Source organism: Vibrio sp. ECSMB14106, assembly GCF_000972265.1.
Classification (GTDB): Bacteria; Pseudomonadota; Gammaproteobacteria; order Enterobacterales; family Vibrionaceae; genus Vibrio; species Vibrio kanaloae.
The window spans coordinates 1-57,671 of record NZ_LAUM01000006.1 but is presented as its reverse complement, the minus strand read 5'-3'; the positions used below and the strand labels follow the sequence as shown (position 1 = coordinate 57,671).

48 protein-coding genes and 6 tRNA genes (1 of these 54 running past the window's edge) are annotated in these 57,671 nt (G+C 44.5%); 17 read left to right on the top strand and 37 right to left on the bottom strand.

Features of this window, described 5'->3' with window-relative positions; all coding sequences use genetic code 11:
- The 5 genes from hemN to WR49_RS06065 form a co-directional block, all read right to left on the bottom strand.
- Positions 1–917, bottom strand: the 5' portion of a protein-coding gene (gene hemN / locus WR49_RS06085) for an oxygen-independent coproporphyrinogen III oxidase (RefSeq protein WP_046223409.1). It extends 475 nt beyond the left edge of the window; 917 of the gene's 1,392 nt are visible here — the first part of the coding sequence; its start codon is at positions 915–917; the stop codon falls past the left edge of the window.
- 318 nt (positions 918–1,235) lie between these two features.
- A complete protein-coding gene (locus tag WR49_RS06080; RefSeq protein ID WP_017055586.1) occupies positions 1,236–1,724 on the bottom strand; it encodes a DUF2489 domain-containing protein in 489 nt (162 codons plus the stop codon).
- Between the two features lie 6 nt (positions 1,725–1,730).
- Positions 1,731–2,288 carry a Der GTPase-activating protein YihI gene (gene yihI, locus WR49_RS06075; RefSeq protein ID WP_017055585.1) on the bottom strand — a complete coding sequence of 186 codons (558 nt, stop codon included), beginning with the start codon at positions 2,286–2,288 and terminating at the stop codon, positions 1,731–1,733.
- Positions 2,288–2,926, bottom strand: a complete 639-nt coding sequence (locus WR49_RS06070; protein ID WP_046223408.1) for a class I SAM-dependent methyltransferase — start codon at positions 2,924–2,926, stop codon at positions 2,288–2,290. The genes yihI and WR49_RS06070 overlap by 1 nt, the downstream gene beginning before the upstream one ends.
- A 570-nt stretch (positions 2,927–3,496) precedes the next feature.
- On the bottom strand, positions 3,497–4,114 hold the full coding sequence (locus WR49_RS06065; protein ID WP_017055583.1) for a c-type cytochrome: 618 nt from the start codon (positions 4,112–4,114) through the stop codon (positions 3,497–3,499).
- 148 nt (positions 4,115–4,262) lie between these two features.
- Here WR49_RS06065 and yihA point away from each other — a divergent pair, with 148 nt between their 5' ends.
- On the top strand, positions 4,263–4,922 hold the full coding sequence (yihA, locus tag WR49_RS06060; RefSeq protein ID WP_017055582.1) for a ribosome biogenesis GTP-binding protein YihA/YsxC: 660 nt from the start codon (positions 4,263–4,265) through the stop codon (positions 4,920–4,922).
- 231 nt (positions 4,923–5,153) lie between these two features.
- Positions 5,154–5,753 (top strand): hypothetical protein, encoded by a 600-nt coding sequence (locus tag WR49_RS06055; protein WP_046223407.1) that lies wholly within the window; start codon positions 5,154–5,156, stop codon positions 5,751–5,753.
- A gap of 264 nt (positions 5,754–6,017) precedes the next feature.
- Here the strand turns inward: WR49_RS06055 and WR49_RS21780 are convergent, their stop codons facing one another.
- The 4 genes from WR49_RS21780 to hemB form a co-directional block, all read right to left on the bottom strand.
- Positions 6,018–6,065, bottom strand: a complete 48-nt coding sequence (locus WR49_RS21780) for a hypothetical protein (protein WP_438356636.1) — start codon at positions 6,063–6,065, stop codon at positions 6,018–6,020.
- A gap of 193 nt (positions 6,066–6,258) precedes the next feature.
- Complete coding sequence (gene polA / locus WR49_RS06050; RefSeq protein WP_017055579.1) at positions 6,259–9,057, bottom strand: DNA polymerase I; 2,799 nt, start codon at positions 9,055–9,057, stop codon at positions 6,259–6,261.
- A gap of 694 nt (positions 9,058–9,751) precedes the next feature.
- Positions 9,752–10,192 (bottom strand): GNAT family N-acetyltransferase, encoded by a 441-nt coding sequence (locus WR49_RS06045; RefSeq protein ID WP_046223406.1) that lies wholly within the window; start codon positions 10,190–10,192, stop codon positions 9,752–9,754.
- A gap of 77 nt (positions 10,193–10,269) precedes the next feature.
- Positions 10,270–11,313: a porphobilinogen synthase gene (gene hemB, locus WR49_RS06040; protein ID WP_017055577.1), complete on the bottom strand. Its 1,044-nt coding sequence runs from the start codon at positions 11,311–11,313 to the stop codon at positions 10,270–10,272.
- Positions 11,314–11,520: 207 nt separating this feature from the next.
- Here hemB and WR49_RS06035 point away from each other — a divergent pair, with 207 nt between their 5' ends.
- Positions 11,521–12,285, top strand: a complete 765-nt coding sequence (locus WR49_RS06035) for a TatD family hydrolase (protein ID WP_017055576.1) — start codon at positions 11,521–11,523, stop codon at positions 12,283–12,285.
- A 274-nt stretch (positions 12,286–12,559) separates the two neighbouring features.
- On the opposite strand, the gene tatC is transcribed toward WR49_RS06035, so the two are convergent.
- The 7 genes from tatC to rmuC all read right to left on the bottom strand — a co-directional run bounded on the left by tatC (position 12,560) and on the right by rmuC (position 18,903).
- Entirely contained in the window at positions 12,560–13,321 is a 762-nt protein-coding gene (gene tatC / locus WR49_RS06030; protein WP_046223405.1) for a twin-arginine translocase subunit TatC, read from the bottom strand.
- 147 nt (positions 13,322–13,468) lie between these two features.
- On the bottom strand, positions 13,469–13,876 hold the full coding sequence (gene tatB, locus WR49_RS06025; RefSeq protein ID WP_046223404.1) for a Sec-independent protein translocase protein TatB: 408 nt from the start codon (positions 13,874–13,876) through the stop codon (positions 13,469–13,471).
- Positions 13,877–13,879: 3 nt separating this feature from the next.
- On the bottom strand, positions 13,880–14,134 hold the full coding sequence (gene tatA / locus WR49_RS06020; protein WP_004735565.1) for a Sec-independent protein translocase subunit TatA: 255 nt from the start codon (positions 14,132–14,134) through the stop codon (positions 13,880–13,882).
- 53 nt (positions 14,135–14,187) lie between these two features.
- The gene (ubiB, locus tag WR49_RS06015) at positions 14,188–15,822 is read right to left on the bottom strand and encodes a ubiquinone biosynthesis regulatory protein kinase UbiB (protein WP_046223403.1); all 1,635 of its coding nucleotides are present in this window, start codon (positions 15,820–15,822) and stop codon (positions 14,188–14,190) included.
- Positions 15,819–16,424: a ubiquinone biosynthesis accessory factor UbiJ gene (locus tag WR49_RS06010; RefSeq protein ID WP_017055572.1), complete on the bottom strand. Its 606-nt coding sequence runs from the start codon at positions 16,422–16,424 to the stop codon at positions 15,819–15,821. Before WR49_RS06010 ends, ubiB begins: the two co-directional genes overlap by 4 nt.
- Positions 16,425–16,524: 100 nt before the next feature.
- A complete protein-coding gene (gene ubiE / locus WR49_RS06005) occupies positions 16,525–17,304 on the bottom strand; it encodes a bifunctional demethylmenaquinone methyltransferase/2-methoxy-6-polyprenyl-1,4-benzoquinol methylase UbiE (protein WP_029626870.1) in 780 nt (259 codons plus the stop codon).
- A gap of 66 nt (positions 17,305–17,370) precedes the next feature.
- On the bottom strand, positions 17,371–18,903 hold the full coding sequence (gene rmuC, locus WR49_RS06000; RefSeq protein WP_046223402.1) for a DNA recombination protein RmuC: 1,533 nt from the start codon (positions 18,901–18,903) through the stop codon (positions 17,371–17,373).
- Between the two features lie 138 nt (positions 18,904–19,041).
- Here rmuC and WR49_RS05995 point away from each other — a divergent pair, with 138 nt between their 5' ends.
- Complete coding sequence (locus WR49_RS05995; protein WP_046223401.1) at positions 19,042–19,947, top strand: DMT family transporter; 906 nt, start codon at positions 19,042–19,044, stop codon at positions 19,945–19,947.
- A 109-nt stretch (positions 19,948–20,056) separates the two neighbouring features.
- Here WR49_RS05995 and WR49_RS05990 read toward each other — a convergent pair whose 3' ends face one another.
- From WR49_RS05990 to ftnA, 3 genes are all read right to left on the bottom strand, one after another.
- Complete coding sequence (locus tag WR49_RS05990; RefSeq protein WP_046223400.1) at positions 20,057–21,250, bottom strand: NAD(P)/FAD-dependent oxidoreductase; 1,194 nt, start codon at positions 21,248–21,250, stop codon at positions 20,057–20,059.
- 218 nt (positions 21,251–21,468) lie between these two features.
- Positions 21,469–21,792 carry a universal stress protein UspB gene (uspB, locus tag WR49_RS05985; RefSeq protein ID WP_017055567.1) on the bottom strand — a complete coding sequence of 108 codons (324 nt, stop codon included), beginning with the start codon at positions 21,790–21,792 and terminating at the stop codon, positions 21,469–21,471.
- A 68-nt stretch (positions 21,793–21,860) separates the two neighbouring features.
- Positions 21,861–22,388, bottom strand: coding sequence for a non-heme ferritin (gene ftnA, locus WR49_RS05980; protein WP_017055566.1), 528 nt, complete (start codon positions 22,386–22,388; stop codon positions 21,861–21,863).
- Between the two features lie 186 nt (positions 22,389–22,574).
- Between ftnA and uspA the strand changes: the two genes are divergently transcribed.
- The gene (gene uspA, locus WR49_RS05975) at positions 22,575–23,009 is read left to right on the top strand and encodes a universal stress protein UspA (RefSeq protein ID WP_017055565.1); all 435 of its coding nucleotides are present in this window, start codon (positions 22,575–22,577) and stop codon (positions 23,007–23,009) included.
- Between the two features lie 52 nt (positions 23,010–23,061).
- Positions 23,062–23,940 carry a carboxylate/amino acid/amine transporter gene (locus WR49_RS05970; protein ID WP_046223399.1) on the top strand — a complete coding sequence of 293 codons (879 nt, stop codon included), beginning with the start codon at positions 23,062–23,064 and terminating at the stop codon, positions 23,938–23,940.
- Positions 23,941–24,033: 93 nt separating this feature from the next.
- Here the strand turns inward: WR49_RS05970 and WR49_RS05965 are convergent, their stop codons facing one another.
- The 3 genes from WR49_RS05965 to WR49_RS05955 form a co-directional block, all read right to left on the bottom strand.
- Complete coding sequence (locus tag WR49_RS05965; protein ID WP_046223398.1) at positions 24,034–24,588, bottom strand: hypothetical protein; 555 nt, start codon at positions 24,586–24,588, stop codon at positions 24,034–24,036.
- Positions 24,589–24,749: 161 nt separating this feature from the next.
- Positions 24,750–25,529 (bottom strand): class I SAM-dependent methyltransferase, encoded by a 780-nt coding sequence (locus WR49_RS05960; protein WP_046223397.1) that lies wholly within the window; start codon positions 25,527–25,529, stop codon positions 24,750–24,752.
- A gap of 174 nt (positions 25,530–25,703) precedes the next feature.
- The gene (locus WR49_RS05955; RefSeq protein ID WP_046223396.1) at positions 25,704–28,814 is read right to left on the bottom strand and encodes an EAL domain-containing protein; all 3,111 of its coding nucleotides are present in this window, start codon (positions 28,812–28,814) and stop codon (positions 25,704–25,706) included.
- A gap of 125 nt (positions 28,815–28,939) precedes the next feature.
- Here WR49_RS05955 and asnC point away from each other — a divergent pair, with 125 nt between their 5' ends.
- Positions 28,940–29,404, top strand: a complete 465-nt coding sequence (gene asnC / locus WR49_RS05950) for a transcriptional regulator AsnC (protein WP_017055560.1) — start codon at positions 28,940–28,942, stop codon at positions 29,402–29,404.
- Between the two features lie 132 nt (positions 29,405–29,536).
- Here the strand turns inward: asnC and prlC are convergent, their stop codons facing one another.
- Complete coding sequence (prlC, locus tag WR49_RS05945) at positions 29,537–31,579, bottom strand: oligopeptidase A (protein ID WP_017055559.1); 2,043 nt, start codon at positions 31,577–31,579, stop codon at positions 29,537–29,539.
- A 279-nt stretch (positions 31,580–31,858) separates the two neighbouring features.
- On the opposite strand from prlC, the gene WR49_RS05940 reads away from it, so the two are divergent.
- The 4 genes from WR49_RS05940 (at position 31,859) to WR49_RS05925 (ending at position 36,567) form a co-directional block, all read left to right on the top strand.
- Complete coding sequence (locus WR49_RS05940; protein WP_046223395.1) at positions 31,859–32,698, top strand: 23S rRNA (adenine(2030)-N(6))-methyltransferase RlmJ; 840 nt, start codon at positions 31,859–31,861, stop codon at positions 32,696–32,698.
- A 188-nt stretch (positions 32,699–32,886) separates the two neighbouring features.
- Complete coding sequence (gene gorA / locus WR49_RS05935; RefSeq protein WP_017055558.1) at positions 32,887–34,242, top strand: glutathione-disulfide reductase; 1,356 nt, start codon at positions 32,887–32,889, stop codon at positions 34,240–34,242.
- 202 nt (positions 34,243–34,444) lie between these two features.
- Positions 34,445–36,172, top strand: a complete 1,728-nt coding sequence (locus WR49_RS05930) for a hypothetical protein (RefSeq protein ID WP_046223394.1) — start codon at positions 34,445–34,447, stop codon at positions 36,170–36,172.
- 41 nt (positions 36,173–36,213) lie between these two features.
- Positions 36,214–36,567, top strand: a complete 354-nt coding sequence (locus WR49_RS05925) for a DUF6482 family protein (protein ID WP_269429462.1) — start codon at positions 36,214–36,216, stop codon at positions 36,565–36,567.
- A gap of 92 nt (positions 36,568–36,659) precedes the next feature.
- Here WR49_RS05925 and WR49_RS05920 read toward each other — a convergent pair whose 3' ends face one another.
- The 11 genes from WR49_RS05920 to WR49_RS05870 form a co-directional block, all read right to left on the bottom strand.
- Positions 36,660–37,901 (bottom strand): NADH:ubiquinone reductase (Na(+)-transporting) subunit B, encoded by a 1,242-nt coding sequence (locus WR49_RS05920; RefSeq protein WP_046223393.1) that lies wholly within the window; start codon positions 37,899–37,901, stop codon positions 36,660–36,662.
- A gap of 206 nt (positions 37,902–38,107) precedes the next feature.
- Positions 38,108–39,058 (bottom strand): SPOR domain-containing protein, encoded by a 951-nt coding sequence (locus WR49_RS05915; protein WP_046223392.1) that lies wholly within the window; start codon positions 39,056–39,058, stop codon positions 38,108–38,110.
- A 187-nt stretch (positions 39,059–39,245) separates the two neighbouring features.
- Positions 39,246–40,184: an ABC transporter permease gene (locus WR49_RS05910; protein WP_017055556.1), complete on the bottom strand. Its 939-nt coding sequence runs from the start codon at positions 40,182–40,184 to the stop codon at positions 39,246–39,248.
- Between the two features lie 2 nt (positions 40,185–40,186).
- Positions 40,187–41,164: an ABC transporter permease gene (locus WR49_RS05905; protein WP_017055555.1), complete on the bottom strand. Its 978-nt coding sequence runs from the start codon at positions 41,162–41,164 to the stop codon at positions 40,187–40,189.
- A 179-nt stretch (positions 41,165–41,343) separates the two neighbouring features.
- Positions 41,344–42,897, bottom strand: coding sequence for an ABC transporter substrate-binding protein (locus tag WR49_RS05900; protein ID WP_046223391.1), 1,554 nt, complete (start codon positions 42,895–42,897; stop codon positions 41,344–41,346).
- Between the two features lie 93 nt (positions 42,898–42,990).
- Positions 42,991–44,718 carry a dipeptide ABC transporter ATP-binding protein gene (locus WR49_RS05895; RefSeq protein ID WP_046223390.1) on the bottom strand — a complete coding sequence of 576 codons (1,728 nt, stop codon included), beginning with the start codon at positions 44,716–44,718 and terminating at the stop codon, positions 42,991–42,993.
- A 962-nt stretch (positions 44,719–45,680) separates the two neighbouring features.
- Positions 45,681–45,757, bottom strand: a tRNA-Pro gene (locus tag WR49_RS05890).
- A gap of 55 nt (positions 45,758–45,812) precedes the next feature.
- Positions 45,813–45,888 (bottom strand) — tRNA-His (locus WR49_RS05885).
- Positions 45,889–45,931: 43 nt separating this feature from the next.
- Positions 45,932–46,008 (bottom strand) — tRNA-Pro (locus WR49_RS05880).
- A 77-nt stretch (positions 46,009–46,085) separates the two neighbouring features.
- Positions 46,086–46,161: transfer RNA gene (locus WR49_RS05875), tRNA-His, on the bottom strand.
- Positions 46,162–46,208: 47 nt separating this feature from the next.
- Positions 46,209–46,285: transfer RNA gene (locus WR49_RS05870), tRNA-Arg, on the bottom strand.
- 297 nt (positions 46,286–46,582) lie between these two features.
- Here WR49_RS05870 and WR49_RS05865 point away from each other — a divergent pair.
- Positions 46,583–46,996, top strand: a complete 414-nt coding sequence (locus WR49_RS05865; protein WP_017055692.1) for a c-type cytochrome — start codon at positions 46,583–46,585, stop codon at positions 46,994–46,996.
- 101 nt (positions 46,997–47,097) lie between these two features.
- Here the strand turns inward: WR49_RS05865 and rep are convergent, their stop codons facing one another.
- Positions 47,098–49,116: a DNA helicase Rep gene (gene rep / locus WR49_RS05860; protein WP_046223389.1), complete on the bottom strand. Its 2,019-nt coding sequence runs from the start codon at positions 49,114–49,116 to the stop codon at positions 47,098–47,100.
- 179 nt (positions 49,117–49,295) lie between these two features.
- Between rep and WR49_RS05855 the strand changes: the two genes are divergently transcribed.
- The 4 genes from WR49_RS05855 (at position 49,296) to ubiK (ending at position 54,506) form a co-directional block, all read left to right on the top strand.
- Positions 49,296–49,877 carry a TetR/AcrR family transcriptional regulator gene (locus tag WR49_RS05855; protein ID WP_017055694.1) on the top strand — a complete coding sequence of 194 codons (582 nt, stop codon included), beginning with the start codon at positions 49,296–49,298 and terminating at the stop codon, positions 49,875–49,877.
- Between the two features lie 18 nt (positions 49,878–49,895).
- Positions 49,896–51,002 (top strand): efflux RND transporter periplasmic adaptor subunit, encoded by a 1,107-nt coding sequence (locus tag WR49_RS05850; RefSeq protein WP_017055695.1) that lies wholly within the window; start codon positions 49,896–49,898, stop codon positions 51,000–51,002.
- An 11-nt stretch (positions 51,003–51,013) separates the two neighbouring features.
- Positions 51,014–54,136, top strand: a complete 3,123-nt coding sequence (locus WR49_RS05845) for a multidrug efflux RND transporter permease subunit (protein WP_017055696.1) — start codon at positions 51,014–51,016, stop codon at positions 54,134–54,136.
- 118 nt (positions 54,137–54,254) lie between these two features.
- Complete coding sequence (gene ubiK / locus WR49_RS05840) at positions 54,255–54,506, top strand: ubiquinone biosynthesis accessory factor UbiK (RefSeq protein ID WP_004740921.1); 252 nt, start codon at positions 54,255–54,257, stop codon at positions 54,504–54,506.
- A 313-nt stretch (positions 54,507–54,819) separates the two neighbouring features.
- Here ubiK and ilvC read toward each other — a convergent pair whose 3' ends face one another.
- Complete coding sequence (gene ilvC, locus WR49_RS05835; RefSeq protein WP_046223388.1) at positions 54,820–56,304, bottom strand: ketol-acid reductoisomerase; 1,485 nt, start codon at positions 56,302–56,304, stop codon at positions 54,820–54,822.
- A gap of 146 nt (positions 56,305–56,450) precedes the next feature.
- On the opposite strand from ilvC, the gene ilvY reads away from it, so the two are divergent.
- A complete protein-coding gene (gene ilvY, locus WR49_RS05830; protein WP_017055698.1) occupies positions 56,451–57,341 on the top strand; it encodes an HTH-type transcriptional activator IlvY in 891 nt (296 codons plus the stop codon).
- Positions 57,342–57,465: 124 nt separating this feature from the next.
- Here ilvY and WR49_RS05825 read toward each other — a convergent pair.
- Positions 57,466–57,556 (bottom strand) — tRNA-Ser (locus WR49_RS05825).
- Between the last annotated feature and the right edge of the window lie 115 nt (positions 57,557–57,671).

Genomic DNA, 57,671 nt, shown 5'->3' with positions numbered 1-57,671 from the left:
GCGACTGCTAGCTCATCTTCAGGTAGTGCAAAGTGATCCATGCCGATGAACTGGTAACCCGCCCCCGTTAAGGTCTCGATGGTATCTTGAAGAATCGCCATTTTCTCTTTTGCTTCTGGCAGGTCTTCGTCTTTAATCTTACGCTGCGCAGCAAACAGCTGAGGCATGTGTGCGTAGTTAAATACCGATAAACGACCCGGTTTCATTTCAAGCACTTGCTTCAGTGTTTCAGCGAACAAAGCTTGAGTCTGCTTTGGTAGGCCGTAAATCAAATCAAGGTTAGTTGAGCGGAAGCCTAATTCTTTGGCACGCTGAACCATTGCAATGATGAACGCTTCATCTTGCTCACGGTTAACCAGCTTCTGTACTTCTTTATTGAAGTCTTGAACACCAATACTCAGGCGGTTAAAGCCTTCGCTACGTAGGTGGTCGAGTACGTCTAGCTCAATCTCACGCGGGTCAACTTCGATACTGATTTCAGCATCCGCAGTGAAGTTAAATTCATCACGCAGAATCATCATCAAGCGAGTGATTTGTATTTTGGTCAAGAAGGTTGGCGTACCGCCTCCGAAATGCAGCTGAGTCACCTCACGACCATTCAACAAAGAAGCGCGTTGGCGAATTTCATGCTCAATCACATCAAGGTACTCATCCGCTTTATGCGAGTGACGAGTAATGACCTTGTTACAACCACAGTAGTAACAAAGCTTATGACAGAATGGGATATGCACGTAAAGAGAGAGTGGACGCTCAGGATATTGAGTACACGCCATGTCGTAATCAGCGACGGTAAACGCTTCATGAAACTCCAACGCTGTTGGGTATGAGGTGTAACGAGGTCCCGAATAGTTGTACTTGTTTAAGATTTCTTGATCCCAAACGATTTGCTGATTCGTTGTTACTGGCTTGCTCGACATAGCGGTACTTCCAATTTAGATCCGCGAGAACCTAAGGTCTCTCAAATCATTTTACATACATTAAAATATAGACGGGCTATTTTGCCACACGACCTGTAAGGTCGTTCAAGACAAAATCAATTTTTCAAAGAAAAACTCAGAACTGCTAGCTTGATCACTAACAAAGCGTCGGGATTAACGAGACGCAAGAGGTAAGAAGGCTCGTTTAACATTCGGTATTCAAGACAATACTATTGAAGACAATGTGTCCTAAAAGCAATATGCCTTAAGAATAACGTGTATATTAAACAAACCTCTATATTTAAAAGTCTGTCGTGACTAGATCATCTGAATGCTGATTTGGTTGTTGAGAGGCTTGACCTTCTCCTGCAACCTTTTCAAATCTTCGATAACCGCATCATTCAAGCGAGTCTCTGCCTTGTGGCGTGTGAGATTCTGCTGCATGCGTTCTTTTTTCGTCAGTTCCTGTCTTGCCTCTCCTCGCGCCATATCTTTAACGATATGGTACAGCTCAGAAAGAGCAGGATATTCCGAATCAAAATCGACACGTTCATCACCCTGAACATTATCCATTATGATACACACTCGGATACTGATCTCAGGTAAATCACACTGGCCTTGGATACCCGCTAAACACAAGGTATTTACGTTGTCGTAAATCGTTGCGTTACGTTTTTCAATGGCGAGTGCTTGATGCTGCTTTTGCAATTCCGTCTGCTTCTTCACTTGAAGTAGAAGGTAACCTGCGTAAGAGCCCAAGCCGAGAATGATCATTCCACCAGCAATTGCTAATAAGGTTACGTTCATTGGCTATTAACCTTTAAAGCTGTCTAAGTCGATGTCTTCAAATTGAGATAACAAGTCTTCATCAGAGTTTGTTTTCTTCTTCGATTCAACTGCTGTTTCTTCGAAGATCTCTTCTTCATCGTCTTCTGGCTCTAACAGACCTAAGCGGCCCATCAGGTGTTCGATACGATCAAGCTTCTCATCAACAAACTTCTGTAGACCTGCACCTAGGTTTTCACCATTTTCGATACGATCTAATAGTGTGTTCAGTTGAGCATCGTTCTCAAGCATCTCTAACTCTTGTTCGTTAGATAGCTTACGCTCTTGTTTAGTCGGCTTCTTCGCTGGTTCAACAATCAGTGGGATTTTTTTCTTGCTGCCTAAACGTGGATCGCGAGCTTGTGCAGCTTTACGCTGTTTTGCTTCGCTACCATCTGAGTGACGGCTGCCAGACTTAAGGCCTTTGCGCTTTTTAACACGCTTACGTTCACGACCTTCAACATCAGATTCACTACGGTTACGAGTAACCATAGGCTCCGGAGCGCCAAGTGCTCCCGGCTTTCTTGATTTCTTACTACGACCCATTACTGCACTTTCCTCAGTAAAATTACATCATTTCCAAAAAATTCTAGTTCGAGCTTATCCCGCTCTGCCAAAAACTGGAATGTTTGACGACTAAAGAAGACGACATGTGTCGGGTCATTCTTGTAGTGCCAACCAGCGAACGCGTCTACGTCTATTACTAGCTTAGTCATAAGACCAATCCAGCCTTTGGGTTTAACTAAATTCAACCATTGCTGCCACACCTTGTCTGGATGATAAAGATGTTCAATCACCTCCGTGGCAGTCACAAAGTCATACGTTTCTTCCAACACAGAGAGCTCTGGATGGTAATAGATATCGTACAACTCCACGCTGTGTCCGGCTTCTTCTAACATAATAGATAGCGTAGGGCCCGGTCCACAACCAAAATCCAACCCTTGTGAGTTAGATGAAATTTTGTCTGTTAGTGGATCCGCGATGCGAGATAGAAAGCGGCGATAACCTTCATCACTAGGATCATTCTCATGGAGATCATAGTGTGCTTTCTCTTCTTTTGCTTCTAACCTTTGTTCAGGTTTAACAAATACCAGTTCACATTGCTGACACTGCAGATAGGCTCTGCGTTTGTCTTCAAAATAGTGATTCACGCCTTGGTGATGGCATAAGGGACAAGTATACATAGCACATCCTTAAACAGGGATGCGAAACATACCAGAAACTGAGTTTATAGTGGAGAGGTATTGGGTGTTTTTTCATCAAATCAATAAAAAAAGCGATAGGAAAACCTATCGCTCTCTAAATCTGCCTTTATCGGCCAAAATTTGCATACTCAACTTGGTACACAAATCTCCCTTTGTTATTGGTGCTTTCCATGCCAAATTTGTTTGTTGTTCATCGTCCTGATGAGTTTTGGCTATCCTTTTCTAACACCTTGTTGCTGGGCTGTCCTAGCCTGATCCGTTTCTGTCTATACCTTTAGACTAGATGATCATCCGTATCTAAGTCAGCTCCTAGCTGATGGCGATTACTTTACCCGGTTACAAAAAGACTACAAGAGTGCTACTTCACACTTTCGTACACGAATCGACCACACATTGATAAATCAGACATTAAATAAAAACGCATAAATAAAACGCATAAATAAAATCCACACAAAAGAAAACACCCCAACCATTACTGATCAGGGTGTCTCTTTAACCTCGCTCGAACGTACATTTCTTAACTCTGGCTAAGAGCAAGAAACCGACAAATTAGTGTAGACCACCAACGTACTTCGATAAGGTATCAATGTCTGCGTCTGTTAACTTTTTAGCTACATCACGCATCATCGCATTCATGTCGTTATTACGGCTATCATCGCGGAATTTCTCAAGTTGAGCCTTGATGTAATCTGCATGTTGGCCTGAAATTTTAGGGAAACCAGAAAGTTCGGTGCCGTTACCACGAGGGCCATGACAAGCAGTACACGCTGTTAGGCCGCGTTCTGAGTCACCCGCCGTGTAAAGAACCTTACCTTCATCTACAACATTTTCAGGAGTAGAATTATTGGAGATAGGTAGAGAGGCGTAGTATGCCGCTAGGTCAGCCATATCTTCTTCAGATAAAGGCATCGCCATTGCACCCATTACAGGTTCATAACGACCTTGTTTACCACCACTCGTCATACCTAACTTAAGCTCTTTTAACTGCTTTATTAGGTACTTCTCATGTTGACCAGCCAGTTTAGGATACTGGGTGATCAGACTGTTGCCGTCAGCACCATGGCAGGCGACACATGTTTGTGATTTGGCTTTACCAGCTTCAATACTACCTTGAGCCCATACTGAGCAGCTGGCTAAAAGACTCAAAATTAGCGCTAATTTCTTCATGACATTCCATTATAATTATCAAGCTTCCAGTACCACTCTATGTTGCCACTCATGGTACAATAGGCGACCTTATGCCGAGCACGGTTATTTTACACAAATTCACAAAAAAGTAATCAATCGACTACACAAAGTCGAGATGGAGTTAACAGTGAGCGTAAAAATTCATTATCAAAACACGCATTTCATTACCAGTGCACCTGATATTCGTCATTTACCAGAAGACGAAGGAATCGAAATTGCGTTTGCAGGACGCTCCAATGCTGGTAAATCTAGCGCGCTAAACCGCGTTACCAACCAAAAAAGCTTGGCGAAAACCAGTAAAACACCAGGTCGAACTCAGTTAATTAACCTATTCAAGGTAACAGATGGTTGTCATATCGTCGACTTACCTGGATATGGCTTCGCTCAAGTTCCACTTGAAATGAAGAAAAAATGGCAGAAGTCGCTAGGTGAATACCTACAACGCAGAGAAAGCCTGAAGGGCTTGGTGGTATTGATGGATATCCGTCACCCAATGAAAGACCTTGACCAACAAATGATCTACTGGGCTATCGATAGCCGCATCCCAGTACAGGTTTTGTTAACAAAAGCCGACAAGCTGAAAAGTGGCGCGCGTAAAGCACAGCTACTGAAAATCCGTAACGATGCAAAATCTTTCGGTGGTGATGTCGCGGTTGATGTCTTCTCTTCAATGAAGGGTATCGGTGTTGACCAACTGCGTAGCAAAATGGATGAGTGGTTCGCACCTGCGTTTGCAGACCAACTTATTGATGAGCTAGCAGATGAAGAGCACAACGACTCCGAATAGCGCCTCTATCTATAATCGCTTCATCTATAGCGAGAAGTTAAAGCACTGACTACCAGTGATTTAACCTTATCAATACCCTACCTTATTTAGGTGGGGTATTTTTTTGCTCATAAATGAGTGAGTTAAGCCCAATTTTAAACGTTAAAAATGATATTTATCCGCTTGAACGTATAGAAGTAAACCATACTAAAAACAACGTTTGCTAAACAGAACAACGAGAAAGGAATACTCATGTGGAAAACACTCTTGGCGATAATAGCAATGATGCTGATACCTGTTACAGGCCACACCTCTGAAGCAGAACCAACAGAAGCACCACTGATCAACGTCGATATGACCTTAGATCTCGATGGCATGGAGAAGTATGCTCAGGAGGCCAGTGAATCTCTTGAGAGGATATCGCAATCTTTGCAAGCCATAGTCAATAACCCCAACCTCAGCGAAGACCAGCAACAAGCCTTGAATCAGACCGTCGACAGCATGAATAAATTTGCGGCTTCAACTCAGACATCACTCAATCAACTCCCTCAAGCCTTGGATCAATCTCGCCTCGCCTTTAAACAAACCAGTCAAAGACTGCTCGATGATATACAGACCAAACTCATCATTGCGCTGGCGGCGGTTATCGCTGTCATTATTATCGCTTTAACCGCTATCTATCTGCTTATCCTGAAACCAATGCAGCAAACCTTGGTGAAAGCGACCAACAATATCTCTTCGATGGCACGCTCCATCCAGATCACCGCCGAAGCACTGAAATACAGCACAGAGAAACAACAGAAAATCATGGACTACATCGAGCATTCACCAACTCAATGCTCTGATAAATAAGGCATGAGCCATCAATCCTTTACCGGAAATTTGTAAAATAAAAGTTATTTCAAATAAAAAAACAATCGAATTTAAGACGGATTAAAATTACCAATTTCTGATTGAGTTCCAAATTTAAGAAAACTAACGTAATAAAGAGGATTTTTGAAAAGCCTAGGAAAAGGCATGAAAAGTAAGCGGATCAGTAGGGTAATTATGGTTGGAAATATTTTTCTTTCGCACAAGAAAAAACGCCCCAGTCAAATGCTGACTGGGGCGGCTGAATCAGCCTAATCCAATAACGTGAAACAAAAGGTCTGAAAGATAGAACATCTTACCTCTGTACCCTACGAGATTTAATGTACAACAATTGCTCAGAAATGAAAACATTTTTTGTAATTTTTTTTCATGAATGTTTTATTAAAACATCCTAGTTCTTTCCACAATTCAACTTTATTTTAGATAAAAAAAAGCCAGTGTTTGTGCACTGGCTCATACTAATTCACTCGATAAGGTCAAAAACTGATTAGTGGGCTTGGTCCCAGTTATCACCGTGGCCAGCTTCCGCAACAAGCGGAACGGCTAGCTCAGCAGCGGATTCCATCAATTCTTGTACTTTACTTTCAATTTCGGCTAAAGATGACTCTTCCACTTCAAATACCAATTCATCGTGCACTTGCATTAGCAGTTTCACACGACCATCGCCTTCCGCTTGAATCCACTCATCAACCAATAGCATTGCTTTTTTGATAATGTCAGCTGCCGTACCTTGCATTGGTGCGTTGATCGCCGCACGCTCAGCCGCTTTACGACGCATGCCATTTCGAGATTTAATCTCCGGCAAATGTAAACGACGACCATAAATCGTTTCAACAAAGCCCTGCTCTGACGCTGCGCTACGTGTGTCTTCCATGTACTGCATTACGCCAGGATAGCGTTCGAAGTAGGTGTCCATGTAATGTTGCGCTTCACCGCGAGGAATACCCAGCTGCTTAGCCAAACCAAAGGCACTCATACCATAGATAAGACCAAAGTTAACCGCCTTTGCACGACGACGCTGCTCAGAGGTAACGCTCTCAATATCAACGCCAATAATTTCAGCCGCAGTGGCTGCGTGGATGTCTTTGCCTTGTTGGAAAGCTTCCAATAAGGCTTTGTCGCCCGACAGGTGCGCCATAATACGTAATTCAATTTGTGAGTAATCGACCGCTAAAATCTTCCACCCATGTTGAGCAACAAATGCTTGGCGGATACGACGACCCTCTTCATTACGAATTGGGATGTTCTGCAGGTTTGGATCGGTCGAAGACAAACGACCTGTCGCTGTCACCGCTTGGTGATAGGACGTATGAACACGACCCGTTTCAGCGTTGATCATCTTAGGTAGTTTATCAGTATACGTCGATTTCAGTTTTGCTAGGCCACGATACTCAATGATCAGCTTAGGCAGCGGGTAGTCCAACGCTAACTCTTGCAACACTTCTTCGTTGGTTGACGGGCTACCTGATGGCGTTTTCTTGATAACGGGCAGACCCATCTTTTCAAACAAGATCGCTTGCAGCTGTTTTGGCGAGTTCATGTTGAACTCTTGCTCTGCAATCTCATAAGCTTTCTGTTCTAGCTCAACAAGACGAACCGCAATCTCTTGCGATTGAGCCCCTAGTAACATGTCATCGATGAAGACACCTGTGCGTTCAATACGAGACATCACAGGAATCAGTGGTACTTCAATGTCTTCATAGATGGTTTTTAGCTTTTCATCTTGCTCAATGTTTTCCATTAAACGATGATGAAGACGCAATGTCACATCAGCATCTTCCGCAGCATATGGAGATGCTTCGCCCAATTCAATCTGGTTGAAAGTAAGCTGTTTTTTTCCTTTACCTGCAATTTGCTCAAATGAGATACAGCTATGCTGAAGGAAACGCAGCGCTAAGCTATCCATATCATGCTTACCACCTACGCTGTTGAAAACGTATGACGCCAGCATGGTGTCGTGTTTGATGCCTTTCATCTCGATATCGTAGCGCGCTAAAACGCTCATATCATACTTTAGGTTTTGACCTACTTTTGCTTGCGAGTCATCTTCTAGTATCGGTTTAAGCTGTTCTAGTACCCAATCACGATCGAGTTGTTGAGGAGCATCGAGGTAGTCATGAGCAACCGGCACGTAAGCGGCAACGCCTTCTTCAGTGGCAAATGATAGACCGACAAGGTTAGCGACCATGTAGTCTAGGCTGTCTGTCTCTGTATCAAAAGCAAACACTTCAGCCGCTTTAAGTTTTTCTAACCAAGTATTGAAAGCATCTTTATCTAGAATCGTTTCGTAGTGGCTGCGATCAATCGTCACTGCAGAGGTATTCATCTCAACAGCTGAAGTGGCAGACGAGCCGTTGCTGCGTACCGCACCTGATCTTTCAGCCGCTTCCACCACCCCATTACCGCCGTCAAGTAACTCATTGAGCCAAGACTTAAACACCAGCTGACCATATAGCTTAATCAGCTCATCAATGTTTGGTTGAGCTTTCACGAGCGATTCCGGTGTTTCTTCTAACTCAACATCCAACTTAATGGTCGCAAGTTCGTAAGACATCTCAGCGTTGTCTTTATTATCGATAAGCTTCTTCGCCATGGTTTTTGAACCACGAAAGCCAAGCGCCGCAATGTCATCAAGGTTTTGATACAGTTTTTCGATGCTGCCGATGCCTTGCAACAGAGCCGTCGCTGTCTTATCACCCACACCCGGCACGCCCGGAATGTTATCGACTTTATCACCCATTAGAGCAAGGTAATCGATGATCAACTCAGGTGGGATACCAAACTTCTCGATAACGCCTTCACGATCCATCACCACATTAGTCATGGTGTTGATAAGAGTAACGTTGTCATCAACCAGTTGGGCCATATCTTTATCGCCAGTACTGATAAGAACAGGCATGCCCATCGCGGAAGCTTGAGAAGCCAGCGTACCAATCACGTCATCGGCTTCTACCCCAGGGATAGAGATAAGCGGTAGACCCATCGCACGAATGACATTATGCAGTGGCTCGATCTGGCAACGAAGGTCGTCAGGCATTGGTGGACGGTTTGCTTTGTACTCTGGGTACATATCATCACGGAACGTTTTCCCTTTCGCATCAAAAATTACCGCCATACGATCAGAAGCGAATTGACGCATCATGCTACGTAGCATGTTAACCACACCATAAACAGCGTTGGTTGGGATATCACCATTGCTCATTGTGCCAGGGTAAGCATGGAACGCGCGATATAGGTAAGAAGAGCCATCGATTAGAATCAATGGATTATCAGGAATACGAGCCATAATGTTTGTGTATCCAGTAAGTACAGAAATAATCTGTTAAGAATGCCACGTCTGTTGGTTGGATTCTACGTTGTCGATCCGTATCCGTTCATTCGATTGTATTCGTTATAATCAATTTATTGTTATTTTTTGTTCTGAGACACTAGCCACCTGTGGATAACTCTGTTTATATTATTTATCCACCCTGTTGAGAACTAAGGTGAAGCAATAAAAAAACAAGAATAAATAACTGAAAATAAAGAAAAAAATAACAGATCGAACAGATGATCAACGATCTTTTTTCGATCCTGCATTGTGGAAAAGAATACTGATGGCGTTTTATTCATAAAAATACGTGCCACTAAATATGCATCTTGTTGAAATGAAGGTATAAAAAAAGCGACACCCGAAGATGTCGCCTAGCAAAAACCGGTAAAGCTATTCAAATTGAATACCACAGCTTTACCTAAAAGCTATAAATTACACTGGAAGCAATGTGAGCAATGTCGTGTCAAAAAGAACTTAGTATAAGTTCGCGAGAATTCTGTTACGTAACCAAGTAGATACTTGAGTACTCAACATCCTTGTGAACATTTCCTCATTCCCTAAGACAGGGTTAATAATAATGATTCTCATTTAATAGTCAACAGTTAGATGATAATAAATCTCATTTGATTTATAATTAGTGAATCATCACACTAATTTCAATCACTCATCACACTGAAAGTGCCTTCAAAAAATGGATTCGATTTTCAGTAATATATTCTTTTTCTTCCAGTTTTTCGATTTGATAGCCGTTTCTCAATAACAAACGCAGCATAGCTGGAAACTGATTGCGAGATTTAACTTTCAGTTGTTGATAGCCCTGTTTCTTCACCCATTGTTCCTGAGCATCGAGCTGCGCCTGTGCGACCCCTTTATTTCTTGCAAGTGGAGAAACGCCCCCAAACCAACTATAAAAGGTCTGCCGATCCAATTCATAGCCGATCTTAAAACCCAGTAACACGCCCGCTTCTTCAGCAACGAGGATCAGGCTTGTTTTACCCGCTAACCGCTCCGATAAAGACGCGACACTCTCTTTTTTAGCAAACTCAGTAATCTGTTCAACAACAGACACCACCTCTTCCAGTGAGCCTTCACGTACAATGACTGACATCTTATCCACCCTTATAAACGAAAGGGCTGGCACAATGGCCAACCCTTTTACTGATCACTTAAGTTCATTCTGCGCAGTTACTTTTCTTTTAAATGCTTTGATACTTGTGCATTGTCTTCAGCAAGCCACTCTGCGACATCTTTAGCAAAGTAAGTAAGAATGCCATCGGCACCAGCACGCTTAAAGCACAGCAGTGATTCCATGACGGTTTCGCGCTCTTTCAACCAACCATTTTGAATAGCGACTTTGTGCATCGCATATTCACCAGACACTTGGTAAGCAAATGTCGGCGCTTGTAGTTCATGCTTCACACGGCGCACGATGTCTAGGTAAGGCATGCCTGGTTTCACCATCACCATGTCAGCACCTTCATTCAGATCGATTGCCACTTCATGAATTGCTTCATCACTGTTCGCCGGATCCATCTGGTAGTTCTTCTTGTTACCACCTTTTAGGTTTGAAGCACTACCAACAGCATCACGGAATGGACCATAGTAGCAAGACGCGTATTTCGCAGAATACGCCATAATTTGAGTATGAATATGACCGGCTTCTTCCAACGCTTCACGGATTTTACCAATACGACCGTCCATCATATCTGATGGGGCAACCACATCAGCCCCCGCTTCAGCGTGCGACAGCGCCTGCTTGATCAAGACTTCGGTCGTCTCGTCATTTATCACGTAACCATCTTCATCGATGATGCCGTCTTGGCCGTGAGTAGTGAACGGGTCTAGTGCTACATCAGTAATAACGCCAATGTTTGGCACGTGCTCTTTTAGTAAGCGTACTGCACGTTGAACTAAACCTTCCGAGTTATGAGCTTCAACCGCACATAAACTTTTAGCGTCTTGGTTCACTACCGGAAACAGAGCAATCGCAGGAACACCTAATTTTGACAGGTAATCCGCTTCCTCAAGCATAAGATCGATCGACAGGCGTTCAACACCCGGCATGGATTCTACAGGCTCGCGGCGTTCTTTGCCCATCAGGATGAACATTGGGTAGATTAGATCATCCACAGACAATTGATTTTCTGCCATTAGGCGACGGCTAAAGTCATGCTTACGCATACGGCGCATACGACGACCTGGAAATTGACCTTGAATTGAAACAGACACTAGATTCTCCTTGCCTAGTCTAAGCACGAAATACTTAGATATGAAAAGTGCTAAATACAAGCAAAAGCATATCATTGATGGCTCAGGACGCTAGCAGTAAAGTATAAAACCCATTCAAAAATAGGGATGAATGGCAAAAAATGACCTTCTCCTCACACTGCCGTATACTCACAACAACTCAGTACAGACCGCTTTCAGGACAAAATAATGATCGACACCCATGCTCATATTTACGCGAGCGAATTCGACGAAGACCGCGAACAAGTAGTACAACGCGCACGAGATCAAGGAATTGATACGATTCTGCTACCTAATATCGATTTAGAATCTATCGAGCCAATGCTAGCAACGGAAGCACAGTTCCCTGAGGTGTGTCATTCGATGATGGGCTTACACCCCTGCTACGTGGATGCCAATATTGAACAAACCCTGAAAACCATTCGAGCTTGGTTCGATAAGCGTGACTTTATCGCCGTAGGTGAAATTGGTATCGACCTGTACTGGGATAAAACCTTTAAAGCCGAACAAGAGATGGCGTTTGTGACTCAACTGCAGTGGGCAAAAGAACTCGATCTACCAGTAGTGATCCATACTCGAGACTCTATCGAGGAGACACTAACTCTACTCCGTCAAGAGCAAGATGGCAGCTTACGTGGCGTGTTCCACTGCTTTGGGAGCAGCTTAGAAGAAGCTCAAGCGATCAATGAACTAGGTTTTCATTTAGGGTTAGGGGGAGTCTCTACTTTTAAGAATTCGGGGATGGATAAGGTAATCCCACATCTGGATATGAATTACGTCATCTTGGAAACAGATTGCCCTTATTTAGCACCCGCGCCACACCGTGGTAAACGCAATGAACCCGCTTATACGGAGTTGGTTGCGAAACGTATTGCCGACCTAAGGGGCATGACAATGAAAGAAGTTGACGCAATAACCACTCAAAATGCGAGAGACTTATTTAATTTGTCATAAATCAAATTGATTTAAACCACCAAAATATTTGAGAAGAGAAAGCAACAGGTCTATTATCAACTGCATTCATATGGAGATGATGATTATGTGTGACCACTCACAGCACTTGCAACGCCAGCATCGGACCTTGTGGCATAAAATATTAGGGATTAAAGAGCTCTATATATGCCAAAACTGTGGATATCAGTTAAAGATTCGATAGACAAGACACAATAAAAAGCGGCCATAGGCCGCTTTTTTATTGTTAAATGACTCGTTAAGAAGCACGGTTCAATTAAGATTCAGCTTCTTCCTCTTCATCTTCATCGCCATTCGGCTTACGCACATAGAAGCGCGCAAAGAACAGACCAATCTCAAACAAAATACACATTGGAATGGCCAACAGCGTTTGCGAAATCATATCAGGTGGTGTCAGCATCATGCCGATAATGAACGCACCCACAACAATATAAGGGCGCTTTTCAGACAGCGATTTAGGCGTTGTCGCACCAGTCCAACATAACAAGATAATCGCAACAGGCACTTCAAAAGCAATACCAAAGGCCAAGAACAGTGCCAGTACAAAATCAAGATAACTCGATATGTCTGTCGCAAACTCCACCTGTCCCAAAGAGATAGTGGTAAAGAAGCTAAATACCAACGGGAATACCACGAAGTAAGCAAACGCTACACCACAGTAAAACAGCAGCGAACTTGAAGCCAGCAAAGGCATTATCAAACGCTTCTCATGTTTGTATAAGCCTGGTGCAACAAAAGCCCATACTTGATACAAAATAAACGGTACCGCGACAAAAATAGAGGCTACTAAAGTTAACTTTAACGGCGTGAAAAATGGTGATGCAACATCCGTTGCAATCATCGTCGCCCCTTCAGGTAGGCGATCTACCAAGGGTGCCGATACGAATTCATAAATATCATTAGCAAAATAAATTAGCCCAACAAACACAACCAGAACTGCAACAATCGCACGCAGTAGGCGATTACGTAGCTCTAGAAGATGGCTAATTAAAGGCTGTGTCTGCTCAGTCGAAGACATGTCAAACCTCTTAAAAGGAAGATCGAAAAGGAGCCGCGCGCCTATCTATCCAGTTGAATTAGTATCCACTTGAATAGCTATCTACTTAAATATTTAGCTACTTAAACATCTAGCTACATAAGTATCTGGCGACTCCTCCTTGCGAGACTATTCGGCTTTCTTATCTGACGGTGCTGAAGCCTCACTGTTAACCTGAATAGTTTCAGATTCCACAGCTTCCGTGACACTGGATTTAGTCTCACTTGGCTTATCAGACTCAGGCTTAGCATATGGACGTTGAACATCAGCAGCGGCCTGCTTAAGTTCATCGACTGATGCTTGTAGGTCTGGAGATAAATCTTCCATACCCATTTTTTCCGCCTTACGTAGGTTTTCTTGCAGCTCTTGTACCTTAAGCTCATGAGAAAGTTCATCTTTCACACTATTTGCCATGCTTTTCGCTTGTCCAACAAACTTGGAGACACTGCGAATCGCTACGGGCAAACGCTCAGGTCCTAAAACCACTAACCCAACGACAGATATTAATACCAGTTCCCAAAAACCGATATCAAACACGATTTACGCCTGCTCTTTGTCTTTCTTTGTTTCAGCAGTTGTTTCAGCGCTCGCTTCTTTCTTCTGCTGTTCAATATTCTTTGGTTCGAAGTCTGCATCTTTCTTATCTGCAGGCTTGTCTTCATCGCTCATCGCTTTTTTGAAGCCTTTAACCGCTGAACCTAAGTCACCACCCATGCCGCGCAGTTTCTTTGTTCCGAATAGCAAAATTACAATTACAGCAATGATTAAAAGTTGCCAAATACTGATACCACCCATTGTCATTGTCCTCGGGTCTGTCTACACATAAAAATATTAAGAGAGTCTACTGTCTAACGACGGTAAGCTCGCCAACTAAGCAACCAAAATGTGACACCTGCGATGCCACAGCCCATGGATAGCTGCTCATAAGGGCTTGAAACTAATATTGCGGAGCATACGACTAAAGTAGCTCCAACGCCAAACAAAAACTTTCCAGTCGCTTGCTGACGCTTACTATCTCGGTAGCCTTGATAAAGCTGATCCATTCTGTGGTTCATCGCTTTACCTTGGCGCAAGCTGTCATAAAGTAGCTCTGGCAGCTCTGGCAGTTTTTCTGCCCAAAATGGCGCGCGCTCTTTGACTGCGTTAATCACAGCTTGCGGCCCCACTTGATTCATCATCCAAGTTTCTAGGAAAGGCTTCGCCGTTGCCCACAAATCAAGTTGCGGATACAACTGGCGGCCTAGGCCTTCCACATACAACAAGGTCTTCTGCAGAAGTACCAACTGAGGTTGAACCTCCATGTTGAAACGTCTTGCTGTATTAAATAAGTTTAGCAACACATGGCCAAATGAGATCTCGCCAAGTGGTTTGGCAAAAATAGGCTCACACACCATACGAATCGCAAATTCGAAATCATTGACGTTGGTATCGTGTGGCACCCATCCAGAATCCACGTGCAGCTCTGCGACTTTACGGTAATCTCGATTAAAGAAAGCCAGCAGGTTTTCGGCTAAATAGCGCTTATCTTCACTGTTAAGCGTGCCGACAATGCCACAATCCAAGCCAATCCACTGAGGATTATCTGGATTTTCAGGGTTAACGAACACGTTACCCGGATGCATGTCTGCATGGAAAAAGCTGTCGCGGAACACTTGGGTGAAGAATACTGTCACACCGCGTTCAGCCAGCAATTTCATGTTAGTGCCGTTGGCGTTTAGCGTTTCAATGTCTGAAACCTGAATACCATAGATTCGTTCTGACACCATCAGGGTTTCACTGCTTAAATCAGGGATAACCTCTGGAACATAAAGCTCTTCACTGCCTTCAAAATTACGTCGCAGTTGAATCGCATTGGCTGCCTCACGACGCAGATCTAATTCATCAAGTAGCGTTTTTTCGTACTCGTGGACCACCTCAACGGGTTTCAAACGACGTGCTTCAGGAAGCGACTTAGCGACTATACGCGCCATTCGGTGCATCAGTTTTAGATCTGCATCAATCACCGGGCGAATATCAGGTCGAATTACCTTGAGAACAATCTCGCGACCACTCTCTTTCAGCTTTGCCGTATGCACCTGAGCAATAGAAGCCGAAGCCAGTGGCTCAATATCAAAATCAGTAAACCAGTTATCTAAACTGCCACCCAGTGCCGTTTCCATATCTTGCTTGGCCAACGCGCCATCAAATGGCGCCACTTGGTCTTGCAACAACGCCAATTGATCGGCGATATGAGGAGGAAATAGGTCACGACGAGTCGACATCATTTGTCCGAATTTGATCCAGACCGGCCCTAATTCTTGTAATGCTAAACGCAAGCGGTGGCCTAACTCTTTATCTTGATGCTTATTCTTGAGCCAAAACAGTGCCTTTCTCGCCAGCAAAGGGGCTTTAGTCAATTGGTGTTCTGGCATCAACTCATCAAGGCCATACTCTAACTGTACCTTGATAATATGATAAAGACGTTTCACTTCTGCAGGGGTCATGCTTTCTCCAACAGAGTATTCAATTTTGATTCAAGGCGTGCGGTGGCACTTTTTACGTCATCAACCTGATCGCAAAAATGTGCGACTTCTAACGGAGCGGGTGCCATCTTCCACTCCTCAGTCAAAACCTGAGCAAGGTGGTTTTGATGCTTAGTTGCCTGCTTGGCCATCAGGTCACCCACATTTTTAGCGCTTTGGACCAAGGTATGCGCAACCACATCGCCAGTCACTCGTGACAACCACTCTTCCAAGTCAGGCTTGCAGTCTGTCATCAATTGAGCAAATTTTTGTGCCAACTGAATATCACCTTCTAAGATCAGCTTATCTTGCTTGATCAGCTTAGTGATATTCGACTGCTCACGCAGTTCCGGTAATACCGATAGATTCAAGGATAAATAACAATCAGGTTGTCCTTCATAGTCAGCCAATACATCAATTTGTTGGCTGAAAACGAAAGTGAGTGTTTTATTCAACTCTTTCAAATTGACTTGAATGATCTGCCCCTTTAAACGAGACAAACGACGAACCAAGGCTGGATCATCGTTCACGAAAGTATTTAAAGAGGTTTCAATAACCGCGGTGACCAATGGATCAAATGGCATGACTGTCCTTACCTTTGAAAACGGATAAGCCTTAACCTATCCGTTCTGTCTTTATTCTTTTATTGTCTAGCCAGCTCAACGAGCCTACTGTCAAGTTCGACTAGAACTTGTAACCCCGGTGCAGCGCAACAATGCCGCCCGTTAGGTTGTAGTATTTAGTGTTTTCAAAACCCGCGTCTTGCATCATGCCTTCTAAAGTTTCTTGATTTGGGTGCATGCGGATAGATTCAGCAAGGTAGCGGTAACTGTCTGCATCATTGACAATCAGCTCACCAATTTTAGGTAACAGGTGAAAGGAGTATGCGTCATACACTTTCGATAGTGGCTCAAGTACTGGCTTCGAAAACTCCAGAACCAACAGGCGGCCGCCCGGCTTAAGTACGCGGAACATTGAACGCAATGCTTGGTCTTTATCGGTTACGTTACGCAGACAGAAGCTAATGGTAATGCAATCGAAGTAGTTATCTGGGAATGGTAGCTCTTCAGCATTGGCTTGTACGTAGTGCACATTGCCCACAATACCGTTATCTCGCAGCTTATCACGGCCAACATTCAGCATTGAATTGTTGATATCAGCAAGAACCACGTGGCCTTTGTCACCAACAATACGCGAGAATTTCGCCGTAAGATCGCCAGTACCACCACCGAGGTCTAGAACACGTTGACCCGGGCGAACGCCACTGCAATCAATCGTGAATCGCTTCCACAAGCGGTGAACACCACCCGACATTAAATCATTCATGATGTCGTATTTAGCGGCTACAGAGTGAAATACCTCTGCGACTTTCGCGACTTTTTCGTCTTTCGCGACGGTTTCGAAACCAAAGTGTGTGGTTTCTGACTCTACTTCTGAATTTGTCTGCACGCTTGTGTCCATAATGCTGTTATCTACCATGGTAAGTTCTCATCGACAGCACACTCTCTCTTTAAGAGGCGCTGCGGCCGATTAGTTTACTTTATCCTCAGCGGGTTGTCTTTCTACTAAGGAGGCATTTTCTGAAAAAGCCTCATTTTGCGCCATTTCAGCCAAACCTATCGAAATCGGTTTTTTCACTTCAACACCCAATTGCTTGAAGCTTTCTGCCTGACGAATCACATTGCCCCGCCCTGTTACTAGCTTATTCATGGCACCTTGGTAGCTTTGATTGGCTCTATCTAATGAGCTACCAAGGCCTTCCATGTCATCAACAAACAAGCGCAATTTGTCGTAAAGCTTGCTCGCACGTTCCGCAATTACTTGAGCGTTCTGGTTCTGCCTGTCGTTGCGCCACAGGTTATCAATGGTACGCAGTGCCACCAGCAAGGTCGTTGGGCTAACCAAGATGATGTTTTGCTCCATCGCGTCTTTGACTAAGCTAGGGTCGGCTTGAATCGCCACTTGAAATGCCGGCTCTACCGGAATAAACATCAACACATAATCGAGGCTCTGAATGCCTTTGAGTTGATGATAATCTTTCTGGCTCAAGCCTTTGATGTGCGCTCTTAGAGAAACTAAGTGATCCCGTAGTGCAGCATCGCGTTGTTGATCAGTTTCAGCATTGAAGTAGCGTTCAAAGGCCACCAACGCCATTTTCGAATCCACCACCACTTGCTTATCTTGTGGCAGATGAACAATCACATCCGGTTGATAACGCTTGCCCGCATCGTTTTGCAGGTTCACTTGCGTTTGGTATTCATGGCCTTCGCGCAGGCCTGATTCAGCAAGTACGCGAGCCAATACCACCTCACCCCAGTTACCTTGCTGTTTATTATCACCCTTAAGCGCTTGAGTCAGGTTCACCGCTTCACGCGTCATGCTCTCATTCAGACGTTGCAGGTTTTTAAGTTCATGCACCAAAGTATGACGCTCTTTGGCTTCTTGGCTAAAGTTATCGTTAACCTGCTTTTTAAAACCTTCTAGCTGTTCTCTCAAAGGTGACAACAAACCTTCTAGGCTCTGCTTGTTCTGCTGATCAACCTTGGCGGTTTTAGTTTCAAATAACTGGTTAGCTAAATGCTCAAACTGTTGCTTTAATCGAGATTCAGCATGCTCCAACAGCTGCAGTTTTTCATTATTGGCGAGATTTTCTTGATCATGCCTCGCCTCTTGCTCTCGCAGCTCAGCTTCTAGCTCTGATTTATGAGCTTTCAGCACATTGATCTCATCAGCATATTGCTGGCGCTCCTGCTTAACGGCTTCAAAATAACGAAGCTTTTCCATCGCGGCCATCACCTTGCCGTGCGCTTGCTTGAGTTCAAATACCGCTTTGTCTCGCTCATCATCCAGCTCATCCAACTCTTGTTGTGCCTCTGCAAGCGATAACTTGAGTTGCGCCTGTTGAGATTGATGCAACAAACGATCGGACTCAAGTTGCTGTTCAAGAAGTCGCTGTTGAAAAGAGAACTTTTGCTTTATCCACCAACCCACCACACTGCTACTGACGAGCGCGCCAGAAATTGCAGCAATAAGCGTTACTTGATGTTCGATAATCCATTGCATGATAATGACTTAGCCTAATTGGAAATAACTCATTAAATGGTATTTTGATACTGGATAAATGTCCAGTTTGCCGTATTAAAATTCGCCAGATAGACTAAGCGCTCTGTATTAATTTCCATCAAATTAGAATGAGTTGCTATGAACGAACGTCGTGCCTTGGGCTTTGGCCTTTCCGCAGTGCTACTGTGGTCAACGGTCGCTACTGCTTTTAAGCTGACCCTTGCTGAGTTTTCACCGATTCAAATGCTGACCATCGCCAGCATTGTGTCGTCGATTGCACTGATCGCGGTTTGCGCCTTTCAAGGCAAACTTACTCAGTTGAGTACTACGTTTCTTTCCAACCCTTGGTATTACCTCCTGCTCGGTTTGGTGAACCCTCTAGCCTACTACCTGATTCTCTTTAAAGCGTATGACCTACTGCCCGCTTCTCAAGCTCAAGCCATCAACTACAGCTGGGCGATCACCCTAACCTTAATGGCAGCGGTGTTTCTAGGACAAAAGATTCGCAAACAAGATTGGATAGCGTGTACCTTCAGCTATGCCGGCGTGGTGGTGATTGCTACCAAAGGCGACGTGCTAGGCATGCAGTTCGATAGCCCACTCGGGGTGGCACTGGCGCTGCTTTCAACCCTGCTTTGGGCGGGTTACTGGATTCTCAACACCAAAAACAAGGCTGACCCTGTGGTTGGCGTACTGCTTGGGTTCTTAGTGGCATTGCCATTCGCGATTGGTTTAACCCTTTACGAAGGCGAGAGTTTTAGCCAAATCACAGCGAAGGGTTGGATGGCGGTGACTTACGTTGGCCTATTTGAGATGGGTATTACCTTTGTGTTGTGGCTATCTGCACTGAAACTGACCAACAACACAGCACGCATCAGTAACCTAATCTTTGCCTCACCGTTTATCTCACTAATGCTACTTTCAACCATCATTGGCGAAGAGATTCACCCGGCGACACTGTTTGGCCTAGTATTAATAATTTCCGGCTTGGTGATTCAGCAGATCAAGTTTTCAAAAAACAAGACAGTTGCTAATGAGAACTAAAAGTGTCGATTGACTGCGAAAGCCATCAACTTAGTTACTTTTCACTCTGAAATAGATACAAAAATGGCGAGTCATGTGACTCGCCATTTTTATTCATCTGACTAAATAACTAAACCCACTGCCCTGCGGCAAAGCCAGAACTCCAACACCATTGGAAGTTGTAGCCACCCAGCCAGCCAGTTACATCCATCACTTCACCGATAAAGTAGAGGCCAGAGACACTCTTACACTCCATGGTTTTTGAAGATAGGTGATGAGTATCCACCCCTCCGAGAGTGACTTCGGCCGTTCGGTAGCCTTCAGTCCCATTGGGTGCGATTTTCCAGTTTTCTAGATGTTCTACAACGCCATTTAATTGCTTTTCATTAAACTGTTTAAGTGGCTTGTCTTCCAGCTCTTTACGATCAATCAGTACTTCAATAAAACGCTTTGGCAATACTTTCGCCAAGGTGTTTTTCAGGCTCTGGTTTGGGTGTTTCTCGCGAGAGTTTTCAAGTAGCTCCGCAACATCCACTTCGGGTACTAGGTTGATAGAGACCGATTGGCCCGCTTTCCAGAATGAAGAGATTTGCAGTACTGACGGGCCAGATAAGCCGCGGTGTGTAAACAGCAGCGCTTCTTTGAATACAGTGCCGTCTTGAGCGGTGATCTCAGCAGGGATGGCGATACCAGAAAGCTCAGCGAAGGCTTCTTTGTCTTCTTTATGCAAAGTAAATGGCACCAAACCTGCGGTAGTCGGCAACACAGACAAACCAAACTGCTCGGCAATCTTATAGCCAAATGGCGTTGCGCCGAGCTTAGGCATCGACAAACCACCTGTCGCGACAACCAATGAGTCACACTCAACTTCGTCGGTGTTGAGGTGCATCTTAAAGCCAGTATCTGTTTTTTCGATGGAGTGAACATCACAACGGTAGCGCTGTTCAACTTTCTCTTGCTTACACTCTTCAAGCAGCATGCTCACGATGTCTTTTGCGGTGTGGTCATTCACACAGAACAATTGGCCGTGAGCACGCTCTTCGAACTCAATGCCGTACTTGCTCACCATCGAGATAAAATCCCAGTTGGTGTATTGAGACAGCGCTGACTTCACGAAGTGAGGGTTGTTACACAGGAAGTTGTTTGCTGAAACATCATAGTTAGTGAAGTTACAACGGCCACCACCTGAGATTAAAATTTTTCTGCCTGGTTTCTTTGCATGATCAACCACCAGCACTCGTCGGCCGCGTTTCCCAGCTTCCGCAGCACACATTAAGCCCGCGGCGCCCGCACCAATTACGATTACATCAAATTTTTCACTCATTGTGGTTCTGCTTTTCTTCACTTTTGCAGCCCGAGTACGCCCTGTTCTCGAAATGCGGTCAATAAAAAAGGATGTGCATAAACAGCACATCCTTACTTGTTGCTCGCTATTTTAGCGGCAATTTTCAACTTTGCAATTGATGTTCAATTGTACGAATCGCAAGCATCAATATGTTCACTGATTGGATACGAGACCCACAACCAAAACCCAGATCACGCTTAAACGATGAACGAAGATAGTAACGTTACACCCAGCAAAGAGACAGAAAGTATAAATAGCTGCCTCACTCGATCACATTTCGATGTGAAAACTTCATCATGGTGATGATGATATTCTTTGCTTTTTATGTAACTAAACAAGCGAACCTGTTTGGTCATATTGCCATGGGTTGTGAAAAAACCGCCTCCGTCTACTTGTTGATACAGCAGAGGGTGCGCTTCTCGCATAATATAAATGAGTGTTCGTAGCGCAGTAAAATAACGCAACCAATTCACACATGTCACAACCATTAGTGCAAATAGAATAGTGTCGCCGCTGATCATCCTTTCCTCCCTACATCTTCATCAGAAAACTCGGAAGAAAAAGATAATCAGTGTCTTTCTCTTACTACCTAAACAGCAGGAGTTTCCATAATAGAAGATGAACCATCTTTTGCCAATTGCGCTAAGTCTTTATCAATAAAGAACAGTGCTTTACCGTCTTCACCAACAAGTTCTAGCTTATCTAATACACCTTTAAATAATTTTTCTTCTTCGTGTTGCTCTGCAACGTACCATTGCAAGAAGTTAAAGGTTGAGTAATCTTGTGTGCTAAAAGCGACGTGAGCGAGTTTGTTGATTTTTTGAGTAATCATTTGCTCATGTTCATAAGTTTCACGGAACACTGCACCAAGGCTATCAAATTCATGTTTTGGCGCTTCAATCGCACCTAGAATTGGCATCGCACCCGTTTCACTTACGTAAGTGAAAAGACGTTGCATGTGTCCCATTTCTTCTACTGCATGAACACGCAGAAACTCTGCTGCACCTTCAAATCCTTTGTCTTCACACCAAGCACTCATTTGTAAGTATAGATTGGATGAGAAAAATTCGAGGTTAATTTGATCGTTCAGTTGCTCAACCATTGTTTTAGACAGCATTTCGGTCTCCTAATTACATCCGTTATTTTCTCTATCATATCACTATTTAATGAATATCTCGCAGGCCATTAGTTAACCAATATTTCCCTCTTACTACGCAAGACGATGGATATGAGATCACTCTGGCAAAAAAAGGTATCACATAGTGCTAATCTTTAACTAGACAATGAATAGGGAGGTAGCGATATGAGTTACAAACATATTTTGGTTGCGGTCGATTTATCTGAAGACAGTAAACGACTCGTCGATAAAGCGGTTGTATTGGCTAAACCATTGGGTGCAAAAGTCTCTTTTATCCACATCGATATTAATTATGCCGAGCTTTATACTGGGCTGATTGATATCAACATGGCAGAAACTCAGCACAATGCGATGGAAGCATCACGAGTTCAATTACAAAGTTTTGCTGAACACGCTCAGTACCCAATCGCTCATACTTTAGTAGGCAGCGGTGACTTGAGTCATGAACTGTGTGACACCATCAACGAGTTTAATGTTGATCTAGTGGTCTGCGGACATCACCAAGATTTTTGGAGCAAGCTGCTTTCTTCAACACGACAACTGATCAACGCATCACCGGTTGATATGCTGGTCGTGCCTCTAAGAGATTCAGAAGACTAATGATTTAAGGTTAGGTAACATACAGCTCATATCTTATTAACGAAGTTTTTGTATGAGCTATTTAGCTGGTGTTACCCTCCTGTGGGCCTTCTCATTTAGCCTGATTGGCGTCTACCTTGCTGGTCAGGTTGATTCTTGGTTTTCTGTTTTAATGCGCGTCGCCCTTGCTGGCATCGTATTTATTCCTTTCCTTAAGTTCCGTGGCGTCTCGCGTAAGTTGATCGCTAAATTGATGGCAATTGGTGGTATCCAGCTTGGTCTGATGTACTGCTTCTACTATCAATCTTTCTTGCTACTATCTGTGCCTGAAGTCCTTTTGTTTACCGTTTTCACCCCGATCTACGTCACACTTATTTATGACTTTCTAAAAGGGCAGTTTTCACCGTGGTATTTGGTAACAGCAGCGACGGCAGTACTTGGAGCCATTTTCATTAAGTTTGCGGGAATCAACGACAATTTTTTAGTCGGTTTCTTAGTCGTGCAAGGCGCTAACCTGTGCTTTGCTATCGGGCAAGTAGGCTATAAAGTGGTAATGGAGAAGGAATCGACTGAACTACCGCAAAGAACGGTCTTTGGTTACTTTTACTTAGGTGCGTTATGCGTCGCTTCGGTTGCTTTCATGCTACTGGGCAACGCTGAGAAGTTGCCAACGACCACACTGCAATGGGGAATCCTGATTTACCTAGGCTTGATAGCCTCGGGGCTGGGTTACTTTATGTGGAATAAAGGCGCATGTATGGTGAATGCAGGCGCACTGGCCGTAATGAATAATGCCTTAGTTCCAACCGGCCTTGTAGTGAACATCCTGATTTGGAATAGGGATGTTGACCTGGTTCGACTTGCCATTGGTGGCTGCGTTATCTTGTTTTCTCTATTCCTCAATGAGACCTGGGTGAAGAAGCGCGTAGCGAGATCAGCAAGCAACATTTAACCGTTCGATTGGATTGAACAGATTGTGGCTACCCCAGAAAGCAAAAGAGCGACCTAAGGTCGCTCTTTTTAAATAAACTTATCATCTTCAGTATTAGTGAATATGGTTTGCTACCAACGATTGGCTTTCTGTGAAAACAACGTCATCAAGTTGTAGGTTGATGCGTTCCAGTTTGCTTTCCATCTTCTGACTTTTCTTAAACAGCTTTTGCTGCTTCTTAATCACCTTCGCCAGTTTCTTATTGTACTTCTCTTGCTTCTTCGCGGCTTTTTTCGCTCGCTTAAGCTCTTTTTTCTGACCGTTGCTCGCCATGATTTTTTTCAGCTTGGCTTTTTTCAATGATGGTTTCTTAGCAACGCTAGGATCAAACATTTGTACGGCAGAATCAGGCGTATCTACAACCTCAACAAGCGTTATTTCAGGCTTAGGCAGCGTTTCAGCTAACAGGCCACACACCACTTTCTCTTCGATGGGTTTGCTTTGACAACCAAGCGGTGGAATTGCAGTCGGTTTGCATAGGTTCGCTTGATCTGCCGAAGAACGCGCACAAGAACGACACACAAACTTGGGTTCAGTGACCAAGCTGTGGATCTCACCTAGATGTTCGGTAATATCTCGACGGTTTAACTTACAAAAGCGTTTAGCCATGCTACAACTCCAGCTAAGAATAATAATGATTCTTAGTTAGATATACATCCGTAACGCGACTATCGCAAGTGTTAAATGGTGATTTATCGTATTTATGACGGGGAGTTTTCTTAGCATGTCGCTAAGTTATTGATGCTTTAACTGAGTAATTGATATTTTACCTAGGTCATTGATGCTTTCACATACACATCAAAACGGTTCTTTTTGGTTTCGATCGCCATGCTTGGTTTTTGCTCGTCTAACCACGCGGCGTAATCCGGCCTTTTAACCACAACGCGTTTTGATGCGAGCTTAAGAGCCGGTTGTAATAAAGCATCAGCATCCATATCAGCGCCGACCAAAGATTGGAATACGCGCATCTCTTTTTTAACCAAAGCCGATTTCTTTTTGTTTTCAGGGTGTGGGTACATAGGGTCGAGGTAAACCACATCTGGTTGCTTGAAATTAGGATCATCACAGAGCTGATTTAAGGCGTCATGGCTTGAAGCGTGAATCAACGTCATACGTTCACTTACCCAACCACCAATATCCGGATCTTGCTGCGCACGTTGTAAACCATCATCAAGCAACGCGGCCACGACAGGATGACGCTCGACCATTTGCACTTTACAGCCCAACGAGGCCAACACAAACGCGTCACGTCCTAAACCGGCCGTGCCATCGAGGATAGTCGGTGTTGCTCCTTTGTTTAAACCTGCCGCCTTGGCAATCGCCTGGCCTTTACCGCCACCAAACTTACGTCTGTGACCAACTGCGCCTCCTACTAAATCCACAAAGATAGCGCCCAACTTCGGTTCGTTTACTTTGCGTAACTCAAGTCGCTCGCTCGTTAATACCAACGCAAAATCGCTGCTTTCATCATGAGATAAGTTCCAGCGGGTCGCTAAGTCATTCAAATGATCGATTTGAGTAGCATCTTCGCAAATCAGTTGTAGTTGCAAGGTCGTCTCCAACAGACTGTAGTATTCAAATAAAAGAGGCAACCAGTTTACCTGATTGCCTCAACAATACATATTAACGGTGTAAAAAGGATGAATACGTAGAAACGATGAGTAAGGAAAAACACTCATGATGCTTAGCGTTCATCACAAAGCTATATTCACTAAGTCCAAATGTTATAGAAAGCGCTCTTGCTGTAACTCTTCGACTAATTCTTCAAGCGGCTTAGGCTTACCTATGATGTAACCCTGCGCATAGTTAACACCAAGCTCGAGCAGTTTGTCGATCACCTGAGTGTTTTCAACAAATTCAGCCACCGTATATTTGCCCATCTGCTTAGCGAGGTCGTTGATAGAACGAACCATCACGTGGTCCATCTCGTTGACATCAATATCACGTACAAACAAACCATCGATTTTCACAATATCGACCGGTAGCTTCTTCAGATACCCAAACGACGATAACCCTGAACCGAAATCATCCAGTGCAATCATACAGCCCAGCTCTTTAATTCTCGTAAAGAACTTGATCGCCTGTTTCATGTTACTCATTGCGGCCGTTTCAGTGATCTCTAAACAAATTTTATGGCTCGGTATTGACGAGTTTTTGAGGTTATCAATCAAGAACTCGACAAACTCTCGATTACCCATCGAATGACCAGACAAATTGATTGAGCACATTCCAAGCTCATCAATAACCTGTGGCCGTTGCTCCAACCAACTCAATGTCAGGCTCACCACTTTGCGGTCAATCAGGTGTGCAATGTTGTATCGCTCTGAAGCGGGCATGAAGATACCCGGAGAGATGTATTCCCCATCAACATTCTTAATCCGAACCAAGATCTCGAAATGCATTTTCTCGCAATCTATATCTAAGCCTAGAATACGCTGTGCAAATAGCTCTAAGCGATCATTGGCCAATGCTTCATGCACCAAGTTCACGCTCTCCATCTCCAAATGACGGCGACGAAGGTCTTCATCATCTTGATGATAAAGGTGGTAGCGGTTACGTCCCTCCTCTTTGGCCACATGACAAGCAGCATCAGCCTGAGCATGCACCATCTGCGGTGAGGAGGCAGTATGGTCAATCAATCGAAGACCGATAGAGCAAGTGAGGTTGAGGCGAATATCCCTCCACACAAATGAATTTTCACTCATCATAGAGATAATGCTACGACACACATTGAGCGCATCTCGCTCGGTGCAGTCTTTGATTAACACGGCAAATTCGTCACCACCCATGCGCGCCAATAACGCATTATAGGGCAGCACATCTTCTAACAGTTTTGCACTAAACAAGATCGCAGCATCGCCCGCTTCATGCCCTGCGGTATCATTCAACACCTTCAGTTGGTCTAAATCTAGGAACAACATCGCATGAGTTCGCATGTGGCTTTCGACCTCTTTAAGCGCCTTTTTCAGCTCTTGCTCAAAGTGGTTGCGGTTAAAAGTGTCAGTCAACAAGTCGTACTGTGCTTGATACTCTAACTTTTCTGACAGCTCGTGTGTTTCAGTAATGTCTTCACCCACAATCAACAGCTGATCAGACTCAACCAACGGGCGAATATTTTCTCTAATCCAGATTGTACTGCCATCAGCATGACGATATTCAATATCACGGCGCCACACACCGCGGATTTTATGCTGCGGTTGCAATAAAATATTACGTGGAGTCATCGCATTCTCATCAACGTAGAACTCTCGAGGGCGATGGCCCAATAACTGTTTCAATGAATAGCCCAACAACTTTTCAGCAAACTGATTCACTTGTTGGATGCGGTTGTGACCATCTAGCGTAATCATCATTACCGGTTGTTTGTCATAATACAGCTTTAGGTTTGCTTCACGCTGGAACAGTTTATTCTCAACAAGCTTACCCGACGTAACGTCACGAGCTTCAAATAAGAACTGAATATCATCCCCTTCGCTGATCGGCATTGGCTTTAATGAGATGTCCAATACCATTGCGCCACGATCACGACACCACACTTCGGCTTCAAATCGCAAAGCCTGATGTTCGTCTTTAGAGATAAAATATTCCTTTAGCCGCTGCTTTGCAGAATCTTCCCAGTGTTGATGGTTTTGAAGAGGCGTCCCCAATTTATAGCCTTGGTTGTAAAGAAGTTCATGCAATTTACTATTACTAGACAACAGCACACCAGCCTCATCGATAATCCCCATAAACTGTAAACTCTGGTCGAATATCGACTCAAGTAGCCGTTGGCTCTGACGGCTCGTTCTCTCACTTTTCTTGAGACGATTAAGGTAATAAACCAAGATCGCGATGACGCTCGACATCGTTAGGAACAGCAAACCTATGGTCTGAATTTCATCGCGGTAGCGAGTCAGGAATGGTTTGGGCTTATTGAAGAAGGACACCGAAGCTTCATTCTCAGCACCCAAGTCCCAGCGTGAGATTTGTTGGTAATCAAGTTTGATTTCTGGGGCGCCCGCAACCACTTTCGGCAAAGGTTTATCCGGGTTATCGAGCACCTTCAGCAACACCTGCCCCGTACCTCGCCCTTGTGTCTTACCACGGTGGATGACACCGCCAATAGCACCATACCCAAGCCCCAAATCATGCACGATATACAATGGTATCTGAGCTTTTTTGTTAAGCTGGCGCCAGTCCTCATTACTGCTGACTCGGCCGTTGATATCTCGGTAGTAAGCCCAAAACAGCAGGCTTTTTGTAATATCAGCGCGTTGAGCGAACGTCATCAGTTCTCGATAAGAGTCGGGCTTATATTGCTCTACCAACCTAGAAAACTCAGGACGCTTTTCTAGGAATAGATCCACTTGAGCGCGAATAGCTTCACCCGTTACCGAATGATCAGTGACCACATATATTTTTTCCACTGTCGATTGAAGTCGCTTGATCAGCTCTACATTGCTTGCTATATCAATATCTTCGGTGATACCCGTCGCATTCAAACCTTCTATCATTTGTGGAGAGAAATTGTTGATGCCACCAAAAATAACAGGCGTGCCATTGAGCTCAGGCGCTAAGCGCTTCATCAGGTTAAGGGCGTTGTTATCACTGACCACCACAGCGGTAAACTCTTCATGCGACAGCTTGGTACGGTATAGCTGATAAATTCGCTCTAAGTATTCCGTGTTTTGAGTACGCTTGCTATCGAGATAAACGACACGATAAGACAGGCCGTCACGGTCGAGTTCTTCAGCCAACCCTTCATGGAAATCATCTGTCCAGACAAAACCTTGATGATAAGAGTGAATGACCAATACATCTTTTGTCTGTGCTGAAGTAAAAACACTCCAACACATCAAAACTAATAACAACGAAAATCGCACTGTATTCACCCTAACACTATAGTTACTGCTAATATTATCACCCTTGGCTATGATGTGTACTCTAGCCGGTATGTTTTCATTCAATCTAAGGATTACGCATGTCCACAACAACCGCTCGTCTAGATGACCTAGACCGTGCCATTCTCAAAACTTTAATGGAAGATGCGCGAACGCCTTATGCTGAAATGGCAAAGCAGTTTGATGTCAGCCCAGCCACGATTCATGTTCGTATCGAAAAGATGAGAGCGGCTGACATTATTGAGCGTACCGAGGTTGTGGTAAACACCAAAAAATTAGGTTACGACGTATGCTGCTTTATTGGCATCAATCTCAATGCCGCTCGCGATTACCATTCAGCCATCGACAAGCTCAATGCTTTAGAGGAAGTGGTAGAGGCGTACTACACCACAGGCGCCTATAATATTTTTGTCAAATTGATGTGTAAATCGATCGAAGAACTGCAGTTTGTATTGATCGATAAGCTGCAAGCGATCGATGAAGTTCAGTCGACCGAGACCCTAATTTCATTGCAGAACCCTATCAATCGCAATGTGAATCCATAGCATTGATTCAGCTTAATGTAGACAAAAAAAGAGCCTCTAACGTAGAGGCTCTTTTCGCTATTAACTCGTAATGAAAGCTAATTAACTCGCAATAGAACTAAGCAACTACCACCGTTACGGAAATGATAGCAATTACGCGTTGATTCCCGCATGACGCAACATTGCATCAATGTTTGGCTCACGACCTCGGAAGCGTTTGAATAGCTCCATTGGCTCTTCACTGCCACCCATTTCAAGGATGTTACTCAGAAAGCGATTACCGGTTTCTGTATTGAAGATGCCTTCTTCTTCAAATGCAGAGAACGCATCGGCTGAAAGCACTTCTGCCCATAGATAGCTGTAGTAACCTGCACTGTAGCCACCAGCAAAGATGTGGCCAAAGCTATGCGAGAAACGGTTCCAATCAAGGCTTGGTAGTACCGATACCTTAGATTTCACATCGGCTAGCGTCTCTAATACGCGAGCCCCCACTTCTGGATCGTATTCTGTGTGTAGCGTGAAATCGAACAAACCAAACTCTAGCTGACGCAGGATAAACATTGCAGATTGGAAGTTCTTCGCCGCTAGCATCTTCTCGAGCATCTCTTTTGGTAAGGCTTCACCCGTTTCGAAATGACCAGAGATAAACGACAGCGCCTCTTCTTCCCAACACCAGTTCTCTAGGAATTGACTTGGCAGCTCAACGGCATCCCAAGGCACACCATTGATACCCGAAACTGCACCCGCTTCTACTTGCGTCAGCATGTGGTGGATACCGTGACCGAATTCGTGGAATAAGGTCACTACTTCATCGTGAGTAAACAGTGCTGGCTTATCACCAACTGGCTTGTTGAAGTTACACGTTAGGTAAGCAACTGGCGTTTGTAGCTCGCCAGATTCGGTAATACGACGACCACGACAGTCATCCATCCAAGCACCACCACGTTTGTGCTCACGTGCGTATAGGTCTAGATAGAAGCTACCGCGCAGTGCACCTGTCGCGTCAAAGATATCAAAGAAGCGCACTGAGTCATGCCATGTATCGACACCTTCACGCTCTGTTACCGACATACCAAACACACGGTTTAGTACCTCAAATAGGCCTGATACAACATTGGATTCAGGGAAGTAAGGGCGAAGCTCTTCATCAGAGATCTCAAATAGATTCTGCTTCTGTTTTTCGCTGTAGTAAGCAATGTCCCATAGGTTTAGCTCAGACACACCAAACTCTTTCTCAGCAAACTGACGTAGCTCTTCGACTTCGCGCTCACCTTGTGGTTTCGCTTTTACGGCTAGGTCATTGAGGAAACCGAGCACTTGATCCGGCGTTTCAGCCATTTTGGTCGACAGTGATTTTTCGCTGTAGGTGTTGAATCCAAGCATGCGTGCAACTTCGTGACGCAGTTTAAGTTGCTCGGTGATGATCTCTGTGTTGTCCCACTTACCTGCATTTGGACCACGATCAGAAGCACGCGTTACGTACGCTTCATAAAGCTCTTTACGTAGCTCTTGGTTATCACAGTAAGTCATCACAGGTAGGTATGACGGGATATCTAAAGTCAGTAGGTAACCTTCTTGCTCTTTAGACTCCGCCGCTGCTTTCGCTGCAGCTAACGCAGATTCAGGCATGCCCGCCAGTTCAGCCACGTCTGTGATCTGCTTGCTCCAACCCATGGTTGCATCAAGTACATTATTCGAGAATTGAGAACCTAGCTCAGACATGCGCTTGCTGATCTCGCCGTAACGATGCTGTTCGTCTGCAGGTAAGCCAATGCCCGACAGTTCGAAGTCGCGCAGTGCGTCAGTAATGGTTTTTTGCTGAGCTCGATTCAGTGCCGAGAATGCTTCACTCGCCTTGATCGCTTTGTACGCTTCAAACAAACCTTTGTGTTGACCCACCCAAGTACCGTATTCAGATAGAGCAGGCAAACAGCTCTCATACGCGTCACGTAGCTCATCACTGTTCACGACAGAATTCATATGGCTTACAGGTGACCAAATGCGGCTTAAACGATCGTCCACTTCTTCAATCGGAGCAACGAGGTTGTCCCAGCTTGGTGAAGTATTACCTTCAAGTACTTGTTCTATCTTGTTGCGACACGCTTCAATCACTTGCTCAACTGCTGGCTTAACGTGCTCAGGCTTGATTTGTGAAAACGGAGGTAAGTCCGTGAAGGTTAATAGCGGATTAGACATATAAACATTCCTTTGGCTTTAGAGACTTTCGTCTTTTTTGTAATGGGGTCGTCTTACAGTCATCAGGCTAAGGGTCGCCTAAAAAAATCACCTGCGAATAGTTATTAAATAGTGCCCAACAAGGCAAATTTCAATAGTAGAACCAATAACTAACTGCATATTGCGAACGACTGTTCCTGAATTGTTCGAGAATTTATAGTCCATTGAGGGTTATAATAGTCAGATTCACCCCACCTACACTAACCACACTCTAAATCGAGAGTGTTACGAGAGTTTAATTTGTTAAGTTATCGCCACAGCTTCCACGCGGGCAACCATGCCGACGTAGTAAAGCATATCGTACAGAGCCTTATTCTTAATTCTTTGAAACAGAAAGATAAGCCTTTTGTTTATCATGACACTCACTCTGGTGTAGGTCGTTACGACTTAACGCATGAATGGTCTGAAAAAACCGGTGAATACAAGCAAGGTATTGCACGCGTCTGGGAACAAACAGAACTTCCTGAAGACATTCAAAGCTACCTTGAGTCTATCTCAGCACTCAACAATGGCGAAAAACTGCGTTTCTACCCGGGCTCTCCACGTGTTGCCCGCGCGCACCTGCGCGACCAAGACCGCATGGTACTGACTGAGCTTCACCCAGCCGATCACCCTCTGCTTGAGCAAGAGTTCCACTGCGATCGTCAGGTATCTATCTACAAAGAAGATGGCTTCCAACGCCTAAAAGGCAGCCTGCCACCTAAAGAACGTCGTGGTTTGGTACTTATCGACCCACCTTACGAGCTGGCAAAAGAGTATCGCGATGTGGTGACTGCGATTGCTCAAAGTCATAAGCGCTGGGCAACCGGTATCTACGCAATTTGGTACCCGGTAGTAAACCGCTGTGATATAGAAGATATGATCGAAGGACTTGAAGGATTAGGCATCAACAAGATTCTACAAATCGAACTGGGCGTATCACCAGATACCAACGAGCGTGGCATGACAGCATCAGGCATGATTGTTATCAACCCGCCTTGGAAGCTAGAAAGCCAAATGAACGAGATTCTTCCATTCTTGAAGGAAGCAATTGCGCCGGCGACCGGTCACTTCAAAGTAGAGTGGATCGTACCCGAGTAATCTCGAACTTAACGTCATAATCTGACGAATATTCAGCAGATTGTGACGTACACGAATAAATTTCAAACAGGGTGATTGAGTTCAACCGATCTGCCCTCAATATAATAATTAGATAATTTAAGAATCTATAGGACGTAGGTATCCAGTGCGCTCACTGTAACTACAGCCTTCAATAAATGGAGAAAGTAATGGCAACTCATTTTGATTACATCTGTATCGGCGGCGGTTCAGGCGGCATCGCATCAGCTAACCGCGCAGCTATGCACGGTGCAAAAGTTGCACTTATCGAGGCACAAGACCTTGGTGGTACATGTGTAAACGTTGGTTGTGTTCCTAAAAAAGTAATGTGGCACGGTGCTCAGGTTGCTGAAGCGATCAATCTATATTCGGAAGATTACGGCTTCGACGTTGAGGTAAAAGGCTTCAACTGGAGTAAGTTGGTTGAAAACCGCCAAGCGTACATTGGTCGTATCCACCAATCTTACGATCGCGTTTTGGGTAACAACAAAATAAACGTCATCAAGGGCTTCGCTAAGTTCGTTGACGAGAAGACTGTTGAAGTAAACGGCGAACACTACACTGCAGATCACATCCTGATCGCAGTAGGTGGTCGTCCAACGATTCCAAACATCCCAGGCGCAGAATACGGCATCGACTCAAACGGTTTCTTCGATCTAATGGAGCAACCAAAACGTGTTGCTGTTATCGGTGCAGGTTACATCGCAGTAGAAATCGCAGGCGTACTAAGTGCACTTGGCACAGAAACACACCTGTTCTGCCGTAAAGAGTCTCCACTACGTAGCTTCGACCCAATGATCATCGAAACATTGGTTGAAGTAATGGAAGCGGAAGGCCCAACACTTCACACACACTCAGTACCTAAAGAAGTTGTGAAAGAAGCAGATGGCACACTGACTCTACACCTAGAGAACGGCAACACTCAAAACGTTGACCACCTAATCTGGGCTATCGGCCGTCACCCAGCGACTGACGCTATCAACCTAGCGTCAACTGGCGTTGAAACTAACGACCGTGGCTACATCAAAGTAGACGAGTTCCAAGCAACGAATGTTCCTGGCATCTACTGTGTTGGCGACATCATGGAAGGCGGTATCGAGCTAACTCCTGTTGCTGTTAAAGCAGGTCGTCAGCTTTCTGAGCGTCTATTCAACGGTCAAACCAACGCGAAAATGGACTACAAGCTCGTTCCTACTGTTGTATTCAGCCACCCACCTATCGGCACAATTGGTCTAACGACTCAAGAAGCTGAAGAGCAATACGGCAAAGACAACATCAAGGTATACACGTCTGGCTTCACTGCTATGTACACAGCAGTAACCAAGCACCGTCAACCTTGTAAAATGAAGCTAGTATGTGCTGGCGAAGAAGAGACTGTCGTTGGCCTACACGGCATCGGTTTCACTGTTGATGAAATGATTCAAGGCTTCGGCGTTGCAATGAAGATGGGCGCAACCAAAGCAGATTTCGACTCTGTTGTGGCGATTCACCCAACGGGCAGCGAAGAGTTCGTGACCATGCGTTAAACCTTTGTAAGTCAAAGAAATATTATGAAAAAGCCGACATCTGTCGGCTTTTTGTGTTTTTTACCGTATGGTTTGAATACTTATTAACCGAACAGCATTTTACACACTTAACTTGGAAGAAAGATCACACTACAATCGCGCGCTATAAAATTACACGCATAAAAATAACAAATAGCTCTATTACATAAAGGATGTACGAGTAATGAAAAAAGTGAGTATTCTCGCAGCGGCGATTGCAGTGGCTTTAACAGGTTGTGGTAGCGACAGTTCTAATTCAGGTGTCACAACACCGACAGAACCATCAACAACAACCAACAAATTTATCGATGCCGCTGTTGAAGGTATCTACTACAACACCAGTTCTGGCTTAAACGGTGTTACAAATAGCGAAGGCGAATTTACCGCTAAAACTAGCGACACGGTGACCTTCTTCATTGGCGGCGAAAACGGCTTAAAAGTAGGTGCAGCATCAAACCGTGATGTACTGACTCCATTTGAAGCGGCGGGTAAATACGCTCGTGCACTTAACCTAGCAATTTTACTTCAGTCTCTGGATAACCAGTTTGGTAGCACTTCAGATGAAATTCTGACAATTCCAGATGTGTTGCGTGAGCCTGATGCTGCTACGTTAGCGAAGATGAAAGATCTGAGTCTTGATGACCGCGCTAGCGTGATTGACTTCCTAGATACGATGGACGTAGATGCGGCTAATATTGCCTCTGAAGAACAAGCATTAACTCATATGGAAAATGCATTTGGATCAATGGAACGCGGTGATGACTCTGCAAATCCATTTATCACTGCTGGCAAATTCGTTCGTTACATTGATGTCACCCAGAACTCTAACGAATTCATATACGTCCACGCTGACAAGCTAATGGAAGAAGAAATGTTCGAGCGTACTCGCGGCATGACCGAGATGACGTTCAAAGTGAATTCTGCAGAATCAGTCACTATGTTCGCAGGATCTAACGACTATTCATTATCAGAAAGCTTTGCTGAGCAATACCTAACATGTGTATCTAACTCTGCTCATCAATGGATAGATGAAGACAGCTCGAAACTACAAGGTTGTGATACAAACAAGGATGGTACTGTAGACCAAACAAATGGCTCAGTAACACCTGATAGCAAATTTGTATTGAATGACGCGTTTGCCTACAAACTTCGAGACTTGGCACAATCAGCAACCGCTGATGAAGAATTCACAGCCGAAGACATCGAGGGATGGAAGCCATTCGATGTACAAAAAGCATCTGACTTGAATCACTACACCGCAAACAATGTCTGGGATGACAAAGATAAAGACAGCGACCCATCAAACTGGATTCGTGATACGACTTCTGGCTCTTTCGATCCTGTAACTGGCATTTATTCTGAGATTGTTAAGAAAGAAACACTGGGGAGCGACGCAAATAATCCTCAACCTCGCGTAACAGAGCGTGTTGCTTACTACTACGAAATTCCAACAAAAGATTCTGAACGTTATGTAGATTTCACTGGTACATGGGAAACGAAAGAGTACTGTGACAATGGCGAAGTTGCAGTGAGTACTATGGTGTTCGGCACAACAAAAGTAACTACATCAGGTTTTGAATGTGACAGCGAAAATGGCGGCCAATCTTCACCAGAAGATATGGGGCAGTTTGATGCAACCTACGCGGAGTTAGGCGCTATCGATTACTGGTGGTTTGGTCAAACAGACCGAGCTTCAAAAGCGACACTGACAGAACTGAACACAGTAGTTCGTTTCTGCGACCAAGATAATTACGTTGCAGGCGCTGCTTGTACCTCAAATGATGAATACTTCGTTAAGTGGGAATACCAACCTGCGGGTACCAACTGGGATGAAGGCCTACTGATCCGTCGTAAGATGGATAACACAGGTAACACCTATGGTCGTTTTAGCATCATGCAGAAAATCAACTAATCACTGAGTTATTTTGATGACTTAATCAAAAACCAGAAGCCGTGCTTCTGGTTTTTTTCATTTTGACCCCACATGAACCTTCAAACAGCTATCAACGTAGATACCAAAACAAAGACCTATCTAGAACAGCAATGGAGTTTGTGATGAATCTACTAATTGAATCATTTGAAGGCGGGATCTACTTGGCTTACCAAGTTATTGGCGAGCAAAAGCAATTAATTAAAGATGACCACCAGCATCCTATGAAGTTTTTGAGTGTAAACCAAGCACGCGATCATTTTAGTGACCAAGGCGTAGCATCAGCAATGCTGGTTCATAACAGCGCCTACGACGAGATGTGCGGTGAGCATTGTGGTAGCACACAGCCTTTCGAGATTGATTTGAAGTGGAGTTAAATCAACCTCAAATCAATCGCGATAAAAATTGAAAGGCTTGCATCAATGCAAGCCTTTCTTATGGGAGTCACTTTCACTTTTAACCACTTAGATTAGCGCGATGTCCGTTTCAGTCTTCGTTTGATGTTCTGCTCTTTCACTACAAAGTCGAACAGCGGAGCGAACAGGTTGGCGAACAAGATAGCCAGCATGATGCCCTCTGGGTAGGCTGGATTGAGCACTCGTATACCAACCGTCATCACACCAATCAAAATCCCATAGGCCCATTTACTCTGATTGGTAAACGCGGCAGATACAGGGTCTGTTGCCATGAAGAAGGTACCAAAGGCAACACCACCCAACACAAAGTGCCAGTAGAACGGCATCGAAAACATAGAGTTGGTTTCTGACCCTATCCAATTCATCAAGCTAGATGTCACAACGAGACCGACAATCACACCGGCGACAATGCGCCAAGAAGCTATCTTCATCGCTATCAGAATCAACCCCGTCAGCATGATTAGTAGTGACGACACCTCACCCATCGAACCAGGAATATTACCAACAAAGGCATCCATCCAAGTGATCGTCTCGCCAGTCATGTTATTGATGAGTGACGTGCTGCCGCCTTCATACCATTGACTCAGCGGTGTCGCGCCTGAATAGCCATCAGCGGCAACCCACACAAGCCCACCCGACATGTTGGCTGGATAGGCGAAATAGAGAAACGCGCGGCCTGCAAGGGCTGGGTTCAAGAAGTTGCGACCTGTACCACCGAACAGCTCTTTGGCGACAACGATACCAAAGGTGATACCTAATGCGGCTTGCCAAAGCGGGATAGTTGGTGGGAGGATTAGTGCAAACAGCACCGAGCTAACAAAAAAGCCTTCATTAACTTCGTGCTTGCGAACGACAGCAAACAAGACCTCCCAAAAGCCACCCACCACAAATACTGTGGCATAAACGGGTAGGAAATAGAGTGCACCAAGCAGCATCTGACTTGCCCAGCCACTTGCCATCAATGACTGCGCATCACCAAATGCCCAAGACAAGCGCCAGCTGCTTTCAATAACAGAGGTAAGTTCGTTAAGTTGATAACTGGACGTTAATGCGAGGAAGCTTTGGTGTCCGACGTTATACATCCCCCAAAACATCGCGGGAAAGGTCGCTAGCCACACCAGAATCATGATTCGTTTGAGATCGATGCTATCTCGAACATGGGTCAAGCCTTGGTTTACGTTGCCAGGCGTATAAAATATGGTCGCAAAAGCCTCATACACAGGGTAAAGCTTTTCGTACTTCCCTCCAGCTTCAAAGCGTGGAGCCACGTCTTCTAATCGTTTTTTTAAACTCATAATCTCAATCACCTTATTGCTTGAGTTATGGTTTTCTACGCATCAACTGCTCTATTTGAACAATTTCTAGCGATTTTTAGTCAAATTCGTATAAAGAAAGAGTGTCCAGAAGTCGAACCGATGTTGAAAAAGGAAGGTGTAGAAGGTGTATAAACAACAAAGCCCCAGCAATGGCTGAGGCTTATTTGGTTTGGTAACGGTCGTCGTTACTTAACGCACATCACGTTTAGCAGTGAAGAACCTTTTAGCTGATTCACGTTCCCGTTAGTAAACAGACCTTTCTTATCTGCGCCCCAATAAGGTAGATGCATTGGCCAATTCTGGTTTTCCATAACCGATGAACCAAGAATGCTCTGCCATTGCTGATCACTCATCAATTTCATGCCAATTTGCTTACACACTAGCTCAGCACTTCCAAAATCTAAACGGCTCCAAGGTTTACCTTGTTCCATGTAAAACTGTTGCTTATGATCAACTAAATAAGGAATGGCATATTTGCTACCCGCAACGTTTGCTGTCACTCGGATTTCGATATCAAGGTCATTGTCAGGGCTTGTGCCACTGCTTGGGAAAGCTTGAATTGCAGCGACACTCGTTGCCGCTTGAGTTGCAACCACAGGTTTCGGTACTGGTTTTGGCTTTGCCGGAATTGCAGGCTTAACCACTTTTGATTGTGCCGCTTGCGCAACGATAGGTTGTGACGAGGTTTTCGACTTATCGACCATGCGAATAAAGGCTTCACCGTAATCAGGAACCTTACGCACCTGAGCTAGGTCTTTTCTCGCATCAGAGAAGGTAGAGTATGGGCCAATTAAGCAACGATAGTCGCCATCTTCCGGCTTCATCCAAACGTTAGTCGAAATTTTTTCATAAAGAGGTTTCGCTCGGCCTAATGATAAAGGCTCATTTAACAAGCCACATTGAACCCAAAACAACTCGTTTTCTGAATGACGTTTAGGGGCTTTTTTTCCCCACACACCCTTACCGATAGGACATGATTGTTCTAACTGTGGTAATTGATTAGTACTGGCTTGAGTCGCATCACATAGGACCGATTCCGCATTAACCTGGCTCGATACTAAAAGGGATGCCGCGATAAGCCCCATACGATAATTTTCACTCACAACACAGCGTACAGCATTCATTGTCAACTTCATAACCACCACTTAAACCCTTTCGGGCTAATTGTTACCGACTCTATATCGATAAAACATGAATTCCATTTTAAGTATTATTGACCATACCAATAATCTATAGTTCCAGAGTCATTAAGCAAAAAAAGAGCCGTAATTGCTTACGGCTCTTAGTTTAGTGACTTTTTTTGTCAAAAATCAATCTGTGCTATCACCCTTTATAAATTTTAGGGTTAAACACATCACGTAACCAGTCACCCAATAAGTTAATTACTAGAACTAATGTTACCAAAAGCACACCTGGGAATGCTGTGATCCACCATGCTCCTGAGAAGATGTAGTTAAAACCAGTACTGATCAGAGCACCCAGTGACGGTTGGTCTACCGGAAGGCCTAAGCCTAGGAAAGAAAGTGCCGCTTCTGACATGATGGCATTTGCCACCTGTACCGTAGAGATAACCAAGATCGGTGATAAACAGTTCGGTAGAATATGACGGAACATGATGCGAGGTGCTCTGAAGCCCATCACACGCGCCGCCTCTACGTACTCTTTCTTCTTCTCTGCCAATACTGATGCTCGAATGGTTCGTGCATACTGCGGCCATTCAGCAATACCAATGATCACCACTAGCATTACAACCGCATATTGTGCATAGAAGTCACTACCGAAACTTGCCTTAAAGATAGCCGAGACAATGATCGCGACCATCATGGTTGAGAACGAAAGCTGAACATCAGCAAAACGCATCAGGAAGCTATCGATACGACCACCGAAGTAACCCGCAGAAAGACCAATGATGATACCGAGTGTTAGCTGAAGGCCAACCGCTAAGAAACCAATCGTCAATGAAAGACGCGAGCCGTAAAGCATGGTCGATAGAATGTCACGACCTTGCTCATCGGTGCCCAATAAGAAACGCTCTTCGCCGTCTTCCATCCAAGATGGTGGTAACTCAGAATCCATGATGTCGATTGAGGTCACGTCATATGGATCCATTGGCGCTAAAATCGGCGCCGCTAGAGCCATCACTAGGAAAGCTGCAAAGACCGCAAAGCTGAACATTGCAACTTTGTCGCGCAAGAAGTAGTACAGAATGTCTGACTGCTTGAATCGCTCCCAACGAGATGGAGCTGTTGTTGTGTGTTCCATGATTATGCTCCTTTCCCTGTAATATTCACTGTTGGGTTAATGATGCCGTAAAGCAGGTCAACAATGGTGTTCGTTACTACGAAGATCAGACCAACGAAGATAACGTATGCGGTAATCAGTGGAGTATCCACTCGGTTAATCGCTTCAAGGAATAGGAAGCCGGTACCCGGCCATTGGAATACAGTTTCAGTTAGAATGGTGTAAGCCACCATCGTACCGATTTGAACACCACCTACCGTGAGTACTGGCAGCATTGTGTTTTTCAAAGCGTGTTGGTAGTAAATCTTGTTCAGCGCTAGGCCTTTTGCTTTACCAAACTTGATGTATTCAGAGCTTAGAACCTCGAGCATTTCAGAACGTACTAGACGAATGAACAGCGGCAGCATGATAGATGCCAGAGCAATACTCGGCAGCACTAAGTGCGCAAGGCCATCTAGCGTTAAGAAGCCAGATTCCCACCCAAACCAGTTTGCGGTATCACCCCGCCCGAATGACGGTAGCCAACCGAGTTCGATAGAGAACACATACATCAGCATGATTGCGGTTAAGAAAACCGGCACAGAGATGCCGATACTACTGCCCGCCATCACGAGCTTGGTGAAGAAACTTTTTGGATGTATTGCAGAATAAACACCAAGTGGGATCGACAGACAAACAATGATCAGAGAAGCGCCCAACACCAGTTCCAGTGTCGCGACCAGTTTATCTAAAATCACATCCACTGCAGGACGTTTAAAGAAATATGAAGTACCAAGATCGCCTTGTAGAGCAGCGCCTATAAAGCGAGTGTATTTTGTAACGAAGGGATCATTTAAGCCGAGTTCATCACGCAGCGCTTGACGCTCCGATTCTGAAACAGATTGACCGACTAACTCACGCAACGGGTCGCCCAGGTTATCCTGAATGGCAAACGCCACCAAACTGATCACAAACATCACTATCAGAGCCTGAAACAGGCGCTTGACCAGAAACGTAACCATTCCTTGCCCCTTATCTATCCATGACTATCTAATCGAACTCCGCGACTAGACAACAAAAAATTCAGTCTTAAAAAAGTATTTAGCCAGACTGAAGGAAAACCAAATACCAAAACTTAAATCTATTTCTTAATAATTTGAGAGCCTGAAAAGCTTCAGGCTCTCGATTCTAGCAAGCTAGATTATTTTACAACTAGGTCGCCAAAGTAAGGCATAACCATTGGGTTTACTATGTCAGCTGCACCTACATTAGACTTCGCGCCCCACGCTTCACTCTGCCAGTGTAGAGGTACGAATACCGCATCGTTGTAAAGAGTCGCTTCAACGCCTTTCAACATCTTAGAGCGTTTAACCGGGTCAGTTTCAGTGTTAGAAGCTTCTACAATTGCATCCATTTCAGGGTTTGAGTAGCCAGAACAGTTGTATTGACCACGACCAGTCTCTTCGTTACGAGTCATTGTTAGGAATTCGTTGAAGTTCGCTGAATCTTCGGTATCTGAGTGCCAACCGATCATCATCATGTCTGCTGAACATAGGTCAAACTCAGGCCAGTACTGTGCTTTAGGCATCGTTTTAAGATCAACTTTGATACCAATCTTAGACAGCATTGCCGCAGACGCTTGCGCTACTTTCGCATCGTTCACGTAACGGTTGTTTGGTGCTGCCATAGTTAGTGTAAAGCCATCTTCGTAGCCCGCTTCTTTCATCAGCTCTTTCGCTTTTTTCAAGTCGTAACGAGGCACTAGCTCTTCGTTGTGACCCGCGTAACCTGTTGGACTTTGCTGACCAGCCGCTGTCGCGAAACCTTTCATGATTTTCTTAACAATACCTTCATTGTTAATCGCATGAACGATTGCTTGACGAACACGTACGTCTTTCAACGCTTCGTTGCTGTTTTGGTTCATTTGAAGCGTAATGATACGAGTACCAGGCAGCGTTACTAAATCGATGTTCTTAGCATTCTTAACACGCTTATGATCGTTTGGTGCGACGGGGTGAATCATATCAACGTCACCAGAAAGAAGCGCGGCTACACGCGTTGCGTCTTCTTTGATTGGCACAAGTGTTAGCTTGTCTACGTTGCCGTCAGACTCTGTGTCCCAGTAATCGTTGAAACGCTCAAACGTTACTTTTACGCCTTGCTCACGCTGCGTTACGATGAATGGGCCTGTACCTGAAACGTTAGTCGAAGCGTACGAGTTACCGTGCTTAACTAGTTCAGACTTGTCTTTCCCTTCCGCGGTTTGACCAGAGTAGAACTTGCTGTCCATTGGGAAGATGTAAGTTGCTGTTTGTAGTACTAGTGGGTAAGCCGCTTTTGATACTAGCTCAACTGTGTAGTCATCCACTTTTACCATTTTTTCGTATGGCGTGAAGATAGACTTAAAGTCTGGAGAGGCTTGTAGACGATCAAAAGTCCACACAACATCATCAGCAGTCAGTTCGTTACCAGAGTGGAATTTCACACCTTTACGTAGGTTGAAGCGGAAAGTCGTTTCATCAATACGCTCCCAGCTCGATGCTAGGCGGCCTTCAAAATCCATCTCTTGTGTGAAACGTACTAGAGGGTCAAACACCATGTGAGACATTTGCAGTGTACCACCAGACAACTGCTCGTGCGGGTCAAGTGATACTGGGTCAGCTGCGTAGCCAACAGTAATATCTGCGGCTGCTACACTAAAGCTTAGGCCAGCTGCCATCAAAGCTACTGCTAATTTGCTTTTCATGGTTTTCATTGCATAACTCCTTCATGCGGGAATCCAGATCCCTAGTTGTTGTATGTGCGTCTGTTTATTTTTGTTAGCAAGCTAAACTCCAGCCTGCTGATTTTATGTTGCGGCTTGTGCCACTGCTTTTTCTTCTCTTAAACCCGTAAATTCAGGCATTAAAGAAATTAGGTGTTTGCTGTATTCATGTTGAGGCGATTGGAACAGCTGCTCTGTTGGCGCTACTTCCAGTAATTCCCCCATTTGCATCACGCCAACACGATCACACATTTGGCGAATAACTGGTAAATCGTGACTGATGAACAGCATGGTTAGGTTGAGCTCGTCTTGCAGGTCTTTCAATAGATTAAGGATCTGAGCCTGTACTGACACATCCAGCGCAGAGGTAGGTTCATCACAAATTAATAGACGAGGACGAGTTGCCAGAGCGCGAGCAATAGAGATACGCTGACGTTGGCCACCTGAGAATTCGTGCGGGTACTTCACCCCTGACATCCTGCCTAAACCAACGTGATCAAGCAGGTCGTTCACGATCTGACGAGTTTCATTCTCGTTACGAGTCAGCTTATGGAATCGGATAGGTTCCGCAATGATGTCGAATATTTTCATTCGAGGGTTCATTGATGTGTATGGGTTTTGGAAAACCATCTGCATTTGGCGACGCATTGGACGACGCTCTTTCTCAGACTTAAGTCCTGTCAGATCAATCCCTTCAAAAGTCACTTTACCTGAGTTTGGTGCGTACAAACCAGCAATAACACGAGCAATCGTTGATTTACCTGAACCTGATTCACCTACTAGACCAAACGTTTCACCTTCATGTACTTCAAAGCTGACGTTGTTTGACGCTTGAACGTACTCACGACGGCTCTCAAAGAATGAATCTTTGGTGGTGAAGCGCAAGTTTACGTTTTCAACGTTCAGCAGTGGACCAGTGTAATCACGATGATCTTGGCTTTGACCTAACCAGTGGTTTTTCACATCAAGTGGTGCCATCTCTTGCGCTTCTTCGATGTAACTCACTGTAGGGAAACGATCGAGTTTACGATCTGAACGCGGAACCGCTGAAATAAGACTGTGTGTGTAGGGGTGCTCAGGAGTACCCAGAACTTTCGCTGTTGGGCCAAACTCAACTAAATCACCACGATACATGACGGCTACACGATCAGTAACGTTAGATACTACGCCCATGTCGTGCGTGACTAACATGCAACCCACGTTTTTCTTAATACATAGCTCGCGAATCAAGCCCAAGATTTGGTCTTGGATTGACACATCCAGTGCCGTTGTTGGTTCATCTGCGATGATAAGGTCAGGTTCACCTGCCAAGGCGATCGCGATAACCACACGCTGACGCATACCACCAGAGAATTGGTGTGGGTACTGCTTTAAACGATTTTCTGGTTGCGGGATACCCACTTGGTTCATCAAGTCTAATGAGCGCTGGTAGGCTTCTTGATCTGAAACCTTCATGTTGGCATGAATCGTCTCTTTTAACTGCTGCTCTACGGTGAATAGAGGGTTAAGAGACGTCATTGGATCTTGGAAGATAAAACCAATCTTTGAGCCGCGAACAGAACGCATCTGTTCAGGAGATAGACCTGAGACTTTTTCGCCATCCAGAAATACCTCGCCGCTAGCAATGCGGCCGGGAGGGCTCAGCAAATCGATCACAGCATTACCTACTGTTGATTTACCTGCACCTGACTCGCCTACAACACCAACAATCTCACCACGTTCAATACTGAACGAGAGTGATTTAACTGCGGCGTGAACTCCATGACGAGATGGGTATTCGATACGAAGATTTTTTACTTCTAAAAGTGACATTACCAGACCTCTACTGCTTTGGCAGCTTTCTGCCCTGTCTGCAAAATTGAATCCATTCTTACCAGAATATTGTTCTGATATTTTATACGGTTGACAATTTGGCAAATAATTCACAGAAAAGCAACAAAAATAGGATAAAAAGTCGACGTCAAACGCTTAACAGGCAAAAGTAGCACATAAATATTCACATAAGAAGCATATAGTAATAAAAATCAACATTATATTATCGGCGATAAATTCTCACAAACCCCATACAACTACTTACTTGTAGAGCTAAACTTATGGCTAAAAGCAGATCTCACTATTAGTCACTAAAAACAAATAATTATTCCAAAAAACAATTAACACTATAGAAACAAACTCTACATTTTACACTTTAAGCAAACAAAACAACTAGATAGAAATATATAAACCAGATATTTAACCACCCACATAGCTACAGTAAATATAAAACAACAAACCTAAAAGCTTGATAAATTAGATGAGATTTTGAGGTATTTGACCGAAAGAAAGTTGTCAGATATAGCCCTTAGTGACCAAATCCGGGGCCAAGTTTCTCTTTTCACAAAATCCATAGACCAAACACATTAATTTGTCGAATTATTGAGCGGTTATTTTAGATAAAACTAGATATAGATCTTTGAGTTTAATAAAGCGCTCCTCTCTATGAAAACGCAATAATTGAGAAAGTCGAAGGTGGGATTACCTGTATATGAGGGGGATCTTACTGAAGAGGTACCAGGAGAGTAGCCTAACTCGATTCGCTCCTGCCATCAGAAACAATAATTGGAAAATACCCATGCGACAGATGTAAAAAAGCCCCAGTCTTTCGACTGAGGCTTCTTAAAGGTGATCGGTGAAGAGACATTCTTTGAACATCAGGCGAACCCCACTTGGGTTCCAATCTAATGAGCTACAGATGAAAAAAAAAGCTCATCATTTCTGATGAGCTTTCTTAAAGATGGTCGGTGAAGAGGGATTCGAACCCCCGACCCTCTGGTCCCAAACCAGATGCGCTACCAAGCTGCGCTATTCACCGAGACGTTTCGTTTGATTTCTCAAACAGGGAGCTTCAAAAAAGCTACCAAAATTAATGGGGTGGCTAACGAGATTCGAACTCGCGACCACCGGAATCACAATCCAGGGCTCTACCAACTGAGCTATAGCCACCACTAACTTTTATATAACCGCTTAACAGCAATTATTGAAATAGTGGTCGGTGAAGAGGGATTCGAACCCCCGACCCTCTGGTCCCAAACCAGATGCGCTACCAAGCTGCGCTATTCACCGACTAGTTTTGTCTCGACTCAGGGAATATTAAGTCAACACAGGAAGCCTAGGCTACCATTATTTTTTAAAAGAAAGAATGGGGTGGCTAACGAGATTCGAACTCGCGACCACCGGAATCACAATCCAGGGCTCTACCAACTGAGCTATAGCCACCATTGTTTCTTTGTGCCAATTTTCACTTACCTAAGTAAGTGACCGGATGGCGCGCCTGAAAGGATTCGAACCTTCGGCCTTTGGCTCCGGAGGCCAACGCTCTATCCAGCTGAGCTACAGGCGCATGCCCTGTCGGCGGAGTGGAATAATACGTAGATCACCCAATGCCGTCTAGTACTTTTTTAACTTTTTTTTCTGTTTGGTCTCTTTTTCGACAGTTAATATGTGATAAACCCCTTATTTGAGTACTACAACCTGTCACAGCTTATAAGTTGTTGTTTATTGCAACAACTTATCGGGATATAATCACCCATTATTTACATTGGTTTAACAGTCGCTCTTTGCTGCTCAAATCAAAACACCCTTCCAACACTATAAATTGGTAAGCATGTACTTACCTTGGGAATGTAAAGTGAGTTTAATGGATATGTCTCGTCGAATTTTAAGCGTTGTCATCGCAGTTTTAACCTTTTCAACTGGCGCAATGGCTTCAGGCCTAAGCGAAGCAGAGCAAGATATAATTGCAGAACGCATCAAGCCAGTTGGTCAAGTATACCTAGTCGGCAGTGAGCCAGTAGCCGCAGAACCAACAGGCCCTCGCGACGGCGCAACCGTTTATGGTACTTTTTGTATCGCTTGTCACGCATCTGGCGTAAGTGGCGCACCTAAGAAAGGTGATGCGGGAGACTGGGGGCCTAGAATTGCTCAGGGTCGCGACATTCTAGCAGACCATGCAATCAACGGTTTTAATGCAATGCCAGCGAAAGGTTCATGTATGGATTGTTCAGACGACGAAATCAAAGATGCTATCGAGCACATGATTGCCGGTCTGTAATTTACCGATCTATAATTAAAAATGCCAAATTCAAAAAAGGTGACCAGATCTGATGGTCACCTTTTTTATTGGCTTCTATATAGCGCGATTAAAGCAGAGCTTTATTTCTTGTTGAACATCGCACGAATATTGGCAATGTGCGCCTGCCCTTTTTCCATCCTTTCTTCAGCAGATTGAGGTTTCTTGACGCTTTCCCACTCAACATCATCATGCGGCAGCTCATCAAGAAAGCGGCTTTGGGTTGGCTTTATCAATTCACCATACTGACGGCGTTCACGACACTTAGTAAAAGTTAGCTCTTTTTGTGCTCGAGTAATGCCTACATACATAAGACGACGCTCTTCTTCTACATTGCCTTCATCAACACTGGTTTGGTGAGGTAAAATGCCCTCTTCCGCTCCCATTAAAAATACATATGGAAACTCCAAGCCTTTCGATGCGTGAAGTGTCATTAACTGTACTTGGTCAGCATCATCGTCATCTTCTCCACGTTCCATCATATCGCGCAACGTTAAGCGCTGAACGACTTCTCTTAGCGTTTTTTCTTCTTTATCATAATTGTCACCTTCTAAGTCAGCCACAATCCAACTATAAAGGTCAGAGACGTTTTTCATTCTCATTTCCGCGGCTTTGGGGCTTGCCGAGGTTTCGTATAACCAATCTTCGTAATTAATATCGCGCACCAAAGAACGAACCGCTTCCACGGTGTTACCACGCTCGGCGTTATCCGAGATACGAACGATCCAATCACTGAAACGACGCAGATTTTCTAAACCACGGCCAGTCAATGTTTGCTCCAAGCCCATCTCAAAGCTGGCTTCAAATAGGCTTTTGCCACGCATGTTGGCGTAGCTGCCTAATTTCTCAAGCGTAACCGGGCCAATTTCGCGACGCGGCGTGTTTACAATACGTAGGAAGGCGTTGTCATCATCTGGGTTCACCAACACACGCAGATAAGCCATGATGTCTTTTATCTCTGCTCTAGCGAAGAAAGAGGTGCCACCAGAGATCTTGTAAGGCACACGGTTTTGCATCAAAGCTTTTTCAATCAGGCGAGATTGGTGGTTACCCCGGTAAAGCACCGCATAATCTTTGTATTCTGTGCGGTTCAAAAATTTGTGTGCAATGATCTCACCGGTAATACGTTCGGCTTCGTGCTCTTCATTCTTGGCATTCAATACCTTGAGCTTTTCACCATCAGGGATCTCAGAAAACAGTGACTTCTCATACACGTGCGGGTTATTGGCGATCAAGATGTTCGCCGCACGCAAGATTCGGCTGGTTGAGCGGTAGTTTTGCTCTAGCTTGATCAAACGCAGATTAGGGTAATCCTCACCAAGCAGCACCAAGTTTTGCGGTTTTGCGCCACGCCACGAGTAAATGGATTGGTCGTCATCACCTACTACCGTAAGACGTCCTCTTTCACCAACCAACAATCGTACCAATTCATATTGGCTGGTATTGGTATCTTGATATTCATCAACAAGTAAATAGCGGATACGTGACTGCCAACGCTCACGAACTTCTTGATTGGTTTTTAACAACAGTACAGGCATCGCGATCAAATCATCAAAATCGAGTGCGTTATAGGCCTTCATCTGTTTTTGGTACATCTCAAAGCAGAAAGCAAACAACTGCTCCTGTTCGCCTTGAGCGCGCGCTTTCGCCTGATCTGGCGTTAGCATGTCGTTTTTCCAGTTCGAAATGGTACTCATCAATGCGCGCAGCAGATCCTTATCACCATCGATCTGCCTCTCTGTTAGCTCTTTTAACAAAGCTAGCTGGTCTTGGTCATCAAACAGAGAAAAGCCCGCTTTTAGACCCAGCGCTTTGTATTCACGACGAATGATGGTTAAGCCCATGGTATGAAAGGTCGAAACAATCAGCCCTTTCGATTCGCCCTTACCCAGAGTTTGCCCAACACGTTCTTTCATCTCGCGAGCTGCTTTATTAGTAAAGGTCACCGCCGCAATATTACGCGCCTTGTAACCACACTCCTGAACCAGATAAGCAATTTTATTGGTGATAACACGTGTTTTGCCTGATCCAGCACCCGCTAATACTAAGCAGGGGCCTGAAACATACTTCACGGCTTCATCTTGTCTTGGGTTCAGTTTCATTTGGTTCTCAATTTGGTCTAGAGGTGCGAATTAAATTGCGCGTCTATAATAATCCTGCAATAGCATGATTGCTATGCTCTCTTATATAAGATTTTTACGTTATTTGTGCAAAATTTTGTTGCACATGTGTATAGTTATCAGGCTACAATGAATGAACGTTCATTCATCGGTGATGGAAAATGACAGCTCATACACCTCAGGATAAACGCCAACAAATACTTTCTGCCGCTGAAAAGCTAATTGCAGAGGTCGGCTTTCAAGGCCTCTCAATGCAAAAATTAGCGAAAGAAGCAGGAGTAGCTGCAGGCACTATCTACCGCTACTTCGATGATAAAGACCACTTGATAGATGATGTTCGAGTGCTCGTAACTCAACGAGTAGCGGATGCTGTTCAAAAAGGGGTTAATGATTCGGATCCAATAAAGCAACGCTATAGAACCATGTGGTTAAACATATGGAGCTTATCGGGAACGAATTTAGCCGCGATTAAAAATCAGGTTCAATATGACTCTTTACCCGTGACAAATAGCCAAGACTTCAGGGAACTAGAACGTAAAATGTTTGCCCAAGTTGAGCTGCTATTTAATGAGGGCAAAGAGCGAGGGTTATTTAAACCACTTGATAATGAAGTATTAAGTGGCTTGAGCTTAGCAGCTAGTGTCTCGCTAGCACGTAAGCATTCTTTAGGATTTTACCAACTTGACGAGGCTGCACTAGAAGCGGCAATAGAAGCCTGTTGGGATGCAATAATTAAACACTAGATTGGAGTTTTGACCATAATGAAAAAGTGGACTTTCTTCATGTTACTCATCGCTGTACTTCTTTTCGGCAGCGTTATTGGGTTTAACATGTTCAAACAACAAAAAATTGCTGAGTTTATGGCCAACCGTCCTGAGCCAGAGTTTCCAGTAACGGTAACTGAAGTTCAGCCGATCGACTGGGTTCCGGTGATTGAGGCAATCGGCTTCATTGAACCAAACCAAGGTGTCACTCTAGCAAACGAAACCAGTGGTGTTATTGATCAAATTTCCTTCGAGTCAGGTACTGAAGTTAAGAATGGTCAACAACTGGTTCGCCTTGACTCAGGTGTGGAAAAAGCAAATCTAAAGAGCTCTGAAGCTCGTTTGCCTGCTGCGAAAGCAAAATACAAGCGCTACCAAGGGCTATTCAAAAAAGGCTCTATCTCTAAAGAAGCATACGATGAAGCAGAAGCGAACTACTTCTCTCTATCTGCTGATATTGAAAGCCTAAAAGCATCGATTGAACGTCGTGAAATCCGCGCACCGTTTGATGGCACTGTCGGTATCCGTAATGTGTATTTAGGTCAATACCTGCAATCGGGTACGGATATTGTTCGCTTAGAAGACACCAGTGTAATGCGCCTGCGCTTCACGGTTTCTCAAACTGATATATCTCGCATCAACGTTGGCCAAGCGATCGACATCTTTGTTGATGCTTACCCTGAAACACCTTTTGAAGGCTCTATCAGTGCTATTGAACCTGCAGTAAGTATCCAAAGTGGTCTTATTCAAGTTCAGGCAGACATTCCAAACAATGATGGCAAGCTTCGTAGCGGCATGTTCGCTCGCGCTAACATCATTTTACCTAAATTAGAGAACCAAGTAACTCTGCCTCAAACAGCCATTACTTTTACTCTATACGGTGACAATGTTTATATCATAACTGAAGAAGATGGGGTTCAACGTGTTGCTCAACATGTTGTAAAAGTAGGCGAACGTACCGCTGATATCGCTCATATTCTTGAGGGTGTGAAAGCCGGTGATACGGTTGTCACTTCAGGCCAAGTACGTCTAAGTAATGGTGCCAAAGTTAAGATTGTTGAAAGTGATGCCATCACTCCACCATCTGAAACACCTAAGCTGTAACTGGAGGCACAATGCGCTTTACTGATGTTTTTATTAAACGTCCAGTTCTAGCGGTATCCATCAGCTTTTTGATTGCGCTGCTTGGCTTACAAGCAATCTTCAAAATGCAGGTGCGTGAATACCCTGAAATGACGAATACCGTCGTAACCGTTACTACGAGTTACTACGGTGCAAGTGCCGATCTTATCCAAGGCTTTATAACCCAGCCCCTCGAACAAGCTGTAGCTCAAGCGGATAATATCGACTATATGACTTCTTCTTCTGTTCTCGGTAGTTCAACGATTACCGTGAACATGAAGCTGAACACCGACCCGAATGCAGCGCTGTCTGACATACTGGCCAAGACAAACTCGGTTCGTTCGCAGCTTCCAAAAGAAGCCGAAGACCCAACTGTAACTATGTCTACCGGTTCAACAACAGCGGTCCTCTACATCGGTTTTACCAGTGATGAGTTAGTATCGAGCCAAATTACCGACTATCTAGAGCGTGTCATCAACCCGCAGCTATTTACGGTAAACGGTGTATCTAAAGTCGACCTTTATGGTGGTATGAAATACGCACTACGCGTATGGCTAGACCCCTCAAAAATGGCAGCGGTTAGCCTAACTGCATCTGATGTGATGACGGTACTGAACGCTAACAACTACCAATCAGCTACGGGTCAAGCGACTGGTGAGTTCGTGCTTTATAACGGCAGTGCAGATACTCAGGTATCAAACACTGAAGAATTAGAGAACCTAGTGGTGAAGAGCGGTGAAGGTGAAATCATTCGTCTATCCGACATCGCTAAGGTCTCTTTAGAGAAAAGCCACGATATTTACCGAGCAAGCGCCAATGGTCGAGAAGCAGTTGTTGCAGCGATTAACGCGGCGCCAAGTGCTAACCCAATCAATATTGCAGCCGATGTACTTGAGCTTCTTCCTCAGTTAGAGAAGAACCTCCCAAGCAACATATCAATGAACGTGATGTATGACTCGACCATTGCGATTAATGAGTCTATTCAAGAAGTTATCAAAACCATTCTTGAGGCTGCCTTAATTGTATTGATCGTTATTACCTTGTTCCTTGGTTCATTCCGTGCAGTTCTTATTCCTATCGTTACTATCCCACTATCACTTATTGGTGTGGCAATGGTAATGCAAGCAATGGGCTTCTCGTGGAACCTGATGACACTACTGGCAATGGTACTCGCCATAGGTCTAGTGGTAGATGATGCGATCGTGGTACTCGAAAACGTTGACCGACATATCAAGCTCGGGGAATCTCCTTTCCGAGCTGCCATTATCGGTACCCGTGAAATTGCGGTACCCGTTATCGCGATGACACTAACGCTAGGTGCGGTATACGCTCCTATCGCTATGATGGGTGGTATTACAGGCTCGTTGTTTAAAGAGTTTGCATTAACCCTGGCAGGTTCAGTTTTTGTATCGGGTATCGTGGCACTGACGCTATCGCCTATGATGTGCTCAAAAATGCTAAAAGCTCATGCAGAACCAAGCAAGTTTGAACTAAAAGTACATAGTGTATTGGATGGTATGACTAACCGCTACGAGCGTATGCTTGGTGCGGTAATGCAGCATCGTCCAGTATTCATTGGCTTTGCTATCATCGTATTTGCAAGTTTACCGTTGTTGTTCAAGTTCATCCCTAGTGAGTTAGCACCTTCAGAAGATAAAGGTGTAATCATGTTGATGGGTACAGCACCGTCGAATGCGAACTTAGACTTCATGCAAAACACCATGAACGACGTAAACAAGATTCTGTCTGATCAGCCAGAAGTAGCTTACGCACAAGTGTTTACAGGTGTACCAAATGCAAACCAAGCGTTTGGTATTGCGTCTATGGTTCCTTGGAGCGAGCGAGAAGCAAGCCAGTCTGAAGTAACAAACCGTGTTGGTAACTTGGTGAAAGATGTCCCTGGTATGGCCGTAACAGCCTTCCAAATGCCAGAACTTCCAGGGGCAGGTTCAGGCCTTCCTGTTCAGTTTGTTATTACCACACCGAACAGCTTCGAGAGCCTATTCCAAATTACGACAGAGATCTTAGCCGAAGTATCTACTAACCCGTTGTTCGTTTATTCAGATCTTGATTTGAACTACGACTCAGCAACGATGAAGATCCATATCGACAAAGACAAAGCAGGGGCTTACGGCGTGACCATGCAAGACATTGGTATCACTTTAGGTACTATGATGTCTGATGGTTACGTAAACCGTATCGACTTGAATGGTCGTTCTTACGAGGTTATCCCTCAAGTTGAACGTAAGTTCCGTTTAAACCCTGAATCAATGAACAACTACTACGTGCGTGCTGCGGACGGTAATGCTGTACCACTAGGCAGTTTGATTACGATTGATGTTGTGGCAGAGCCTCGTTCTCTTCCTCACTTCAACCAATTGAACTCAGCTACGATTGGTGCAGTACCTGCTCCAGGAGCAGCAATGGGTGATGCAATTGCATGGTTTGAAGACACGGCGGCGAATAAGCTTCCAAGTGGCTACAACCACGATTACATGGGTGAAGCACGTCAATACGTAACAGAAGGTAGCGCACTTTACGCAACCTTTGGTTTAGCTTTGGCTATCATCTTCTTGGTATTGGCGATTCAGTTCGAATCTCTGAAAGATCCATTGGTTATCATGGTGTCTGTACCACTTGCTATTTGTGGTGCCCTAATAGCTCTGGCTTGGGGTGCAGCCACGATGAACATATACTCACAAGTTGGTTTAATCACCTTGGTCGGCTTGATCACCAAACACGGTATCTTGATCTGTGAAGTAGCAAAAGAAGAGCAACTACACAATGGCAAGACGCGTATTGAAGCCGTTATGGAAGCGGCGAAGGTTCGTCTTCGTCCAATCCTAATGACTACTGCTGCGATGATTGCGGGTCTAATCCCACTGATGTATGCAACGGGTGCAGGTGCGGCTCAACGTTTCAGTATCGGTATTGTAATCGTTGCTGGTCTAGCAATCGGTACATTGTTTACCTTGTTTGTACTGCCAGTAATCTACAGCTACCTAGCAGAGAAGCACAAACCTCTACCTGTATTTGTTGAAGACAAAGATCTAGAAAAGCTAGCTCGTGTCGATGAAGCAAAGGCTGCGCAGAGAGGATTAGCTGACAATAAGTAATCGCTAAGTCGTAAAACAATGAAAAAGGCTACTTCGGTGGCCTTTTTTTATACGCGATAGGCGACATCTCAGGTGTGATTAAATAGAATAGTGATAAATAGTCAGGAGTTTAATTGATATGTTTGATCCAAAAAAACTAGAGCAAATTGCTAAGCAGATCCACGACTCTATGCCTCAGCCAGTGAAAGAACTGGGTTCAGACGTAGACCAAAAGGTTCGCCAAGTTATCCAAGGCCAATTGAATAAGCTAGACGTTGTCAGCCGTGAAGAGTTTGATGTTCAAACACAGGTGCTGCTGCGCACTCGTCAAAAGCTGACGGAAATGGAACAGAAGCTAGCTGAACTAGAAGCTAAGCTTGCTGACAAGTAAGCATTCAAGCGAGAAGATATATGAAGGGTTGACGTGAGAACGTCAGCCCTTTTTTATGCGGACGAGAACTCTAATAATGAATAGTTTCCTGACCACGTTCCTTCGTCACTTTCGGGAATGACTTAGCTTGAAAACCATCATCCTCTGAGACGCGAAGCATTCTCGATACCGCCCCTTGAAAAGCAAAAAGGCTTGGTCAACGGCGACCAAGCCTTTCTATTAGATGTTGTGTTACTTATTTATAACTCCAACCTGTAAGGAGCTAGTGATACTGCTTTGCTTTTTCAACATATTTCAGTATCTAAGCGACTAATTAACCGCCTACAGCGATACGCTTCATGTCGCTCATGTAGCTACGTAGCTCTTCACCAATGTACTCTACAGGGTGGTTACGGATAGCTTCGTTTACTTCAATTAGCTTAGCGTTGTCTACTTGGTTAGATGCTTCACCTAGACCACGGCCGATCACGTCCGTTGCTACTGAAGGCATGAACTTCTCACGCAGTAGTGGTGTTGCTACGTTAGCGAATAGGTAGTTACCGTACTCAGCTGTATCAGAGATTACTACGTTCATTTCGTAAAGACGCTTACGAGCAACTGTGTTTGCGATTAGTGGAAGCTCATGTAGAGATTCGTAGTAAGCAGACTCATCAATGATGCCTGATGCCGTCATAGCTTCGAATGCGAGCTCAACACCGGCACGAACCATAGCAACCATTAGGATACCGTTGTCGAAGTACTCTTGCTCTGAGATTTCTACGTCAGAAGCTGGGTAGTTTTCGAATGCCGTTTCGCCTGTCTCTTCACGCCAGCCTAGTAGGTTCACATCATCGTTCGCCCAGTCAGCCATCATAGTGCTAGAGAAGTGACCAGAAATGATGTCATCCATGTGCTTGTTGTAAAGCGGACGCATTAGATCTTTCAGCTCTTCAGAAAGCTCAAACGCTTTAACTTTAGCAGGGTTAGATAGACGATCCATCATGTGAGTGACACCACCGAACTTAAGTGCTTCGGTAATCGTTTCCCAACCGTATTGTAGAAGTTTCCCTGCATAGCCTGGTTCGATACCATCGGCAATCATCTTCTCGTAAGATACGATAGAACCTGCTTGTAGCATGCCACATAGAATGGTTTGCTCACCCATAAGGTCAGATTTAACTTCCGCTACGAATGAAGATTCTAGACAACCTGCACGGTGACCACCTGTACCAGCAGCCCAAGCTTTAGCGATATCCCAGCCTTCGCCCTTAGGGTCATTTTCTGGGTGAACCGCGATCAATGTTGGAACACCGAAGCCACGCTTGTACTCTTCACGTACTTCAGAGCCTGGGCACTTAGGTGCAACCATTACAACGGTAAGGTCAGCACGTAATTGCATGCCTTCTTCAACAACGTTGAAACCATGAGAGTAACCAAGAGCAGCACCTTGTTTCATTAGAGGCATTACTGTCTCAACAACATTAGTGTGTTGCTTATCAGGAGTAAGGTTAATCACTAGGTCTGCTTGAGGGATTAACGTTTCGTAGCTACCAACTGCAAAGCCGTTTTCGTCAGCGTTCTTGAATGATTGACGCTTCTCATCAATTGCCGCTTGGCGTAGAGCGTAAGATACATCTAGACCAGAATCACGCATGTTTAGACCTTGGTTCAGGCCTTGAGCACCACAGCCAACAATGACGATCTTCTTACCTTCAAGGTATTCAGCTTCTGTCGCGAATTCTTCACGATCCATAAAGCGGCAACGACCTAATTGGTCTAGTTGTTCACGAAGGTTTAATGTATTGAAATAGTTAGCCATTCTAGGGCACTCCTTTAAAAATAAGTCCGTAAGGTCGATATCTCTCTATCGAATGACTTCATACTAAAACAGACACTCCGTTGCTGAAAGTGATATATTCACAATTAGTTATTGCAATAAATGCAACATGGAAACGATCGCAGAACATGAACATAAAATCTCTACAATTATTTATACATTTATGTGACAGCAAGAGTTTCAGCAAAACCGCTGCTGCTATGCACGTCAGTCCTTCAGCGCTGAGTCGTCAGATACAAAAGCTTGAAGAGGAAACAGGGCAAGAACTGCTTATCAGAGACAACCGCAGTGTTGACCTTACCCCAGCAGGAAAACACCTATTGCCTGTAGCATTGAGCATCGTGGGAGAGTGGCAGCAATATAACCTTCATCTAAAAGGTGGAGAACAGGAACTTAAAGGGGAAATTCGTATATTTTGTTCAGTAACGGCTAGCTATAGTCACCTACCTGAACTCATAACCGAATTTAGGGCTATTCATCCGTATATTGAATTTAAGCTCTCTACTGGCGATCCAGCTCAATCCATTGACAAGATCTTAAACGATGAGGCGGATATCGCGATTTCAGCAAAGCCAGATATCCTTCCTTCAAGGTTAGAATTCGAAACCATCAGTGATATTCCACTATCAGTTATTATTCCATCCGGTGTCAGTAGCTTTAGCCAACAACTGCAATCTGACAAACCCAACTGGAATGCAATACCTTTTATAATCCCTGAAGCTGGTACAGCGCGTGACCGAGCCAATACATGGTTCAAAAAAATGAAGATAAAGCCCAATATTTACGCTCAGGTGTCAGGCCATGAGGCGATTGTAAGTATGGTTGCACTAGGTTGTGGAGTTGGTATTGCTCCTGATGTCGTCATCAACAACAGTCCTGTACGTGACAAAGTAGACCGCTTAAAGATAGAGCCAATCAAACCATTTGAACTAGGGGTGTGCTGTAAGCGCGCGCAATTAGAAAACCCATTAATTAGAGCATTTTGGCAGGTCGCCGAAGGAAAATACCTGCAAGACTAGTTATCTATAAGTGATAACAAGCAGGTGTGGAGTCACAGGTAAAGAGCACGTTAGTGCTCTTTTTGTTTTGCTAAACGACAGATATGAAAAAAGCCCGCTGATTTCTCAGCGGGCTTTTTAATGGTGGTGGAGGGATAGGGATTTGAACCCTAGAACCGCTATTAACGGTTGCCGGTTTTCAAGACCGGTGCTTTCGACCACTCAGCCATCCCTCCAACAATTTGTCATCAACAGATTAGTACACTGTAGATGTTGTTACATGTATACACAGGTAACGATACCTTTTTGTCTTCACTTTCAAAAAAGTGAAAATAAATAAGAGCCTGGCGA

What these genes read in the sequence shown, in the direction of transcription:
- WR49_RS06080 (WP_017055586.1), bottom strand. Translation starts at nt 1,724, where the DNA reads ATGAACGTAACCTTATTAGCAATTGCTGGTGGAATGATCATTCTCGGC.
- yihI (WP_017055585.1), bottom strand. Translation starts at nt 2,288, where the DNA reads ATGGGTCGTAGTAAGAAATCAAGAAAGCCGGGAGCACTTGGCGCTCCG.
- WR49_RS06070 (WP_046223408.1), bottom strand. Translation starts at nt 2,926, where the DNA reads ATGTATACTTGTCCCTTATGCCATCACCAAGGCGTGAATCACTATTTT.
- WR49_RS06065 (WP_017055583.1), bottom strand. Translation starts at nt 4,114, where the DNA reads ATGAAGAAATTAGCGCTAATTTTGAGTCTTTTAGCCAGCTGCTCAGTA.
- WR49_RS06055 (WP_046223407.1), top strand. Translation starts at nt 5,154, where the DNA reads ATGTGGAAAACACTCTTGGCGATAATAGCAATGATGCTGATACCTGTT.
- polA (WP_017055579.1), bottom strand. Translation starts at nt 9,057, where the DNA reads ATGGCTCGTATTCCTGATAATCCATTGATTCTAATCGATGGCTCTTCT.
- WR49_RS06045 (WP_046223406.1), bottom strand. Translation starts at nt 10,192, where the DNA reads ATGTCAGTCATTGTACGTGAAGGCTCACTGGAAGAGGTGGTGTCTGTT.
- WR49_RS06035 (WP_017055576.1), top strand. Translation starts at nt 11,521, where the DNA reads ATGATCGACACCCATGCTCATATTTACGCGAGCGAATTCGACGAAGAC.
- tatC (WP_046223405.1), bottom strand. Translation starts at nt 13,321, where the DNA reads ATGTCTTCGACTGAGCAGACACAGCCTTTAATTAGCCATCTTCTAGAG.
- tatA (WP_004735565.1), bottom strand. Translation starts at nt 14,134, where the DNA reads ATGGGTGGTATCAGTATTTGGCAACTTTTAATCATTGCTGTAATTGTA.
- ubiB (WP_046223403.1), bottom strand. Translation starts at nt 15,822, where the DNA reads ATGACCCCTGCAGAAGTGAAACGTCTTTATCATATTATCAAGGTACAG.
- WR49_RS06010 (WP_017055572.1), bottom strand. Translation starts at nt 16,424, where the DNA reads ATGCCATTTGATCCATTGGTCACCGCGGTTATTGAAACCTCTTTAAAT.
- rmuC (WP_046223402.1), bottom strand. Translation starts at nt 18,903, where the DNA reads ATGCAATGGATTATCGAACATCAAGTAACGCTTATTGCTGCAATTTCT.
- WR49_RS05995 (WP_046223401.1), top strand. Translation starts at nt 19,042, where the DNA reads ATGAACGAACGTCGTGCCTTGGGCTTTGGCCTTTCCGCAGTGCTACTG.
- WR49_RS05990 (WP_046223400.1), bottom strand. Translation starts at nt 21,250, where the DNA reads ATGAGTGAAAAATTTGATGTAATCGTAATTGGTGCGGGCGCCGCGGGC.
- uspB (WP_017055567.1), bottom strand. Translation starts at nt 21,792, where the DNA reads ATGATCAGCGGCGACACTATTCTATTTGCACTAATGGTTGTGACATGT.
- ftnA (WP_017055566.1), bottom strand. Translation starts at nt 22,388, where the DNA reads ATGCTGTCTAAAACAATGGTTGAGCAACTGAACGATCAAATTAACCTC.
- uspA (WP_017055565.1), top strand. Translation starts at nt 22,575, where the DNA reads ATGAGTTACAAACATATTTTGGTTGCGGTCGATTTATCTGAAGACAGT.
- WR49_RS05970 (WP_046223399.1), top strand. Translation starts at nt 23,062, where the DNA reads ATGAGCTATTTAGCTGGTGTTACCCTCCTGTGGGCCTTCTCATTTAGC.
- WR49_RS05965 (WP_046223398.1), bottom strand. Translation starts at nt 24,588, where the DNA reads ATGGCTAAACGCTTTTGTAAGTTAAACCGTCGAGATATTACCGAACAT.
- WR49_RS05955 (WP_046223396.1), bottom strand. Translation starts at nt 28,814, where the DNA reads ATGTGTTGGAGTGTTTTTACTTCAGCACAGACAAAAGATGTATTGGTC.
- asnC (WP_017055560.1), top strand. Translation starts at nt 28,940, where the DNA reads ATGTCCACAACAACCGCTCGTCTAGATGACCTAGACCGTGCCATTCTC.
- prlC (WP_017055559.1), bottom strand. Translation starts at nt 31,579, where the DNA reads ATGTCTAATCCGCTATTAACCTTCACGGACTTACCTCCGTTTTCACAA.
- gorA (WP_017055558.1), top strand. Translation starts at nt 32,887, where the DNA reads ATGGCAACTCATTTTGATTACATCTGTATCGGCGGCGGTTCAGGCGGC.
- WR49_RS05930 (WP_046223394.1), top strand. Translation starts at nt 34,445, where the DNA reads ATGAAAAAAGTGAGTATTCTCGCAGCGGCGATTGCAGTGGCTTTAACA.
- WR49_RS05920 (WP_046223393.1), bottom strand. Translation starts at nt 37,901, where the DNA reads ATGAGTTTAAAAAAACGATTAGAAGACGTGGCTCCACGCTTTGAAGCT.
- WR49_RS05915 (WP_046223392.1), bottom strand. Translation starts at nt 39,058, where the DNA reads ATGAAGTTGACAATGAATGCTGTACGCTGTGTTGTGAGTGAAAATTAT.
- WR49_RS05910 (WP_017055556.1), bottom strand. Translation starts at nt 40,184, where the DNA reads ATGGAACACACAACAACAGCTCCATCTCGTTGGGAGCGATTCAAGCAG.
- WR49_RS05905 (WP_017055555.1), bottom strand. Translation starts at nt 41,164, where the DNA reads ATGGTTACGTTTCTGGTCAAGCGCCTGTTTCAGGCTCTGATAGTGATG.
- WR49_RS05900 (WP_046223391.1), bottom strand. Translation starts at nt 42,897, where the DNA reads ATGAAAACCATGAAAAGCAAATTAGCAGTAGCTTTGATGGCAGCTGGC.
- WR49_RS05895 (WP_046223390.1), bottom strand. Translation starts at nt 44,718, where the DNA reads ATGTCACTTTTAGAAGTAAAAAATCTTCGTATCGAATACCCATCTCGT.
- WR49_RS05865 (WP_017055692.1), top strand. Translation starts at nt 46,583, where the DNA reads ATGGATATGTCTCGTCGAATTTTAAGCGTTGTCATCGCAGTTTTAACC.
- rep (WP_046223389.1), bottom strand. Translation starts at nt 49,116, where the DNA reads ATGAAACTGAACCCAAGACAAGATGAAGCCGTGAAGTATGTTTCAGGC.
- WR49_RS05855 (WP_017055694.1), top strand. Translation starts at nt 49,296, where the DNA reads ATGACAGCTCATACACCTCAGGATAAACGCCAACAAATACTTTCTGCC.
- WR49_RS05850 (WP_017055695.1), top strand. Translation starts at nt 49,896, where the DNA reads ATGAAAAAGTGGACTTTCTTCATGTTACTCATCGCTGTACTTCTTTTC.
- WR49_RS05845 (WP_017055696.1), top strand. Translation starts at nt 51,014, where the DNA reads ATGCGCTTTACTGATGTTTTTATTAAACGTCCAGTTCTAGCGGTATCC.
- ubiK (WP_004740921.1), top strand. Translation starts at nt 54,255, where the DNA reads ATGTTTGATCCAAAAAAACTAGAGCAAATTGCTAAGCAGATCCACGAC.
- ilvC (WP_046223388.1), bottom strand. Translation starts at nt 56,304, where the DNA reads ATGGCTAACTATTTCAATACATTAAACCTTCGTGAACAACTAGACCAA.
- ilvY (WP_017055698.1), top strand. Translation starts at nt 56,451, where the DNA reads ATGAACATAAAATCTCTACAATTATTTATACATTTATGTGACAGCAAG.